At 58.5% G+C, this 57,671-nt stretch carries 49 protein-coding genes and 1 riboswitch (1 of these 50 running past the window's edge); of the genes, 24 read left to right on the forward strand and 25 right to left on the reverse strand.

Annotation, left to right across the window (positions count from 1 at the left end; genetic code table 11):
- Both PVA19_RS20700 and PVA19_RS20705 read left to right on the forward strand, forming a co-directional pair.
- On the forward strand, positions 1-332 hold a 332-nt coding region (locus PVA19_RS20700), incomplete at its 5' end, for a hypothetical protein (RefSeq protein WP_274104035.1).
- Between the two features lie 61 nt (positions 333-393).
- Positions 394-2,334 (forward strand): M23 family metallopeptidase, encoded by a 1,941-nt coding sequence (locus PVA19_RS20705; RefSeq protein WP_274104036.1) that lies wholly within the window; start codon positions 394-396, stop codon positions 2,332-2,334.
- An 81-nt stretch (positions 2,335-2,415) separates the two neighbouring features.
- Here the strand turns inward: PVA19_RS20705 and PVA19_RS20710 are convergent, their stop codons facing one another.
- The 4 genes from PVA19_RS20710 to cysP all read right to left on the reverse strand — a co-directional run bounded on the left by PVA19_RS20710 (position 2,416) and on the right by cysP (position 6,272).
- Positions 2,416-3,450 (reverse strand): sulfate/molybdate ABC transporter ATP-binding protein, encoded by a 1,035-nt coding sequence (locus tag PVA19_RS20710; RefSeq protein WP_274104037.1) that lies wholly within the window; start codon positions 3,448-3,450, stop codon positions 2,416-2,418.
- Entirely contained in the window at positions 3,447-4,340 is an 894-nt protein-coding gene (gene cysW, locus PVA19_RS20715; protein WP_274104038.1) for a sulfate ABC transporter permease subunit CysW, read from the reverse strand. Before cysW ends, PVA19_RS20710 begins: the two co-directional genes overlap by 4 nt.
- A 3-nt stretch (positions 4,341-4,343) precedes the next feature.
- Positions 4,344-5,165, reverse strand: a complete 822-nt coding sequence (gene cysT / locus PVA19_RS20720) for a sulfate ABC transporter permease subunit CysT (RefSeq protein WP_062439094.1) — start codon at positions 5,163-5,165, stop codon at positions 4,344-4,346.
- 120 nt (positions 5,166-5,285) lie between these two features.
- Complete coding sequence (gene cysP, locus PVA19_RS20725; protein WP_274104039.1) at positions 5,286-6,272, reverse strand: thiosulfate ABC transporter substrate-binding protein CysP; 987 nt, start codon at positions 6,270-6,272, stop codon at positions 5,286-5,288.
- A gap of 717 nt (positions 6,273-6,989) precedes the next feature.
- On the opposite strand from cysP, the gene PVA19_RS20730 reads away from it, so the two are divergent.
- Positions 6,990-7,229, forward strand: coding sequence for a DUF2934 domain-containing protein (locus tag PVA19_RS20730; protein WP_062597628.1), 240 nt, complete (start codon positions 6,990-6,992; stop codon positions 7,227-7,229).
- Positions 7,230-7,364: 135 nt separating this feature from the next.
- Here the strand turns inward: PVA19_RS20730 and PVA19_RS20735 are convergent, their stop codons facing one another.
- Together PVA19_RS20735 and nspC are read right to left on the reverse strand one after the other, a co-directional pair.
- A complete protein-coding gene (locus PVA19_RS20735; RefSeq protein WP_113272405.1) occupies positions 7,365-8,603 on the reverse strand; it encodes a saccharopine dehydrogenase family protein in 1,239 nt (412 codons plus the stop codon).
- 78 nt (positions 8,604-8,681) lie between these two features.
- The gene (gene nspC / locus PVA19_RS20740; protein ID WP_274104040.1) at positions 8,682-9,779 is read right to left on the reverse strand and encodes a carboxynorspermidine decarboxylase; all 1,098 of its coding nucleotides are present in this window, start codon (positions 9,777-9,779) and stop codon (positions 8,682-8,684) included.
- A gap of 198 nt (positions 9,780-9,977) precedes the next feature.
- On the opposite strand from nspC, the gene PVA19_RS20745 reads away from it, so the two are divergent.
- The 3 genes from PVA19_RS20745 to galE all read left to right on the forward strand — a co-directional run bounded on the left by PVA19_RS20745 (position 9,978) and on the right by galE (position 11,865).
- On the forward strand, positions 9,978-10,319 hold the full coding sequence (locus PVA19_RS20745; RefSeq protein WP_112360601.1) for a DUF883 family protein: 342 nt from the start codon (positions 9,978-9,980) through the stop codon (positions 10,317-10,319).
- 9 nt (positions 10,320-10,328) lie between these two features.
- Positions 10,329-10,748 (forward strand): hypothetical protein, encoded by a 420-nt coding sequence (locus PVA19_RS20750; RefSeq protein WP_274104041.1) that lies wholly within the window; start codon positions 10,329-10,331, stop codon positions 10,746-10,748.
- Positions 10,749-10,881: 133 nt separating this feature from the next.
- Positions 10,882-11,865 carry a UDP-glucose 4-epimerase GalE gene (galE, locus tag PVA19_RS20755; protein WP_116494535.1) on the forward strand — a complete coding sequence of 328 codons (984 nt, stop codon included), beginning with the start codon at positions 10,882-10,884 and terminating at the stop codon, positions 11,863-11,865.
- A gap of 95 nt (positions 11,866-11,960) precedes the next feature.
- On the opposite strand, the gene PVA19_RS20760 is transcribed toward galE, so the two are convergent.
- On the reverse strand, positions 11,961-12,539 hold the full coding sequence (locus tag PVA19_RS20760) for a PRC-barrel domain-containing protein (protein ID WP_111850854.1): 579 nt from the start codon (positions 12,537-12,539) through the stop codon (positions 11,961-11,963).
- A gap of 338 nt (positions 12,540-12,877) precedes the next feature.
- Between PVA19_RS20760 and PVA19_RS20765 the strand changes: the two genes are divergently transcribed.
- Entirely contained in the window at positions 12,878-14,494 is a 1,617-nt protein-coding gene (locus PVA19_RS20765; RefSeq protein ID WP_274104042.1) for a sensor histidine kinase, read from the forward strand.
- Positions 14,495-15,016: 522 nt separating this feature from the next.
- Here the strand turns inward: PVA19_RS20765 and PVA19_RS20770 are convergent.
- Together PVA19_RS20770 and PVA19_RS20775 are read right to left on the reverse strand one after the other, a co-directional pair.
- Positions 15,017-16,015, reverse strand: coding sequence for a sensor histidine kinase (locus PVA19_RS20770; protein ID WP_062427733.1), 999 nt, complete (start codon positions 16,013-16,015; stop codon positions 15,017-15,019).
- Between the two features lie 108 nt (positions 16,016-16,123).
- Positions 16,124-16,918, reverse strand: a complete 795-nt coding sequence (locus PVA19_RS20775) for a response regulator (RefSeq protein ID WP_062427732.1) — start codon at positions 16,916-16,918, stop codon at positions 16,124-16,126.
- A 137-nt stretch (positions 16,919-17,055) separates the two neighbouring features.
- Between PVA19_RS20775 and PVA19_RS20780 the strand changes: the two genes are divergently transcribed.
- Together PVA19_RS20780 and PVA19_RS20785 are read left to right on the forward strand one after the other, a co-directional pair.
- A complete protein-coding gene (locus PVA19_RS20780) occupies positions 17,056-17,256 on the forward strand; it encodes a NepR family anti-sigma factor (protein WP_062427731.1) in 201 nt (66 codons plus the stop codon).
- Positions 17,256-17,822 (forward strand): sigma-70 family RNA polymerase sigma factor, encoded by a 567-nt coding sequence (locus PVA19_RS20785; protein ID WP_062427769.1) that lies wholly within the window; start codon positions 17,256-17,258, stop codon positions 17,820-17,822. Before PVA19_RS20780 ends, PVA19_RS20785 begins: the two co-directional genes overlap by 1 nt.
- A gap of 42 nt (positions 17,823-17,864) precedes the next feature.
- On the opposite strand, the gene PVA19_RS20790 is transcribed toward PVA19_RS20785, so the two are convergent.
- Positions 17,865-18,335, reverse strand: coding sequence for an Lrp/AsnC family transcriptional regulator (locus PVA19_RS20790; protein WP_274104043.1), 471 nt, complete (start codon positions 18,333-18,335; stop codon positions 17,865-17,867).
- Positions 18,336-18,495: 160 nt separating this feature from the next.
- Here PVA19_RS20790 and putA point away from each other — a divergent pair, with 160 nt between their 5' ends.
- A complete protein-coding gene (gene putA, locus PVA19_RS20795) occupies positions 18,496-22,179 on the forward strand; it encodes a trifunctional transcriptional regulator/proline dehydrogenase/L-glutamate gamma-semialdehyde dehydrogenase (RefSeq protein ID WP_274104044.1) in 3,684 nt (1,227 codons plus the stop codon).
- A 64-nt stretch (positions 22,180-22,243) separates the two neighbouring features.
- Here the strand turns inward: putA and amaB are convergent, their stop codons facing one another.
- On the reverse strand, positions 22,244-23,770 hold the full coding sequence (amaB, locus tag PVA19_RS20800) for an L-piperidine-6-carboxylate dehydrogenase (RefSeq protein ID WP_274104045.1): 1,527 nt from the start codon (positions 23,768-23,770) through the stop codon (positions 22,244-22,246).
- A 166-nt stretch (positions 23,771-23,936) separates the two neighbouring features.
- Here amaB and PVA19_RS20805 point away from each other — a divergent pair, with 166 nt between their 5' ends.
- Complete coding sequence (locus PVA19_RS20805) at positions 23,937-24,839, forward strand: LysR family transcriptional regulator (RefSeq protein WP_274104046.1); 903 nt, start codon at positions 23,937-23,939, stop codon at positions 24,837-24,839.
- A gap of 28 nt (positions 24,840-24,867) precedes the next feature.
- Here the strand turns inward: PVA19_RS20805 and PVA19_RS20810 are convergent, their stop codons facing one another.
- Both PVA19_RS20810 and PVA19_RS20815 read right to left on the reverse strand, forming a co-directional pair.
- Complete coding sequence (locus tag PVA19_RS20810) at positions 24,868-25,755, reverse strand: DMT family transporter (protein WP_062439147.1); 888 nt, start codon at positions 25,753-25,755, stop codon at positions 24,868-24,870.
- A 194-nt stretch (positions 25,756-25,949) separates the two neighbouring features.
- A complete protein-coding gene (locus PVA19_RS20815) occupies positions 25,950-27,164 on the reverse strand; it encodes an adenylate/guanylate cyclase domain-containing protein (RefSeq protein WP_274104047.1) in 1,215 nt (404 codons plus the stop codon).
- Positions 27,165-27,376: 212 nt separating this feature from the next.
- On the opposite strand from PVA19_RS20815, the gene PVA19_RS20820 reads away from it, so the two are divergent.
- The gene (locus tag PVA19_RS20820) at positions 27,377-28,687 is read left to right on the forward strand and encodes a UDP-glucose dehydrogenase family protein (RefSeq protein WP_062427726.1); all 1,311 of its coding nucleotides are present in this window, start codon (positions 27,377-27,379) and stop codon (positions 28,685-28,687) included.
- Between the two features lie 18 nt (positions 28,688-28,705).
- Positions 28,706-29,722: an NAD-dependent epimerase gene (locus tag PVA19_RS20825; protein WP_112956917.1), complete on the forward strand. Its 1,017-nt coding sequence runs from the start codon at positions 28,706-28,708 to the stop codon at positions 29,720-29,722.
- Positions 29,723-29,741: 19 nt separating this feature from the next.
- Here the strand turns inward: PVA19_RS20825 and PVA19_RS20830 are convergent, their stop codons facing one another.
- From PVA19_RS20830 to PVA19_RS20865, 8 genes are all read right to left on the reverse strand, one after another.
- Positions 29,742-30,053 carry a hypothetical protein gene (locus PVA19_RS20830; RefSeq protein WP_062427724.1) on the reverse strand — a complete coding sequence of 104 codons (312 nt, stop codon included), beginning with the start codon at positions 30,051-30,053 and terminating at the stop codon, positions 29,742-29,744.
- A gap of 191 nt (positions 30,054-30,244) precedes the next feature.
- A complete protein-coding gene (locus PVA19_RS20835) occupies positions 30,245-30,703 on the reverse strand; it encodes a pseudoazurin (RefSeq protein WP_274104048.1) in 459 nt (152 codons plus the stop codon).
- Positions 30,700-31,488 (reverse strand): ABC transporter ATP-binding protein, encoded by a 789-nt coding sequence (locus tag PVA19_RS20840; protein ID WP_274104049.1) that lies wholly within the window; start codon positions 31,486-31,488, stop codon positions 30,700-30,702. The genes PVA19_RS20835 and PVA19_RS20840 overlap by 4 nt, the downstream gene beginning before the upstream one ends.
- Positions 31,485-32,504 carry a FecCD family ABC transporter permease gene (locus tag PVA19_RS20845; protein ID WP_274104050.1) on the reverse strand — a complete coding sequence of 340 codons (1,020 nt, stop codon included), beginning with the start codon at positions 32,502-32,504 and terminating at the stop codon, positions 31,485-31,487. The genes PVA19_RS20840 and PVA19_RS20845 overlap by 4 nt, the downstream gene beginning before the upstream one ends.
- 4 nt (positions 32,505-32,508) lie before the next feature.
- Complete coding sequence (locus PVA19_RS20850; RefSeq protein WP_274104051.1) at positions 32,509-33,534, reverse strand: ABC transporter substrate-binding protein; 1,026 nt, start codon at positions 33,532-33,534, stop codon at positions 32,509-32,511.
- 195 nt (positions 33,535-33,729) lie between these two features.
- Positions 33,730-33,950, reverse strand: a riboswitch (cobalamin riboswitch).
- 135 nt (positions 33,951-34,085) lie between these two features.
- On the reverse strand, positions 34,086-36,425 hold the full coding sequence (locus PVA19_RS20855; RefSeq protein WP_274104052.1) for a glucose/quinate/shikimate family membrane-bound PQQ-dependent dehydrogenase: 2,340 nt from the start codon (positions 36,423-36,425) through the stop codon (positions 34,086-34,088).
- A 101-nt stretch (positions 36,426-36,526) separates the two neighbouring features.
- Entirely contained in the window at positions 36,527-37,489 is a 963-nt protein-coding gene (locus PVA19_RS20860; protein WP_274104053.1) for an asparaginase domain-containing protein, read from the reverse strand.
- Positions 37,486-38,988, reverse strand: a complete 1,503-nt coding sequence (locus tag PVA19_RS20865; RefSeq protein ID WP_113180574.1) for an amino acid permease — start codon at positions 38,986-38,988, stop codon at positions 37,486-37,488. The genes PVA19_RS20860 and PVA19_RS20865 overlap by 4 nt, the downstream gene beginning before the upstream one ends.
- Positions 38,989-39,226: 238 nt before the next feature.
- Between PVA19_RS20865 and PVA19_RS20870 the strand changes: the two genes are divergently transcribed.
- Positions 39,227-40,645: an aspartate ammonia-lyase gene (locus PVA19_RS20870; RefSeq protein WP_443111654.1), complete on the forward strand. Its 1,419-nt coding sequence runs from the start codon at positions 39,227-39,229 to the stop codon at positions 40,643-40,645.
- Between the two features lie 63 nt (positions 40,646-40,708).
- Here PVA19_RS20870 and PVA19_RS20875 read toward each other — a convergent pair whose 3' ends face one another.
- Positions 40,709-41,416 (reverse strand): FadR/GntR family transcriptional regulator, encoded by a 708-nt coding sequence (locus PVA19_RS20875; protein WP_274104055.1) that lies wholly within the window; start codon positions 41,414-41,416, stop codon positions 40,709-40,711.
- A 156-nt stretch (positions 41,417-41,572) separates the two neighbouring features.
- Between PVA19_RS20875 and PVA19_RS20880 the strand changes: the two genes are divergently transcribed.
- The 8 genes from PVA19_RS20880 (at position 41,573) to PVA19_RS20915 (ending at position 52,466) form a co-directional block, all read left to right on the forward strand.
- The gene (locus PVA19_RS20880) at positions 41,573-42,160 is read left to right on the forward strand and encodes an ANTAR domain-containing response regulator (RefSeq protein ID WP_111850875.1); all 588 of its coding nucleotides are present in this window, start codon (positions 41,573-41,575) and stop codon (positions 42,158-42,160) included.
- A gap of 28 nt (positions 42,161-42,188) precedes the next feature.
- A complete protein-coding gene (locus PVA19_RS20885) occupies positions 42,189-43,460 on the forward strand; it encodes a CmpA/NrtA family ABC transporter substrate-binding protein (RefSeq protein WP_274104056.1) in 1,272 nt (423 codons plus the stop codon).
- Positions 43,461-43,824: 364 nt separating this feature from the next.
- Complete coding sequence (locus tag PVA19_RS20890; RefSeq protein ID WP_274104057.1) at positions 43,825-45,123, forward strand: CmpA/NrtA family ABC transporter substrate-binding protein; 1,299 nt, start codon at positions 43,825-43,827, stop codon at positions 45,121-45,123.
- Between the two features lie 77 nt (positions 45,124-45,200).
- On the forward strand, positions 45,201-46,097 hold the full coding sequence (gene ntrB, locus PVA19_RS20895; protein WP_274104058.1) for a nitrate ABC transporter permease: 897 nt from the start codon (positions 45,201-45,203) through the stop codon (positions 46,095-46,097).
- Between the two features lie 12 nt (positions 46,098-46,109).
- Positions 46,110-46,907 (forward strand): ABC transporter ATP-binding protein, encoded by a 798-nt coding sequence (locus PVA19_RS20900; RefSeq protein ID WP_274104059.1) that lies wholly within the window; start codon positions 46,110-46,112, stop codon positions 46,905-46,907.
- Between the two features lie 6 nt (positions 46,908-46,913).
- Positions 46,914-49,373: a nitrite reductase large subunit NirB gene (gene nirB / locus PVA19_RS20905; protein WP_274104060.1), complete on the forward strand. Its 2,460-nt coding sequence runs from the start codon at positions 46,914-46,916 to the stop codon at positions 49,371-49,373.
- 103 nt (positions 49,374-49,476) lie between these two features.
- Positions 49,477-49,806, forward strand: a complete 330-nt coding sequence (gene nirD, locus PVA19_RS20910; RefSeq protein WP_274104061.1) for a nitrite reductase small subunit NirD — start codon at positions 49,477-49,479, stop codon at positions 49,804-49,806.
- Between the two features lie 2 nt (positions 49,807-49,808).
- Complete coding sequence (locus tag PVA19_RS20915) at positions 49,809-52,466, forward strand: nitrate reductase (RefSeq protein ID WP_274104062.1); 2,658 nt, start codon at positions 49,809-49,811, stop codon at positions 52,464-52,466.
- Between the two features lie 368 nt (positions 52,467-52,834).
- On the opposite strand, the gene PVA19_RS20920 is transcribed toward PVA19_RS20915, so the two are convergent.
- Both PVA19_RS20920 and PVA19_RS20925 read right to left on the reverse strand, forming a co-directional pair.
- A complete protein-coding gene (locus tag PVA19_RS20920; protein ID WP_274104063.1) occupies positions 52,835-53,587 on the reverse strand; it encodes an SDR family oxidoreductase in 753 nt (250 codons plus the stop codon).
- A gap of 26 nt (positions 53,588-53,613) precedes the next feature.
- Positions 53,614-54,183, reverse strand: a complete 570-nt coding sequence (locus PVA19_RS20925; protein WP_274104064.1) for a nucleoside 2-deoxyribosyltransferase — start codon at positions 54,181-54,183, stop codon at positions 53,614-53,616.
- Positions 54,184-54,440: 257 nt separating this feature from the next.
- Here PVA19_RS20925 and PVA19_RS20930 point away from each other — a divergent pair, with 257 nt between their 5' ends.
- On the forward strand, positions 54,441-55,067 hold the full coding sequence (locus PVA19_RS20930) for a ribonuclease D (RefSeq protein WP_062597598.1): 627 nt from the start codon (positions 54,441-54,443) through the stop codon (positions 55,065-55,067).
- 224 nt (positions 55,068-55,291) lie between these two features.
- Entirely contained in the window at positions 55,292-56,899 is a 1,608-nt protein-coding gene (locus PVA19_RS20935; protein ID WP_274104065.1) for a hypothetical protein, read from the forward strand.
- Positions 56,900-57,014: 115 nt separating this feature from the next.
- On the opposite strand, the gene rpsA is transcribed toward PVA19_RS20935, so the two are convergent.
- Positions 57,015-57,671: the 3' end of a 30S ribosomal protein S1 gene (rpsA, locus tag PVA19_RS20940; protein ID WP_062427705.1), read on the reverse strand. The gene runs 1,044 nt beyond the window's last position; only the last 657 of its 1,701 coding nucleotides appear in the window; its start codon lies off the right edge, out of view; the stop codon is at positions 57,015-57,017.

Genomic DNA, 57,671 nt, shown 5'->3' on the forward strand with positions numbered 1-57,671 from the left:
CAGCAGCGCCGCCGCCCTCGTCAGTGAGCGGACTTATAAGAGACACACCCCAAACAAGTCAACAGAGGTTTTTCAACAAAATCCATATTTCTTGTAAGTTACTGTTTTATATGATGAATTTTGACAAACCTGTCAAACAGGTGTCAGAAACATATCAGTTCCATGACTTTCCCTGCCGGTTTTTGCGAGAACGCGGGGAGAAGTCCGCGCCGCACACATACGCGCCACGTTTTCGCCGCGACTTAATCCTATCTGCACTTCTTAACGAAGAGTTACAGCAAGCTGGGAACTGCGTCGGGATCGCCGCGCAGAAGTTTGACTCCTCGGTCTGAAAGTTGCACATCTTCGTCACATGACTTCTGGAGATCAAATGCAGAAACGGTCGCGACAGGCATGACGGCGGATCGGGATATGATCCGTACGCTCGGGACCGAGCCGCCTATTCTGGCGGAAGGCCGGCGAGCACCCGACCGGCGCGAGATCTCGATCCGCTGGCTGAGCGGGACATTTCTCACAGGCATCACCTCCTCCATATTGATGGGCGTCGCACTCTTTGCAGCGCTCGACGGCCGTCAGCAGCTTGCCATTCCCGCAGAAGCCTTCGCGCGCGGAGACATGGAACACTCTCCTTCCGAGACAGTTCGCCGTGGCACCCGGTTGGTGGCGCCCAATATCGCAGCGCGTCCTTCGGACCGCTCCGTCATGGAAGTCTCGACAGTCATTCATGATGGCGACAAGGAAGTGGTTCGCAAAGTCCCCTTCGCCCATGTGAAGATCTCGCTCGCGGCCAATTATAATGCGCAGGATGATTATCCGGCATTCGATCCGCTCAACATCTTTGCAACCGACGACGAGCCGGAAGCTGCCGGGGCGAGCAAAACCGGGACGATCTACGGGTCCGAGGTGGAATCGGAAGTCAGCCTCAAATCAGTTCCCTTCCCGACGAAGCACAGCCCCTTTGCCTATGCCGGCGCGATGAGCTTCGATGAGGTGGAAGAAGCGGTCCGCTCCAACGGCTCCATCCTGACGGACGGCAACGAACAGCTTGCCGCGCTCTACTATATCGATCCACGTCGTTTCGAGGCCGATGAGGATGTGGACATCACCGCGGGACTGGCGGCCCGCGTGGTCGAACAGAACATGTCGGTTTCGACGCCGCAGGCACCGACCGTCAAACTGCCGGAATTTGCCGACGACGTCATTCCCGTGCGGCAGAGTCAGACGATGGAGGCTGCCCTTTTCGGCGCCGGCTATTCCAAGGAACAAGCCAAGCAGACCGCGACAGCCCTAGCGTCGGTCAATGGGACGGGGGAACTGCAGGCGGGTGACGTTCTCCGCATCGGCATTTTGCAGGACGACGAGAAGAGCGATATCGTTCGCGCCAGCCTTTACCGCAAGAACCGCCACGTCGTGACGGTGGCGGCAAACGACCAGAAGACCTTCGTCGCAGCGAGCGAACCGCCAAAACTCGATGCGGTCGCGACTGCCTTTGACGGCGGCAACGCGCCAATGACGGCGAACCGCGATCTGCCGCGTGTTTATGACGGCGTTTATCGCGCCGCTCTTGCCTATGGCATGAACCAGAGCATGGTATCGCAGCTCATCAAGCTTCTGGCGAGCAGCGTCGATTTCCAGGCACAGCTGAAACCTTCGGATTCACTCGAGGCCTTTTTCTCGGTCGAAGGACCGGATGGCAAGGCGACCGAACAATCCGAATTGCTCTACGTCAATGCCAAATTCGGCGATAACCAGACGCGTTTCTACCGCTTCCAAAACCCGGACGATGGCAGCATCGATTACTTTGATGGCGAAGGTAAAAGTATCCGCCAGTTTCTGATCCGTAATCCGGTTCCGAACGGTCGAATGACATCCGGTTTCGGCATGCGGCGTCACCCGGTTCTACGCTTCAGCCGTATGCATACCGGCACCGATTGGGCAGCGCCTCGCGGCACGCCGATCATCGCCACGGGCAACGGTGTTGTGGAGAAGGCGGGATGGGCATCCGGTTACGGCAACCAGACTTTGATCCGCCATGCCAATGGGTATGTCTCCTCCTATAACCACCAGAGCGCCATTGCGAAGGGCGTGGTAGAAGGAGCGCGCGTCACGCAGGGCCAAGTGATCGGCTATGTCGGATCTACCGGTCTTTCGACGGGTGCGCACCTGCATTATGAGCTGATCGTCAATGGCACCAAAGTGGATGCGATGAAGGTTCGCCTTCCGGGCGGCAAGTCCCTTTCCGGCCAAGCACTCGCACGCTTCTCGGATGAGCGTCGTCGTATCGACACGCTGCTGAACATCGACGGCAAGGGCGAGCAGGTCGCCAGCCGCTAATCGAACTCTGTTAGACACCGTCGCGCCTAAAGCGTAACGAGCGAATCTGAAAGATCGCGATACGCTAAAGGCGGAGCGACCTTAAGCGCGCGCGGCTGCAGGGAAAATTTTGGCGCGGCGAATGACCACATGGCCATGGTCTCCGGCTTCCACCGACGATTCCGGCGGTACATCGAATTCGAGAAGATCCCCTTCTCTCGTCGTGGCGATCACTCGGCGCTCCCCTGCCCTGTCCAGAACGCGGGTGACTTGCGCGGGAATCCCATCATGCAAATCCTCCCATTCCAGATCGGCAGGGCGGGCATAGATCTCGACCGGTCCGTCCGCCTGACCGTAGGCAAACTGAACCTCGGTGTTTCCGACATACACCTTGCCGTTCTTCGCAATCCCGGAAACCTTGTTAGTGTCTCCGAGAAAAGTCATCACGAAGGCGCTGTTCGGCTGGCGGCAGACCTCTTTCGGCGTGCCCTGCTGGACGATCTCACCCTGGTTGAGAATGACGACGCGATCCGCAAGATCGAGCGCCTCTTCCTGGTCGTGGGTGACGAAGATCGTGGTGATGCCCAACTCGTCGTGGATTTCACGAAGCCAGCGACGCAGGTCGCGACGAACATTTGCGTCGAGCGCGCCGAAGGGCTCATCGAGCAACAGAACCTTCGGATCGACGGAAAGTGCGCGTGCCAGGGCGACGCGTTGCCTTTGCCCACCGGAAATCTGCGCGGGAAACCTGTCGCCCAACCCCTCAAGCCTTACCAGCCGCAGCAACTCCTGAACGCGGGCGTCGATTTCGGCGCGGTTCCGCTTCACGCGCGATACTTTCAGACCGAAAGCGATGTTCTCGTTCAGCGTCATATGCGGGAAGAGTGCATAGTGCTGGAAGACGAAGCCAACGCCTCGGTCGCGGACGGGGATGTTTGTTGCATCCGTCTCGCCGAAATAGATCTGGCCGCCATCCGTATATTCGAGCCCTGCAACCATACGCAGGATCGTCGTCTTGCCGGAGCCGGAAGGACCGAGAAGCGCCAGCAATTCGCCGCTTTCGATATCGAGCGAGACATCGCGCACGGCGCGAAACGTGTCGAAGGTTTTAACGACATTCTGCAGGCGGATTTTCATGAAATCGTCTCCGTGGCGACGGCGTTTGCGGCGCTCAGCTTTTTACGTCCGCGACCTGCACCGCGCCGCTCCAATGCGACTTTGGCGATGATGGTGATAACGGCAAGCGCCGCGAGAATTGAGGCGGAGGCGAAAGCGCCAGCAGCCTGATAGTCGTGATAAAGAAGCTCGATATGCAGCGGCAGCGTGTTGGTCTGCCCGCGAATATTGCCCGAAACGATAGACACCGCGCCAAATTCGCCCATGACACGGGCGTTGCACAGCACGACGCCATAGAGGAGCGCCCATTTGATGTTGGGCAGCGTAACGGAAAAGAAAGTGCGCCAGCCGGAGGCCCCAAGCGAAGTTGCCGCCTCCTCCAAATCGCGTCCCTGCGCCTGCATCAGCGGGATGAGCTCGCGCGCAACAAATGGAGCCGTGACGAACATCGAGGCGATGACGATGCCCGGTAGAGCGAAGAGAATCTTGATTTCATAGGCATCCAGCAACGGCCCGAACAGACCCTGCAGGCCATAGACGAAGAGATAGGCGACGCCGGCAACGATGGGAGATATGGAGAAGGGAATTTCCACGATGACCAGCAGGAAACGCTTGCCCCAGAAGTCGAACTTGGTGATCGCCCAGGCAGCAGCGACACCGAAGAGCGTGTTGATCGGCACCGCGATCAGTGCGGTGATCACCGTCAGCATGATGGCATGACGGGTATCGGGATGGTTGATGGTCGCGGCGTAGGCCTTCAGACCTTGAGAAAAGGCCTCGACGGCGATGACCAGCAGAGGCGCCACCACCAGGAAGGCCCCGATGATGAGAACGAAGCCGATCAGGCTTCGGCGCACCCATGGTGCATCGCCGACGCGCGGCGGCTTGCGGCGAGAGGAAATAGCGCTCATTCTCTAGCTCCTCACCGTGTAGCGCAAAGCGCGTGCCTGCAGATAATTCGTGAGCGCCAGCATCACGAAAGCCGTGATCAACAGAACGGATGCGATCGCTGCAGCCGCCTGATAATCATATTCCTCCAGCCGGATGAAGATCAGTAGTGAGGTAATCTCGGTCGAGAAGGGCTGATTGCCGGCAATGAAGATGATGGCGCCGAATTCGCCAAGGCTGCGGGCAAAGGAGAGCGACAGGCCGGCAAGAAGCGCTGGCGTCAGAAGTGGCAGGATGACCTTGCGAAAAATCTCGAGATCCGATCCACCGAGCGACTGGGCGGCCTCTTCCAATGCAGGGTCCAGATCTTCCAGCACGGGCTGAACGGTGCGAACGATGAAGGGCAGACTGGTAAAGGCCATCGCCACGATGATGCCGAGCGGCGTATAGGCGACCTTTATTCCGACCTCTGCCAGAACTGAGCCAAACCAGCCGTTTCCAGCAAAAAGCGCTGTCAGCGCAATACCGGCCACCGCCGTCGGTAGCGCGAAGGGCAAATCAACAATGGCATCGACCAGACGCCAGCCTGGAAAGCGATAGCGTGTCAGCACCCATGCAAGTGCGAGGCCGAAGATGACGTTGAAGACTGTTGCGGCCAGCGCGCAAAGAACGGTGACGCGGTAGCTCGCGAAGGCTCGCGGAGACGATATGATGCTCCAATATTCCGCCGGTCCGAGGCTTGCCGCCTTGAAGACGAGTGCCGCCAGGGGAAGAACGACGATGATGCCGACGTAAAGCAGCGTGACGCCGAGAGACAATTTGAGCCCCGGCAGGACATTGCGTTTCAAATCTTCCCCCTCTGCATCGGCGAAGGTCCTGTTTCTCGGCACGAGATGGAGAGACACAAGATCAAAAATCGACCCGGCGAGTATCCCGCCGGGTCGATGTGGATTTGTGCCATAGAACGATTAGCGATTGCCGTAAAGCGCATCCAGTTTTCCGCCAGAGGCGAAATGGTCTTTCTGGATCTTGTCCCAGCCGCCGAAAACATCATTGACGTTGACGAGGCGAATGCTGGGGAACTGGTCCTTGAACTCGGCCGCAACCTTTTCATTGTGAACGCGGTGACCGAACTCAGCGGCAATGCGCTGGCCTTCTTCGGTATAAAGGAAGTCGAGGTAAGACTTTGCCAATTCGCGCGAGTCGCGCTTGTCCACAACCTTGTCGACGACCGCGACCGGGAATTCGGAAAGCAGGCTGACGGACGGCACAACGCCTTCGAACTTGTCCGTGCCGTACTGCTTGGCAATGCCACGGGTTTCGGCCTCGAAGGTGATCAAAACGTCGCCGATCTCACGCTCGACGAAGGTGGTCGTCGCGGCGCGGCCTCCGGTATCGAAGACAGGAACGTTGGCGAAGATCTTCTTGATGAACTCGTCGACCTTGGCCTGGTCGCCATCGAACTTCTCATTGGCGAAAGCGACAGCGGCCAAATAGGTGTAGCGCGCATTGCCGGACGTCTTCGGGTTCGGGAAGACGATCTTCACGTCATCGCGAACAAGATCATCCCAGTCCTTGATATTCTTGGGATTGCCCTTGCGAACAAGAAAGGACGGGAAGGAGTAGAAGGGCGACGCGTCGTTAGGGAAATCCTTCTGCCAGTCGGCGGAAACAAAACCCTGCTTCACGAGGAAATCGATATCCGTGACCTGGTTGAAGGTAACGACATCTGCCGCCAGACCCTCAACGATCGCACGGGCCTGCTTCGAGGTGCCGGCATGCGATTGGTCGATCGTCACGCCCGGATGGGATTTGAAGAAGGCTGCATTTTCAGCCGCGAAGAGCTCACGCGCCACATCATAGGATGCGTTGAGAAGCGTCTTCGGCTCCTCAGCGGAGACGGTGGTGGAAATCAAAGCAGCAAGTGCGGCGCCAATCAGCGCAATCCGTTTCATGTCAGCCCCCATGGATCTCATTGGAGGCGGAGAATAGAGAAGGACGATAGCCTCGGCGAGGAACCGTGAACCTCAGGCTGACCCATCTTGAGAATGTTCAACTCCCGAGACTGGTCTTTTCGCAGTAATTTTCCGGAAGATCTCTAACCCGATGCATGGTCAAAATCTGAACTCTGGCGCTCGGGGAGCAGCCTGTAGCGTTGCGGATCTCACCTCGCGACGTGGATTCCCATAATGCTTCATAAAACCCGATATAGCGCCGATCCAGTTGCAAATCCGTGGTTCATGTCGGCCTTGGATACCCGCTTTATTGCATCGCCAAAATTATTTCGCATGTCGTGCTTCCAAACCCGTTTTTACGGAGTTTGGATGCGGTGGCTCCATCACGCAACATTTATCAAACGGAGGGAAGACAGGGCGCCTGAAAGCGTATTGAGTATATGAGAAAACAAAAAAACGCTGCCTATTGCGACGCAGCAAATTGACTTGACCGTCTGCAGAATCGTGGCATCTACTACAGCATCAACCCGAAAATCGGAATCGCTTTTCGGAAACGCAAGATGCGTAGATTTAAAGATATAGAGCGTCTTTAGTGCGTCTGAAAAGACGCACGGCGCTCTAGAGAAGTAGAAGACCGCGGCTCATTCCTGTCCAGCGTTGCCGCCGGACCATGCAGACAGCCCGTTACGGGTTAAGGCGTTACTCCAGGAGATAGACATGCAGGTTTCAGAACAAGAGTGGATCAGCAAGCGGGCTTACACACTTTGGGAGAGCGAAGGCCGCCCGCACGGCCGTGATGCCGAGCACTGGGAGCAGGCGAAGAAAGAATTCACTTTGCTGCAGAGCACGAAGGCGACCAAGCCTGCTCATCGCAAGAAGGGCGAAGTCAAAGCCGCTTCCATCGCTCCCGAAACAACCAAACCCAAGACACGCGCCAAGAAGTCTGCAGCCCAGTAAGCACTTCAGAACAGCTAAGCGCTTCAGAAATTCCAACCTGCATGAAAAAGCCCCGTTCACACAGAACGGGGCTTTTTTGTATCGACTGAGAAGATGCTGCGCAAAACTGCGCAGCGTTTGCTCGCGTGTGTCGCTTCAGAACGTCAAGGCGCGATCGCCGTTTTCGTCCTTGATGCGGGTCGGCAAGCCGATCTTGTTCAAGAGATTGAGGAACGGCTGCGGCGGAAGTTCTTCGACATTCGCCATCTGCTTCACATCCCACTCGCCAGTGGCAATCAGCATCGCTGCGGCAACCGGCGGAACGCCAGCCGTGTAGGAGATGCCCTGCGAGCCGACTTCTTCGTAGGCTTCCTTGTGGTCAGCCACGTTGTAGATAAAGACTTCGCGCTCCGTGCCGTCCTTCGTTCCCTTGACGATATCGCCAATGCAGGTCTTGCCGACATAGTCGGGCGCCAGTGAAGACGGATCGGGCAGCACGGCCTTGACCACCTTGAGCGGAACCACTTCCAGACCTTCAGCCGTCTTGACCGGCTTTTCGGACAGGAGGCCAAGGTTCTTCAAAACGGTGAAGACGTTGATGTAATGGTCGCCAAAGCCCATCCAGAAACGCACATCCGCGCCATCCATGTTCTTGGATAGCGAGTGCACTTCGTCGTGGCCCGTCATATAGGCCTTCTGCTTGCCAACGACCGGCAGGTCGAATTCCTGTCCGACTTCGAACATCTGGTTCGTCTGCCACTGGCCGTTCTGCCAGGAATAGACCACGCCGGTGAATTCGCGGAAATTGATTTCCGGATCGAAGTTGGTCGAGAACCAGCGACCATGACTACCGGCATTGATATCGACGATATCGACGGACGTGACCTTGTCGAAATACTCATCCTTGGCCAGACGCGCATAGGCATTGACCACACCCGGATCGAAGCCGACGCCCAGAATGGCGGTCACGCCCTTTTCCTTGCATTCGGCGGCACGCTTCCATTCGTAGTTTCCGTACCACGGCGGTGTTTCGCAGATCTTTGTTGGATCCTCGTGGATCGCGGTATCCATATAGGCAACACCTGCGTCCATGCAGGCCTGAAGAACGGACATGTTGACGAAGGCCGAACCGACGTTGATGACGATCTGGACGCCAGTCTTTTCTATCAAGGCCTTCGTGGCCTCGATATCCAAAGCGTCCAGCGCGTGGGCCTCAAGTTTCACCTCTGTCTTGAGGCTCTTCTTTTCACGTACGGATTCGACAATCTTGCGGCACTTATCGACAGTGCGTGACGCAATATGAATGTCTCCCAATACATCGCTATTCTGGGCGCACTTGTGCGCCACGACCTGTGCTACGCCACCGGCGCCGATGATGAGAACGTTCTTCTTCATTTCAGGTGATGCCTCCTTTTCCCCGCAGGGATGGCTTTTTGAGAAAGAGTGCTACATGCGTTTTTCAAAAACGCGTTGTTACGACAGACTCTGCTGATAATCGACAAAGTCGAATTCACGGACGGTTCGAATGCTGCCGTCCAGTTCCTTGATGGCAATCGCCGGCATTTTGACGCCGTTGAACCAGTTCTTCTTGACCATTGTATAGCCGGCCGCATCCTGGAAAGAGACGCGATCGCCGACCTTGAGTTCGTTTTCGAACTTGAATTCGCCGAAGACATCGCCCGCGAGGCAGGACTTGCCGCACACCATATATGAATGCTCGCCCTCGTTGGGCGCGACCTTCGCGTTCTCGCGATAGATCAAGAGATCCAGCATGTGGGCTTCAATCGAGCTATCGACAATGGCAAGATTCTTGCCATTGAACAGCGTGTCGAGAACCGAGACTTCCAGCGTCGTGCTCTTGGTGATCGATGCTTCGCCCGGCTCAAGATAGACCTGCACGCCGTACTTTTCAGAAAACTGCTTGAGGCGGTCGCAGAACTGGTCGAGAGGATAATTCTCGCCAGTGAAGTGAATGCCGCCGCCAAGGCTGACCCACTCCGCACGCGACAGAAGCGAACCGAATTTTTCCTCGATCTGACCAAGCATCTGGTCGAAGAGGCCGAAATCATTGTTCTCGCAATTGTTGTGGATCATGAAACCGGAGATGCGGTCCATGATCTTCTCCACCTTGGCCACATCCCATTCGCCAAGACGGCTGAACGGGCGCGCGGGGTCTGCCAGATCGAAGGTGGAAGAACTCACCTGCGGATTGAGGCGAAGGCCACGAACGATGCCGGACGCCTTGTCGGCGAAGCGTTCTAGCTGCCCGATGGAGTTGAAGATGATCTTGTCGGCGTGGGAGACGACTTCGTCGATCTCGTAATCGGCATAAGCGACGGAATAGGCATGCGTCTCGCCACCGAATTTCTCATGCCCGAGCCGCACCTCATAGAGCGAGGACGAGGTGGTGCCGTCCATGAACTCAGCCATAAAGTCGAAGACCGACCACGTCGCAAAGCACTTGAGCGCGAGAAGAGCCTTGGCGCCGGATTTTTCGCGCACATAGGCAATCTTCTCCATGTTGCGGAGAAGCTTGGTCTTGTCGATCAGGTAGTAAGGTGTTTGCAGCATCGGCCAGTCACATCGTCCAATTGATAGAGATCATGAGATCATTTTCCCGGCCTTATATGATGCTTGTGACAGGAAAACAAACCTGTCGAAAACAATTGCAACGATTCCCTGGCGGGTTTTCGCAAAAGGCGGGAACAAAAGCGCGGGCCCTACGTTTGGAGGTCAGGCGCATTTTGACACCCTAGAAAAGGATTGAACATGGCAAGCGTTCGCAACGTGGAAGACAAGGTACGCGAAACCCTCAACAGCGCTGAGGCCGAGGATGTCTCCGCACAGCTGTCGCAGCTGCGTGACGACCTTTCCAACCTCGCAAAGAGCGTCAAGGCGCTTGGAGTTGGCGTTTCCCATGAGGTCAAGGCACAGGCATCGCGCGTTGCCGATGATGCCATGGCGAAGTCTGAGCAGACCGTTCATGCGGTTCGCGACGAAATTCAGACGCTGAATGATAATCTGGTCTACCAGGTTCAGCGTAATCCACTTCAGTCTCTCGGCATCGCTGTCGCAACCGGCTTCCTTCTTGCCCTTGTCACGCGTCGATAAGGCGCAAACATGCTTCAAGCATTTTTGCTCTATCTGGGCGATACACAGCGGGAAGGCACCTTCGTCACGCGCCGTATAAAGACCGGCATCGTGCTTAGGGTGCTTGCCGGCTTTTTCTTCCTGGTTGCCGTCATCGCTGGCGGCATCGGCGGCTCGATCTATCTTGCTAAGGAAATCGGTGCTGGCCCTGCCGCGTTGGTGATTGCCGGCGGCGCTTTCCTGCTCGGCGTGATCATGCTGGTCTGGCTGGCAATCCTTCGTCGCCCGACGGCGTACCGCCGTGCACCAATTGCGTCTCCGCTTGCGACGGCACCATTGGCTGTCGAGGCAATGGCGGCTGGCGCTCTTGGAAAACGTCCGTTCACGACGCTGTTGATTGCGATGGCGCTTGGCTTCATCACAACACGCACGACAATTCGCAAGAAGTAAAACTCTCATGCGCGTCCCTCGGTTTCCAAGGGACGCGCATTTACCTTGCGGTCTTTTCCAAAAAAATTCCCCTACCCTTCTTCCGACAAAATGATACGCAGTCTCCAACAGTCTCTTTTTGAAAGGATGTTGGATGCGGAAGAAAGTTCTCGTTGTCGGCGGGGCCGGATATATTGGCTCGCACACCTGCCTGTTGCTTGCAGAACGCGGCTACGAACCTGTCGTTTTCGACAATCTCTCCAATGGCCATGAAGAATTTGTTCGCTGGGGACCGTTCGAGCAAGGGGATATTCGCGACAAGGCGCGACTGGACGAGGTCTTCGCCAAGCATCAGCCCGAGGCGGTTCTTCACTTCGCAGCCCTCATCGAGGTGGGTGAATCGGTCAAGAGCCCGGTCGCCTTTTACGATAACAACGTCATTGGCGCCCTGACCCTCTTGTCCGCGACGATGGACGCCGGCGTAAAAGCCTTCGTTTTCTCGTCCACATGCGCGACCTATGGTCTGCCCGAACGTGTACCGCTGGATGAAGGCCACCCCCAGGCTCCGATCAATCCCTACGGCAGAACCAAATGGATCGTTGAGCAGGCGCTCAAGGATTTCAGCACCTACAAGGATTTGAAGTCTGTGATGCTGCGCTATTTCAACGCGGCGGGTGCTGATTTCGAAGGCCGTATCGGAGAGTGGCATAAGCCCGAAACACATGCCATTCCGCTCGCGATCGAGGCGGCCCTTGGCCGCCGCCAGGGCTTCAAGGTGTTTGGCACCGACTATGACACCCGGGACGGCACCTGCGTGCGCGACTATATTCACATCCTCGATCTCGCTGATGCGCATGTCCGCGCGGTGGACTATCTCTTGTCTGGCGGGGAGACCGTAGAACTCAATCTCGGCACCGGGACTGGAACGACGGTGAAAGAGTTGCTCGACGCGATTTCAAAAGTCTCAGGCCGCCCGTTCCCCGTGGAATTCGCCGAACGGCGCGAAGGCGACTCCACTAAGCTTGTGGCCAATAACGACAAGGCCCGGGAGGTCCTGGGTTGGCAGCCGCGCTATACGCTGGAGGATATCATCTCCTCCGCATGGCGTTGGCATTCGACCCACAATGCGGAGCGTTGAGAGACCCGCTCAGCACAAAAAAACACCGGCCCCAATGAGGCCGGTGTTCTGAGAAAGAGCATCATGCTCCCTCTCGCTCCTCTCCCGTAACGGGATTAGGGCTTGGTAGCACCTGTCTGCGTGGTGTCGGTTGCCGCTGGTGCCGTGGTGCTTGCGTTCGCGTTCTTGTCCTTGAGGGTCATGAACTCGGGCGCTGCCTTCAGCGATTCAGCGGTTTCGGTCGTCGTCAGGCGGACCGTGCCATTGTTGGTGTCACGTGTCATCGTGAGCTTGTCCATCGGGACGGCAACATCCTTGGTGCCGATTCCGAGGAATCCGCCGACGCCGACCACAGCAGCGACAATGCCGCCGTTTTCTTCAAGGATGAGGTTCGTCACGTTACCAATGCTCTCGTCGGCGGAGGTGTAAACCGAGTTGCCGATGAAATCATTGGCGCTGATCTGGTTGGCTGCCTGCTCCGTCAGATAGGAGCCGGATGCGGCGCCAGCATTCGCGGAGGTGTCGGTCGCGCCAGGGGTTGTCGGCATGACTGGAGTTGCCGGCGCGGCGTTCGGGCTTGCTGGAGCCGTCGTGCCTGGCGCAGGCTGAGTTGCGTCTTGGGCGATGGCGAGCGGTGCGAACGCTGTTGAACCCATGAGGGCGGCCGTCGCGATAAGGGTCAATGTCTTTTTCATCTCGTACCTTCCTTTCATCGTCGTTAAACCAAACTGGCTGGTGACAGTTCATCTGTCCTTTTCGTCAACCTGTTCGCCGAGCAAACGAAACGACGGCAAAATTGGTTCCGGGTTTTTCACCCTCATCAACAAAGGGTGAAAGGAGAAAAAAGCCTATAGATATCGCTACCTGCCGCAAGGAACAGCATTGTGCCGGCAAATTAGACAGCTATTATCTGTGCGTCATTCAGCATAAAAGATGACACTTATGGACGTATAAGGGCACGACAATTTCCAGGTTTAGAGCATTCTTCGCCAGACTGTCTCCCACAGCATCGATTGGCACCTACATCGTCATCATGACGACGCTGGTGACCCTGCCGCTGATTATTTTTGCCGGTTATCTGATGTTGCGGCTTGAAGCGGATGAACGGGAAGATTTGCAACGTGAAGCCGTCGACGATGCACGAGCCATCAGCCGCAACATCGAGCGGCGTCTTCAGGAACTGAGCACCACGCTTAATCTCCTCGTGCAGTTTCCGGAACTGGAAGATGGCGATCTCGCCAGTTTTCATCAGCGCGTCAGCGAAAGCCTGCGCCAGCGAAACATCTACGTGGTGGTCGCCACGCGCGACGGCGTTCAGAAGGTCAATACGCGCGTTCCCTACGGGCAGCCTCTAGGCCAGGTTCCTGCGGATGCCCATATTCAGGAGGCGATCGATGCCAAGCGGATCATGCTTTCGAACATCTTCTATGCCACCAACCGGAAGGAATGGGTGTTCACCGTCACCCTTCCCCTGCCACGTCAGCTCGCAGCCGCTGGCGACGTATTGATCGTTACGCAAGCCGCGAAGGATCTCTCAAGCCTGATCTCGACGGACGCAATCCCCGCTGGATGGTCGGCCTCGGTGATCGACAGCGGCGGGCGCGTGGTGATTTCAAGCAATATGCAACAGGCAGCGCCCGGTATCGCCTATGAGCCGGCAAAACTCGCAGCCGGGATGTCGGCTTTCAGCGGCAGCTTCACCGATGCTCATAACAACATCTATGCCTATGCCCAACTTCCCGGCTGGCCCTGGAAAGCGGTCGTGGCGGGCGCGATAGACCGTAGCGACTCGGCCTTGCGCAGCACTTGGCGGCAGATGTTGATCGGCAGCCTTTTCATCGTCCTGGCTGCAGTCCTCGGCACCTACCTTGTCGGCCGGCAATTGCGGCAGTCCGTCAAACAACTCGTCGCCGTGGCTGAACGCATCGGCGAAGGCGAAATCGTCTCGCGCGTCGAAACCAACGTCAAGGAACTCAACCAGGTCGGTGTGGCACTCTCCAACGCGTCTTTCGATCGCAGTCAGGCAGAAGACCGTAACCAGCTGATTTTGCATGAACTGGTTCACCGGTCCAAGAACATGTTGACCCTGGTGCAGGCGATGATGCGCCAATTGGCTCGGGAAAACACCACCGTTCCCGAGCTGCAGAAGGAAGTCGATCGCAGACTACGAGGTCTCGCCATGTCGATCTCGGCACTGGCCGAGGTCCAGTGGGAAGGCCTGCCGATCCACCGCTTGGTGAAAGGCCATCTTGAGGTGTTCGGCTCGACAGCCAATCAGGTCGATATCTCAGGCGAGGATTTCCTTCTATCGCCCGAAGCTGCGCAAAATCTCGGCCTCATCCTTCACGAACTGAGCACAAACTCGATCAAGTACGGCGCGCTTTCAGTCAGGGAAGGACGCGTGCGGCTTCATTGGGCCTTTAATTCAACCGATCACGATAGCGTCACGATGGAGTGGACCGAGACAGACGGCCCGCCGGCCAGCCAGCCTTCACGTCGAGGATTTGGCTCTACGATTATAAAGCGCCATGCGGAAAGCGCATTTTCTGCTGTTGTTTCAACGGATTATGCGCAAACCGGGTTTACTTGGTCGATGACCGCGCCCATGGAGCGGCTGCTCAAAAGAAATTCTGGCCCAGAGACTGCGTAAAATATCGTTGGGCCTCTGGAACCAAGAATAGGTGCGTACGTTTCTTCAGCACGCCAGGCCAATTCCCCGTCCCCGCCTAGAGGCCCGGCGCAGCAGGTTTTGCCCCTGAAAACCTGCCCCTGAATAGCACGGCTCTCCCCCGAGCCGTGCTTTTCTGTTTTTGGGTCATCGATCGACAGTCCTCACTCGCCAACTCACGCGGAGACGCGGGGAATGTCCTCCGTCGATAATGTACGCTTCAGCTCATCACCTGAGATAGCCCGCTGGTCAAAGATGCGCTGAGATGACCGCGTGTCCTGTAAAGCATGGTGCGATGTTCAGATTCGCTCCACGCCCTAGGTCGCGTAGCGCATGTCGCTGTCACAAACCGCCGGACACTTTTACGTGGATCATGCTTTAGGACATGCTGAGCGGCGCACGAGTTCTTTCTACACGCATATGGGCTGAAAAAATCGATCCCGATCTCGAGCCCGTCCCATCGCGCTTTGCGTAAAGGTTTCCACGCAAAGGACGTCTTTCGCGTCAGGACGCGACCGGAGCAGGGAAGCGCAGCGTATATCCGATGTCACTGGCCGAGATGTCGTACCGCGCCTCCCCTGCAAGGGCTGCTGGCACCACCTTTTCGAGGACAACGCTACCAAAGTTGCTTCGTCGGTCGCTCTCTTGCGATGCGGGCAGATCATCCGGAGAAAGCGGTTCGCTCCAGCTCACTTCGAAGAAATCCCCGTCGCGCCGGCATTCCAGCGTGATGGGCAAGTGAAGCGCCAGGTTGGGGCTGTGGCTGACGGTATTCACCACCAGTTCGTGGAAGGCCAGCCCCACATAGAGAGCGCCATTCGGATTGAGCAGGAGGTTTTCACCCTTCATCTGAACCAGGTGAGGATATTCTGGAAGGTAGAGATCCGATTGCTGTTTCAACAGTTCGAAAATTTCCGCTCCGCGCCAATCTGAATCCGTGATCAGATCTTGAGATTGTGCCAGCGCATGGAGCCGCCCACGGAATTTCCGCAGGAAATCTTCCTTGGTGAAACTGAACCGTGCCGTCTGTGCCGAAAGGCTCTGGATGATTGCCAGAAGATTTTTCGAACGATGACTGACCTCGCGCAGCAGCGAGCGAAGCAACTGTTCGCGGCGACGCTCAACGGTGACCTCGCGGATTGTCGTCTTCAACACTCCCTGGCCAGACATGTTGACCGTGGAATAGACATGGAACTGAAATATCCTGTCCTTGCCCGCCATCACCTCAAGCGTACCGCGGCTGCCCGCAGCGCTCAGATCCTTCTTCAACTCCGACAGACGCTGAGCAAGGTCCTTGCCGAAGATGTTGATGTCCGTAGGCTCGTCTTCCCGCTCCGTCGGGAGGTTCCAAACGTCCGGCAGATTGGCAATGAATATGTAATCCCGGTCACGATCCTGCAGCATGACAGTTTCGCCGGAGTCGAGCAAAGCCAACACCAGCGAATCATGCAATTCACCTTCGTTTCGGTCTCTGTTGTGCCACGCGAGCCGATGCAATTTCATCTCCTAGCGGAAAACGACGTCGAGCCGCGAAGCGCCCGCGCCGACTATCCTTGCGTCAAACGTCCAGCAGCCGCAAGAGTTGCGGGACATAACGACACTCAGCATGAATTACGCGGCAACACGTGAACTTTCATTAAAGAACAGAGCCTGACTGATCAGCGCCTTAACCATATCTGGGTTGAATGGCTTGGTCACAAGGAAGGTCGGCTCAGGCCGCTCACCGGTGAGCAGACGCTCAGGGAAGGCGGTGATGAAGATGACCGGAAGGGTCGTCATCTGAAGGATGTCCTTCATCGCGTCAAGGCCGGAACTGCCGTCTGCAAGCTGGATATCCGCAAGGATCATCTTTGGCTGGGTGCGGTGGAAGAGTTCCAGCGCTTCCTTATGGGTGCGGGCGATGCCGGTGACGTTGTGGCCGAGATCGGTCACCATCTGCTCGATGTCCATCGCGATCAGCGGTTCGTCTTCGATGATCATGATGTCGGTCGCAACCTGGCGGGCGATTTCGGACGCCGCCTCATCGATCAACTTGCCGATATCACTTTCGGGAACCTGAAGAACTTCAGCGGCTTCCGAGGGAGAAAACTCTTCGACAGTGGTCAGCAGAAACGCCTGGCGCGGCACAGCCGGAACGGCCGAAAGATTGGCAGAAGCGCGCTTTTCCCAGCCCGTCAGGTTCTCATCCGTCTTGATGTTGATCGTGACGGAACTAAAAATAGAGACAAACAATTGATAAAGCGAAACACGATCGCTGCTCGTCTGCGGAAAGATGCTGACATCGGCGATCAGAGCTTCGAGGCTAGCAGCGACGTAGGCATCGCCGGTGGATTGAGACCCGCAAACGGCACGCGCGAACCTACGGAGATAAGGTAGGTGCGGTGCAATGCGTGTAGAAACGGACATGTAATTCTCCCCTGTTCATGCGGTCTGCAGCGCAAACCTGCGGGATTAATGCCTGAAGGAAAAAAAAGTTCCGCAGGCCTGGAACGTTTTTTTTGTGAGCGCATTTATAAAGCGTCACAAAAGGAATACCCGCACTCATGAGCATGTTTCAATCGGATCAGGATTCGTCTGATAACGGAGCGGGGCCAAGTGTGCCCGATTCCGGACGAGCGGTCATCACCCGGAAATTGAGAGAACTATACGACGCTGTCCAGGATGAAGGTATCCCGGACAAGTTCCTCGACCTTCTCGAAAAGCTTGACGAGGCTGAGCGCAGATCGAAAGCTTCGGGTGAATGATGACACAAGACGTGGAAAAAGACGGCCACAACTTTAAACGCGAAATGCTGGCGGCCCTGCCGAACCTGCGCGCATTCGCTATATCCCTCATTCGCTCTCGCGATCGCGCTGACGATCTTGTCCAGGACACGATCATGAAAGCCTGGGCTAAGCAGGAAAGCTATCAACCTGGCACGAATATGCGTGCATGGCTGGTGACCATCCTGCGAAACGAGTTCTACAGCCAGATCCGCAAATCCGGCCGTGAGGTTCAGGACACAGACGGCGCATATACCTCGCGCCTGTCCGTCCCGCCCGAACAGCATGGCTCGGTCGACCTCCACGATTTCCGCCAGGCGCTTGAAAAATTGCCAGACGATCAGCGTGAAGCCATTTTGCTGATCGGTGCTTCCGGCTTTGCCTATGAAGAAGCTGCAGAGATCTGCGGTTGCCCTGTCGGCACGATCAAGAGCCGTGTCAGCCGTGCGCGAATGCGTCTGCAAGAACTTCTCGGCATCGAAAACGAAAACGAGTTCGGTCCCGACGCCCAGACCACGGCAGTCACTGCTGCAATGGGTCTTCGCTGATCGCGTTTAATAATGTGACGGGTGGCCCACTGACGCTGCCCGTCACATCCCTGTATCCTTGACAGACTCCATGACGACAAAGGTCGATGTGTTTGCGACCGAAGGCAGGCTCGAGATTTTCTCGCCAAGCACCCGTCGATATTTGCGGATGTCTGTCGTTCTTACTTTCAGCAGGTAGTCGAACGCGCCGGCGATCATGTGGCACTCCTCCACCTCCTTGATCTTGCGCACCGCTGCATTGAACTCATCCAACGCCTTCTCTCTCGTATCGGAAAGCTTGACCTCGGTGAAAGCGATGTGCTCGAGCCCAAGCTTCGCTGCATTGAGCGACGCCCGGAAACCCAGAATATAGCCCTCATCGACAAGCCGCTTCAGGCGGGTCTGGCAGGGCGTCTTCGAAAGCCCCACGCGCCGCGACAATTCCAGCACGGACATTCGCCCGTCCCCGCTGAGCGCTTCCATGATCCTCATATCGAAGTGATCCAGATCGCCTGTTTCTTGCGCCTTCATCATCCAATTTTCCTGCAAAACTCGAAAATAAAAGTTCGTTTTCCCTTTTCTACCCTTAAAATAAGGCCATAGCAATTTCGCCGGTGGTGTTATTCTGTGAACCAATATGGGGAAGGCAAAACGCTACCTCATCTTTTCACGAATCCAATCGAGGGCCGATCCGATGGCGGGAACTGCATCCACCGTTGCACTGACTGAAGCGACAACGCCAGTTGGCATTTTTGACCGTTTCGCACCGCAGGTCCGAGAACAGAGCGCGCTCCGCCAGGCGATCACCGCGGCCTATCGCCGCTCTGAACCGGAATGCCTTGCACCCCTTCTCGACGCGGCGAGCGTCAGCGACAGCGAAGCCCAGACGATCAAAGCAACGGCTCGCCGACTGATCGAGGCGCTGCGCGCGAAAGCCAAGGGTACAGGCGTCGAGGGATTGGTGCAGGAATATTCCCTCTCCAGCCAGGAAGGCGTGGCGCTGATGTGCCTTGCCGAAGCGCTGTTGCGCATTCCCGACACGGCGACACGCGATGCGCTGATCCGCGACAAGATCGCCACCGGCGATTGGAAATCGCATCTCGGCGGCGGTCGGTCGCTTTTCGTCAATGCCGCGACCTGGGGCCTCGTCATCACCGGCAAGCTGACCTCGACTGTCAACGACAGGGGCCTGTCTGCCGCGCTGACAAAGCTGATCTCCCGTGCCGGAGAGCCGGTCATTCGTCGCGGCGTCGATATGGCAATGCGCATGATGGGCGAGCAGTTCGTCACCGGCCAGACCATTGAGGAAGCCATCAGCCGCTCGCGGCCACTCGAAGCCAAGGGCTTCCAGTATTCCTATGATATGCTGGGCGAAGCGGCGACGACTGCCAAGGACGCCGAGCGCTACTACCGCGATTACGAACAGGCAATCCACGCCATCGGCAAGGCGTCCGCCGGGCGTGGCGTTTATGGTGGGCCTGGCATTTCCATCAAGCTCTCTGCGCTCCATCCCCGCTATTCCCGTTCGCAAGCCGAGCGGGTGATGGCGGAACTTCTGCCGCGCGTAAGGGCGCTGATGGTTTTGGCGAAGAGCTATGACATCGGCCTCAACATCGACGCGGAAGAAGCCGATCGGCTGGAGATTTCGCTCGATCTGCTGGAATCACTGGCGCTCGACGCAGATCTTGGCAACTGGTCCGGCCTTGGCTTCGTCGTTCAGGCCTATGGCCGCCGCTGCCCCTTCGTCCTCGACTACATTATCGATCTCGCGCGCCGCTCCAACCGCCGCATTATGGTGCGGCTGGTGAAGGGTGCTTACTGGGACGCCGAGGTCAAGCGCGCGCAACTCGACGGTTTGGAAGACTTCCCAGTCTTCACCCGCAAGGTTCATACCGATGTGTCCTATATCGCCTGCGCCCGAAAGCTGTTGGCTGCGCGGGACGTCATCTTCCCGCAGTTTGCCACCCATAATGCGCAGTCGATGGCGACGATCTATCATCTCGCTGGCCCAAACTTCAAAATCGGCGACTATGAGTTTCAGTGCCTGCATGGCATGGGCGAACCACTTTACAGCGAAGTCGTCGGCAAGCAGAACCTTGACCGCCCATGCCGTTTCTATGCGCCTGTCGGGACGCACGAAACGCTCCTGGCCTACCTCGTTCGTCGTTTGCTGGAAAATGGCGCCAACTCTTCCTTCGTCAACCGCATTGCCGATCCGAATGTGCCAGTCGAATCTCTGCTGGAAGACCCGGTCGCCGTGGTAAGGGCAATGCCGGTCCCCGGCGCGCAGCATGACAAGATCGCCAAGCCTGAAACGCTTTATGGCGCAAGGGTGAACTCCAGCGGCCTGGACCTTGCCAATGAGGATGCGCTCGCCGCACTGAGCACGGCGCTTTCGGCAAGCGTTACCATGGAGTGGAAGGCTGCTGCCCCCAACGCCTCCGGAGAGACGCGCCCGGTGAGAAACCCCGGCGACAACGACGACATCGTTGGCTATGTGACAGAACCGACGCAGGAGGATGTCGCCAGGGCGCTGGCCGCCGCAGCATCCTCATCATGGCCGCAGTCCAGCACCGAGACGCGCGCCTACTGCCTAGAAAAGGCAGCGGACCTCATGCAAGCACGAATGCCAACCCTTCTTGGCCTCATCATGCGCGAAGCCGGGAAATCGGCTCCCAACGCTATCGCGGAGGTGCGCGAAGCCATCGACTTCCTGCGCTACTACGCGGCGGAAGCACGCAGCACATTCGGCCTGCTGCAACAGCCACTCGGACCGATCGTCTGCATCAGCCCATGGAACTTCCCGCTTGCGATCTTCATCGGCCAGGTTGCAGCGGCCCTCGTTGCCGGTAACCCCGTATTGGCGAAACCGGCGGAAGAAACGCCGCTGATCGCAGCCGAAGGCGTGAGACTTCTGCACGAAGCCGGGGTTCCTGCCGACGCGGTTCAGCTTCTGCCAGGTGCAGGCCAGACCGGCGCCCAACTCGTCGCGGCTCCGCAGACAGCCGGCGTGATGTTCACCGGCTCCACCGAAGTGGCGCGCCTGATCCAGAAGCAGCTTGCCGAGCGCGTTTCGAGCGACGGACGTACCATTCCGCTGATTGCCGAGACCGGTGGCCAGAATGCCATGATCGTCGACTCCTCGGCGCTTGCCGAACAGGTGGTGGCGGACGTGATCGCTTCGGCTTTCGACAGCGCCGGCCAGCGCTGCTCGGCGCTTCGCGTTCTCTGCCTGCAGGACGATGTGGCTGACCGGACGCTGACGATGCTGAAGGGCGCGCTCCATGAGTTGCGCATCGGCCGCACGGATCAGCTCTCGGTCGATGTCGGCCCGGTGATCAGCGCGGAAGCCAAGGACAATATCGAAAAGCACATAGAAGCCATGCGCGGCCTCGGCAACACGATCGAGCAGATTTCGCTCGCCGGTGACAGTCAGAATGGCACCTTCGTGCCGCCAACCATCATAGAGCTGAAGTCGCTTGCCGACCTGAAGCGCGAGGTCTTCGGCCCTGTCCTGCATGTCATCCGCTTCAAGCGCGAAAAGCTCGATCGGCTGATCGACGATATCAACGCAACGGGTTACGGCTTGACCTTTGGTCTACACACGCGCCTTGATGCGACGATCGCGCATGTTCTGTCACGGGTGAAGGCGGGCAATCTCTATGTCAACCGCAACATCATCGGCGCAGTCGTTGGGGTTCAGCCCTTCGGCGGCCGCGGCCTTTCCGGCACAGGCCCCAAGGCAGGCGGGCCGCTCTATCTCGGCAGGCTGACACGTGTTGCTCCGCTGGTGGAGCGCGCTGCGCAGCATAAGGACCAGGCGGTTATCGATCTGGCCCAATGGCTGGATGGCAAGAACGAAACGCAGGCGGCGGAAGTGGCAAGAACCTCCGCGCAGTCGTCCGCGCTCGGCTTCGAGACGGAGCTTGCCGGTCCGGTTGGCGAGCGCAATATTTACGCGCTTCATCCGCGCGGCAAAGTCTTGCTGGCGCCGGTCTCCACGCACGGTCTTTATCGCCAGCTAGCGGCGGCACTTGCCACCGGCAACACCGTCGTCATCGACAAGGACAGCGGTCTGGAAGACGCTCTGGCAACCGCGCCGGCTTCGGTCAAAACACGCCTGTCCTGGAGCGCCGACTGGCAGGCCGCTGGACCCTTCGCTGGCGCGCTGGTGGAAGGGGACGCGGATCGCGTTCGCGCCGTCAACAGCCGGATCGCCACGCTGGAAGGCCCGCTCGTGCTGGTTCAGGCCGCATCGATGGAAGAGGTTCAGGGCGTAACCCAGCCCTACAATCTCAACTGGCTGCTTGAGGAAGTGTCGGTCAGCGTCAACACGACGGCTGCCGGCGGCAATGCCAGCCTGATGTCGATTGGCTGAACGAAAAAGGCTGGCAGGAAAATTCTCTGCCAGCCTTTCGACTCTTCGTGTTAGTCGCGCGACTTTACTCGATGTCGAACGACACACCCTGCGCCAGAGGCAGCGCCTTGGAGTAGTTCACCGTATTGGTGGCCCGGCGCATATAGGCCTTCCACGAGTCCGAACCGGATTCACGGCCGCCGCCAGTTTCCTTTTCACCGCCGAATGCACCGCCGATTTCGGCACCGGAGGTGCCGATATTGACGTTGGCGATGCCGCAATCCGAGCCATCGGCAGCGAGGAAACGTTCGGCTTCCTGCAGGTCTTTCGTGAAGATGGACGAGGAGAGACCGGCCGCGACGGCGTTATGCTCTTCGATCGCAGAATCGAGATCGGAATACTTCATCAAATAGAGGATCGGCGCGAAGGTTTCTTCCAGAACCGGGCCGACCTGCTTTGGCATTTCGACGAGTGCGGGCTTTACGTAATAGCCATTGGCAGACCCTGTATCGACGCGCTCGCCGCCGGCGACCACACCGCCATGCGCCTTAGCCTCTTCGAGTGCCTTCTGCATGCCATCGAATGCCGCCTTATCGACCAGCGGGCCAACGAGGGCAGACGTTTCAAGCGGATTGCCTACGGAGACGGAAGCATAGGCTTTCTTCAGACGCGGCACCAGTTGATCATAGACGCTGTCATGGACGAAGAGGCGGCGCAGCGTCGTGCAGCGCTGGCCCGCCGTTCCCATGGCACCGAAGGCAATGGCGCGCAGCGCCATGTCGAGGTCAGCCGATGGGCAGACGATACCAGCATTGTTGCCGCCAAGCTCGAGGATCGCACGTGCAAAGCGCTTGGCAAGACGCGGACCGACATCGCGACCCATGCGTGTGGAGCCTGTGGCCGAGACCAGCGGGACCTTCGGATGATCGACCAAAGCTTCCCCCACGGCGCGATCGCCGATCAAAAGCTGGCTGAGACCTTCCGGCGCATCACCAAAGCGGGCGACCGCGCGTTCGAAAATACCTTGCACGGCAAGCGCCGTCAGCGGCGTCTTTTCCGACGGCTTCCAGACGACAGAGTTGCCGCAAACGATGGCAAGCGCTGCATTCCAGGACCAGACGGCAACGGGGAAGTTAAAGGCGGAAATGACGCCGACGACGCCGAGCGGATGCCAGGTTTCCATCATGCGGTGGCCGGGGCGTTCCGTCGCAATCGTCAGGCCGTAAAGTTGGCGGGACAGGCCGACAGCGAAATCGCAGATGTCGATCATCTCCTGAACTTCGCCGAGGCCTTCGGACGGGATCTTGCCGGCTTCGAGCGAGACGAGGCGACCGAGATCGGTCTTGAAGGCGCGCAGTTCTTCACCGAGAAGCCGGATCAACTCGCCACGCCGCGGCGCGGGAACCAGGCGCCAGGCGCGGAACGCGGTATCCGCCTTCTCGACGATACCTGTGACCTCTGCAGGGGAAACCGTCTTGAGGCTCGCGACCTGCTCGCCCGTCACGGGGCTGAAGGAGGCCATGTCGCCACCCTGATAGAGATCGGACGAGACGCCCATCTTGGACAGAAGCGCGGCTGCTTCCTTCACGACATCGACTTTGGCTGCGGACATATTCTGGCTCCTGACGATTTTCGCCACCTGTTGTTCCGGCACGCGGGAGATGGCTCGAGGCAGTGGGTCGGGTGCGAACCACCCATTTCATTCTCTTTCCAGATCATATACGTCTGGAACCACCCATTTCAAATGAGGAAAGCGGGTGGGTTGATGCGAGGCAGGAATGGATACGCGCAGACGACTGGTTCCCGATATCGTCACGCTGCAGGCGTTTGAATGTGCTGCACGGCATGGAAACTTTACCCGGGCGGCGGAAGAATTGAACCTGACGCAAAGTGCGGTCAGCCGGCAGATCAGCGACCTCGAGGCACAGACCGGCATGCTTCTCTTCGAGCGCATCAGACGGCGGGTCGTGCTCTCCGATGCGGGCCGCAAGTTCCTGCCCGACGTGCAGAAGCTCTTGCACCAGTCCGAGCAGTTGATGGTTCGCGCTGTCACGGCGGGCACTTCCAGCGCCTCGCTCTCCATAGCCACATTGCCCACCTTCGGCAGTCGCTGGCTGACCCCTCGCCTGCATAAATTCATGGCGCTCCACCCGGAAACGGTTCTGACCGTCGGATCGCGATCCCAGCCTTTCGATTTCGACGAAGAAAGTTTCGATATCGCAATCCATTACGGACAGCCGGTCTGGGCGCGCGGCACCTGCACCTTCCTCTGCAACGAGGTCATCGTCCCGGTCGCAAGCCCGTCGCTACTCGCGAAACACACGCCCGAGACCCATGCAGACCTCTTGTCCAAGCCTCTGTTGCACGTCACCACCCGCCCAAAACTCTGGACCGATTGGTTCGAGATGAACGGCATCGGGTCGGAGGGCGCATATCGCGGTAGCCGCTTTGACCAATTCTCGATGTTGATCGAAGCGACCATTAGCGGGCTTGGCTTCGCGCTTCTGCCGAGATATCTGATCGAGGCCGAGCTGGTTTCAGGCCAGTTGGCCGTCCTGTTCGATGTGCCGCTCGCGACAGACAAGAGTTACCACATCGCTCTTCCGGAGGGGCGGCAGGACAATGTACTGGCGCAAGCGTTTCAAACCTGGCTTCTGGAGCAGGTTGGCAAGCCGCTGTAGTGCCTAGATATCTTCCAAGCCGACATCGTTACAGGCGATTGCGGAAAAACGGATTCCAGCGCACGGTCCCAAGCCGGATCTTTTCACGCATCATCGTGAGCAGCCCGGCACTGGCGATCACGATCAGGCCAAACACCGCAAGCGTGTCCGGATACTCGGCGAAGAAGAAAGCGCCGATCCCCACGGCCCAGAGGATCTGCGAATAATGCGACGGCGCAATCTGGCTGGCAGGCGCGATCTTCGTCGCCGTCAGCAACGTGATCTGGCCGACCGCCGTGCAAATGCCGATGATGATAAAGGCGCCGACCTGATGCAATGTCGGAACGTGAAAATGCGGAATCGCCAAAATCCCGTTGAAGGTGAGGCCGTAAACGAGCAGCACACCCATGATCGAGGTGCGCTTTTCACGACCGGCAAGCGAACGCAAAATGACGATCGTCATCGCCGCCAGAAGAGCGACACCGACTGCCGCCAGGTGACCGAGTTCCAGAGCCTTGAACCCCGGTCGCACGACAAGGAACACGCCGACGATACCGGCAAAAACCGCAGACCAGCGCCAGAGCCCGATGTCTTCCTTCAGCACCACTGCGGAGAGGATGGTGACAAACAGCGGGGACAGAAAGATCAGCGCATAGGCCTCTGCCAAGGGCAGCGTCGTGAAGGCGTAGATGCCGAGAATACCGGCGAGCAGGCCTGAGATTGCGCGCCCATGCACCGCGAAAGGCCGGCTCATGCGCCAGAATTCGCGCCACCGTTCTTCCCGTGGCTTGGTGAAGAAGATGATGGCGGCAGACGACAGGATGCTGAAGAAGCCGATCTCGAACACCGAAACCTGGTGACCAAGCGACTTGATCGTGGCGTCTCCCCAGGAAAAGCTGGCGTAAGCGAGCAGTCCGAGAAGAAAACCTTTTTGCATGACGAACAATCCAGACGGTAACGTGCAAAGATACGGCAGAGCCGGTCTGCGATCGCGGCTGAAGCGCGTCAGATCATGATGATTGGTGGCTCCTCGATACAAGGGCTACGCCTCATGCTCTACACTCACAAGGCGAAAATACACAAAAGCGGTACCACTGACATTTCAGCAACGGTTGGGGTTTTGGTGGGAGATCAAGCCAGTTCGGGGTCGATGGTGAAGAGTTCATGTGCTCTCGCAAAGCCGCGCAGGGCGTATCGCCCGAGCGACACCATCAGCGCCTGCATCTCTTCAGGGCAAGTGGCGACGAAATCCCGCGACATCACCGTATCGCGATCAACCGAACCGCACAGACCTCCAATGCGGCTGACCATGTTGACTGCCGGGCCGACCACGGTGAAATCGAGGCGGCCTCGGCTGCCGATATTGCCATAAAAAACCTCACCGACATGGAGACCGAGATAGACATCTGTCGTCGGAAGGTCTTTCGCGTGACGCTCATGGTTCAAAACGGAAAGACGCGTCCGCATCGTCATTTCCGCGGCAAGTGCCGCAGCACAATCATCCTGGCGGTTGCCACTTCGGAAGATCGCCAGAACGCCATCGCCGATCAGCTTCAGCACGCTGCCGCCATGCGCATGGATCGCATCGATGACGAGACCGGCGTAATCATTAAGAAACGGGATGATCTGGTCCGGCTTGGCGCGATCGGAAATGCCGGTGAAATCCCGAAGATCGGAAAACCAGAGGACCGCTTCGATCCGCTCGACTTCGCCTCTTGTGATCGTGCCACTCATCACCTTGCGTCCGGCATCACGGCCAAGATAGACATCCGTGATCGTTTCGATGATGCGCATGCAGCAGGCCGTTTTAACGGCCAGTGCCAGTGTTGGCAGCAGCATGCGCAATGCAGCCAACTCATCGTCATGAAAGCCCTCCGGCTGCCGGGTGAGCCAGCGGGAATAAAAGGCACTCATTTCCCCGATGCTACCACGCTCCGTAAAACGATGGATGGACGCGATGTAGTCGGTATGGCCCGCATTGCGCAGTTCATCCAGCTTGTAAAAGCTCGCCTGCTCATTGAGGAACAATCGCTGCCGGATCTCCTCCGCATTCTCTTTCAGAAGGTGAAAGAAGACGGAGCTCTCCCAGGCCTCACGCGCCGTACCCTCGTCGGTGAAATCATAGACACTGGATGAATTGACCGTATCGCGGCTGTCCCACTGGAAGGCATGCCCCTCGAAATCCGGGTGGAGCGTGTCCATCAGGACCAAAGCCGAGGAAATGGAGATGCCAGCCGCGTTGCAGCGTTCGCAAAAGCCCGCCAGCAGCTCCTCTTCCGGCGTGCCCTCGTAGCCCTGTCGAGACAGCCAGAACGCAATGTCCTGGAGAGTGTTGGGTTGGGTCATGAAGTTCCTGCGGCAAGAAGGCGTTACTGATAGTAAAGGGAGAATAGCTTGAAGAGCCGTTTGGTTTTATTCGGTACAAAAAAATTTTACTATTCTCGTTGAAATCCGTTTGTGTGCTTGTGAATGCAGAGGAAGGCAGATAAATAGCAATTTTAGAGACAATATTAAGTCGCTGAGTGGCTTTACCGCCCAGCCTGGAAAAAGGTTGTTTAATGCGTATTGTGATGATTGGATCAGGTTACGTCGGCTTGGTTTCTGGCGCCTGCTTTGCTGATTTCGGCCATGACGTGATCTGCGTCGACAAGATGCCGGAAAAGATCGACGCGTTGAAGAACGGGCAAATCCCGATTTTTGAGCCTGGTCTCGATGTCATTGTTTCCACCAATGCCAAGGCCGGCCGGCTGAGCTTCACCACTGATCTGAAAACGGCTGTTGCAGATGCGGATGTTGTTTTCATCGCCGTCGGCACGCCATCGCGCCGCGGTGACGGCCATGCCGATCTCGGCTATGTCTACGCGGCAGCAAAGGAAATCGCAGCAGCCATCACCGGCTTTACCGTCATCGTCACCAAGTCCACCGTGCCTGTCGGCACAGGTGACGAGGTGGAGCGCATCATCCGTGAGGAAAACCCGACTGCGGATTTTGCCGTCGTTTCCAACCCGGAGTTTCTGCGCGAAGGTGCGGCAATCGACGACTTCAAGCGTCCCGACCGTATCGTTGTTGGCCTCTCCGACGAGCGCGCACGTCCGGTGATGACGGAAGTGTACCGTCCACTCTATCTCAACCAGTCGCCACTTCTCTTCACAACCCGGCGCACCTCCGAACTGATCAAGTATGCCGCCAATGCCTTCCTGGCGATGAAGATTACCTTCATCAACGAGATCGCCGACCTCTGCGAAAAGGTAGGGGGCGATGTGCAGGACGTGTCGCGCGGCATTGGCCTCGATGGCCGCATCGGCTCGAAATTCCTTCACGCGGGGCCGGGTTACGGCGGCTCCTGTTTTCCCAAGGATACGCTGGCACTTGCCAAGACCGCGCAGGACTATGACAGCCCGGTTCGTCTGATCGAGGCAACGATTTCTGTGAACGACAACCGCAAGCGCGCCATGGGCCGCAAAGTCATCGCCGCCGCTGGCGGGGATATCCGCGGCAAGAAGGTGGCCGTTCTCGGATTGACCTTCAAGCCGAACACCGACGACATGCGCGACAGCCCGGCGATTACCGTCATCCAGACATTGCAGGATGCCGGCGCGAAAGTTACAGCCTATGACCCGGAAGGCATGGCGAATGCCAAGCCTTTGATCGAGGGTATCGATTATGCGCAGGGGCCTTATGAGGCGGCGCAGGATGCCGAAGCGCTGGTGATCGTGACCGAATGGAACCAGTTCCGCGCGCTCGATCTCGCCCGTCTCAAAAGCACCATGAAGAGCCCTGTCCTCGTTGACCTGCGCAACATCTACCGCGCCGACGAAGTCACAGCCCATGGCTTCTCCTATTCGAGCATCGGCCGCTCGGAACAGTAACGGAAGGTCTGCACACCCATGCGTTATCTGATTACCGGCACGGCAGGTTTCATCGGCTTTCATCTCGCCAAGCGATTGCTGGACGATGGTCACTTCGTCGTCGGCTTCGACGGGATGACGCAATATTACGATGTGGCGCTGAAGGAAAAACGGCACGCGATCCTCTCCCGCTCAAACGGCTTCAAAGCGCAGATCGGCATGCTGGAAGATGCCGATGCGCTGAACCGCGCTGCCGATCTCGCCGAGCCGGAGGTGATCATCCATCTCGCGGCGCAGGCGGGCGTTCGCTACAGCATCGAGTGCCCCAAAGACTACGTGAATTCGAACCTCATCGGCTCCTGGAATATTCTGGAGCTGGCAAAAAATCTCCAGCCAAAGCATCTTCTGCTCGCCTCGACGTCCTCGATCTACGGCTCGAATGAGAAAGTGCCCTTTGCCGAGAGCGACCGCGCCGACGAGCCGATGACGATCTATGCGGCCACCAAGAAATCAATGGAGCTGATGGCGCATAGCTACGCGCATCTCCACAAAGTACCGACGACCGCTTTCCGCTTCTTCACGGTCTATGGTCCCTTTGGTCGTCCCGACATGGCGCTGTTCAAGTTCGTCGATGCCATCCTCAAGGGTCAGCCGATCGATATCTACGGCGAAGGCATGATGAGCCGTGACTTCACCTATATCGACGATCTGGTGGAAGGCATCATCCGCCTCAGCCACATTGCGCCTTCCGAAGACAATCGCGTCACCGAAGAGGGTGTGACCGATACGCTGTCGAAGCACGCACCGTTCCGTGTGGTCAATATTGGCGGTGGCCAACCGGTCGAATTGATGCGCTTCGTCGAAACGGTGGAGACGGTCCTTGGCCAGAAGGCCATCCGCAACATGCTACCAATGCAACAGGGCGACGTCCCGCGCACCTATGCCTCACCTGATCTGTTGCGTGCACTCACGAACTACGCGCCGGAAACGCCCGTCGAAACAGGCGTCCAGCGTTTCGTCGAATGGTACCGGGGCTGGCGCAACGGAACTGTCTAAGACCCTGAGGTCTTAGATATTACACTTCGGTCCCTTCACCGTCACGGCCTTGCAACAAGCCAATCACGGCTGCGCAGTTCGGATCGCCCTTATCCAGCAGTTGCGCCGGTGACGTCCAACCGAAGGTAAAACCGACAACGGTGGCGACCGCCCATGCCGGGTCTTCGCCGGCGCGGTTCAGAAGCTGCGGCGCCTGGCTGGCAACGCAACGCTGCGATTGCTGGATGATCTCAGTAGACGCATTTGCACGATCGAGCTGTTCGCGCATTTCCGCCTGAAGCGGATCGACGACAAACAGCGTGATGAACCATGCGGCGATATCGGAAAGCATGAGGGGCCTCTGCAGCCTCGGCGTGATGTCGGAAAAGGTCCGACATCGTGAAAGCGCCGAGACTTTCACCAGAGGGGCCCGGACCAGCGGGTTGAGGCAGATGTAGGAAGAGCGCCTACCGCTTCAAGACCATCGGTCACACTTTCCGACAGAGATGCTGCGGAAAGAGCGGCTGACCTACTATCAAATGCTCAAGGTTTGCCTTGATCTGCCTCCGCCTCGGCAAATAGAGCGTCGAGACGTGGCTTGGCGCGGGCGGGCAGTGCCACGCTTCTGTAGTGTTCCGGCAGGCTACCCTTACCCACCTTGATCAACATGACCATGCCCATACCAAAATGCGGTGAGCATTTGATGCCGTAGAAGCCCTGCTGATCGAAAGTGACTTCAATCTCCTCGTTGATCTTGCCCTTGAAACCCTTCGCCCCCTCTGGAACCATGCCGTCGATGGTCGCGGCATTGTGGCTCTTATGCGTGGCGATGAACTTCACCGTGTCGCCAGGCTGGAGGTGAAGATAATCGGGTTCGAAAACCATCGAACCCTTTTTACCCTGATTGAGCATCCTGACCTCGAAGTCCTCCGCAAAGGCGAGACCTGCACTCAGCGACAAAGCGACGGCGGCCGTAGCAATGGATAGCAACAATTTCATCACGTCGTCCTTACTGGGTAGATCATGGTCGGGGCGCGATAGCGGATATGACAGGCATCCTCGCCTTCTCGTTCCACGTCGACATGAACGCCGAACACATCGAGGATGAGATCCGGGGTCAGCACGTTGCAAGGCTTACCCATCGCGACGAGCGCTCCCGCCTTCAACACGGCAACCCTGTCACAAAACATCGCCGCATGGTTGAGATCATGCAAGGCGGCGGCCACTGTCAGTTTCTGCTGCTGAACCAGATGCAGAAGTGCGATCTGGTGTCCGATATCGAGATGGTTGGTCGGCTCGTCCAGGAGCAGGATCTTCGGCTGCTGCGCCAAAGCGCGCGCAATATGTAGACGCTGCCGCTCTCCACCGGAAAGCGTGTGCCACATCCGTCTCCCGAAGCCCTCCATATCGACGTCATGCAACGCCTGATCGACAATCTCATCATCTTGAGGAGTCCATGGAGACAGGGCGCCCTTATGCGGAATACGGCCAAGCTCCACCGCCTGGCGAGCATTGATGCGCTCCTGCGTCTCCGCCTGCTGCTCGACAAGCGCGATCTGACGCGCCACATCACGGCGCTGAAGCTGGTTCAACGACTTGCCATCCAGCAAGACTTCACCGGAGCGCGGTTTTCTCAGGCCAGAGAGCATGGCCATGAGGCTCGTCTTGCCCGACCCGTTGGGTCCGACAATGCCGAGAAACTCGCCGGCAGAAAGATCGAGGCTGATGTTCTTGACGATATCGACGCCGCCCGTCGCCCAGCTTAGGTTGTGCGCTGACAGCATCATGCCGCCCTCCTTCGCTGCGAAAGGATGAGCGCAAAAGCCGGCGCACCAAAGAGCGCGGTAATCACACCAATCGGTAGAACCTGGCCAGCGATGATGGTGCGGGAGAGAATATCGGCAGCGATCATAAAGATGGCACCGATCAGCGCGGCGGCCGGCAACAGGCGTCCGTGACGAACACCGACAACAAGACGGGCTGCATGGGGAATGACGAGACCGATAAAGCCGATAGATCCGACAATGCTGACCATCACCGCCGTCATCAAGGCAGACGTGCCCGTAAGCACGACATAGACGCGGCGCACGGGGATGCCAAGAGAGGCGGCCGACTCCGCTCCGAAGGTAAAGGCGTCCAGGGCGCGGGCATGCCAGAGGCAGACGATAAGACCGAACATGGCTATGGGAAGGGCAAGCGAGACATCCGTCCAGCGAACGCCGGAGAGGTTGCCGAGCAGCCAGAACATGATGCCGCGTGCCTGTTCCGCATTGGCGGCCTTGGTGACAATGAATGAGGTAAGTGCGTTGAACAATTGCGAACCGGCAACGCCGGCGAGGATGATTGCGCTGTTACCCCGCCCTGCCCTGAGCGCCAGCAGGCTGACAAGCGCAAAAGCCACGAGCGCACCAAGAAATGCACCGAGCGGCAGTGTCAGCATGCCCGCGCCGAAGCCAAGAAGGGCGACGCTGACCGCGCCGGTCGATGCTCCAGCGGAGATGCCGAGAATATAGGGGTCGGCCAGAGGATTGCGCAGCAGCGATTGCAGCACGACACCGGAGACGGCAAGCGATGCCCCACAACAGGCGGCAACCACGGCTCGGCTCAAACGATAGTTCCAGATGATCCCCTCATCGATGGCATCCAGTGAATATCCGGCATGCCAGAGGCGATTGGCGACGGTCTTGGCGACAACCTCCATCGGAATGGAGGTTTCGCCAATCGAGGCGCCCAGCCAAAGCGCCACCAGAAGACACCCGGCTGCAATGACGGCAGCGCGGGTGTAAAGCAAGGGAGCGGGCATCCTCTTACTTCACTAGGCCAAGTTGGACGATCTGGTCGGCCAGCACCTCGATGCCGTCGATGGTGCGGATCGTCGGGTTCATCGCCTGCGCATCCATGACGACGATATGGTTGTCCTTCACCGCTGGCATCAGGCTTGTAACGGGATCATCTTTCAGGAATTTCAGCTTCACTGCGATATCGTCGGCTGGAAACCGGCGGCGGTCCATCTTGCCCGCGACGATGATCGTGGGGTTGGACTTGGCGATGGTTTCCCAACCAACCGTCGGCCATTCTTCATCGCTATCGATGACATTCTTGATGCCGAGCGCCGACATGATGTAGCCGGGCGCACCATTCTTGCCCGCCACGTAAGGATCGATATCCAGTTCGGCGCTGGAGAACCAGAAGACAGCCGAGAGCTTGCCATCCACGGATGCGATCTTCTGACGCGCAGCGTTCTCGCGGGCCTTCAGGTCCGCGATGAGCTTCTCACCTCGATCCTGCACGTTGAAGATTTGTGCGAGTTCGGCAATTTCCTGGTAGATTTGGTCCATGGTGAAGACCGAATGTCTTACACCATCGCCGCCGCCCGAATTGTCCTTACCCGTGCAATCGGCGGGCGACGTGTAAACCGGGATACCAAGCTCTTCGAATTGCTCAGGCTTCGCCACAATGCCTTCCGGACCGACATGCCATTGAAACTGAGCGGTTACGAGATCCGGCTTTTTGGCAACCACACTCTCGAAACTCGGATCATTGTCCGCGAGGCGCTCAACCTTGGCGTTGGCCTTTTCGTATCCCGTGATGACCGGGCCGATCCAGACGGCTGTACCGACCACCTTGTCGGCCAGTCCGAGCAGATAAAGAATTTCCGTGGTGCTCTGACCGAGAGAAACCGTGCGCTGTGGAGCATGCGGAAAGGTGACGTCCCTGCCGCAATTTTTCAGCGTCAAGGGGTAGGTCGTTTCCGCAGCCTCTGCCGTTTTCGGCACGATCGAGAGCGCAGTGAGTGCAGCGGCCAGAAACGCGCCGGTGAAATGAAATGTCATGGTCCGATAATCCCCGAAATCGTCGACGTTGCCGACAAGCAAGACGCCGTCATGTGAGCGCGAATGAAACACTCATTCGACAGCCACGGGAGTGAGACGATCGAGAACGAGGGAAAAGACAGATGGATGTGAGCGCTGAAGGGCGCAAATAACAATCATGACGTCTCCTGTTCAGGGCATCCCCGCCCGTGACATTGGAATGAACTTATGACGGCAGGTCTCCTGGCTCACGGATGATCGTCTTGCCCGCCTTCCCACGATAATTCGCAGTGGCCTGACGCAGGTGAATGCGCCACGAGTGCTCGACAATCCGCTTACAGTTGCGGGGGCAGCCACGGCATTGGAGATATCCCCTCACCGTGTTCCCTATTATTCCGCACGATCTCTCGCTTGGAACCGTCGCCAGCCAGATAGACCTATTTGATCTCGTCCGTCAAGCAAGCCATTGTAATGTTATTACATATCAAAAACAAGTGGATCATTGTGCTGAGAATAAACAAAATGGCCGGAACGAAGTCCCGGCCATCAAGGGTTTTAGCGAAATGATCTGGTTATGGGAGCGTGTAGGCGATGACATAATCACCCGGCTTCGTCCCCACTGAACCGTGGCCGCCTGCAACCATCACGACATATTGCTTGCCGTCATCGAGAGCGTAGGTCATGGGCGTGGCCTGCCCACCCGCGGGCAGGCGTGCTTCCCAAAGCTGCTTGCCGCTCGTCAGATCGTAAGCGCGCAGATAGTCGTCCACGGCTGCGCCCAAGAAAGCGACGCCACCTTTGGTGATCATCGGACCGCCGATACCCGGCACACCGACCTTGAAGGGAAGCGGCAGCGGCGTCATGTCGTAAACGGTGCCGTTCTTGTGCTTATAGGCAACCTTGCCGGTTCTAAGATCGGCACCGGCGACATAGCCCCATGGTGGCGCCTGGCAGGGGATGCCGATCGGGCTCAGGAACGGGCCCATCAGCACGCCATAGGGTGCACCATCATTGCGGTTCAGACCCTGCTCGCTGCCCTTTTCATCCTGACCCCTCGGCGGGATCTGGTCGCGCGGAACGAGCTGTGAGGTAAAGGCGAGATAGGTCGGCATGCCGAACATGACCTGGCGTTCGGGATCGACTGCGACGCTGCCCCAGTTGAAAGTACCAAAATTGCCAGGATAGATGATCGATCCATTCAGCGACGGCGGGGTGTAGCGACCTTCGTAGTTCAGCTGATGGAACTTGATGCGGCAGGCGAGCTGATCGAGCAGCGAGACACCCCACATGTTCTTTTCCTGCAGCGGTTCCGGCTTGAAGGTCAAGGCAGATGTAGGCTGCGTCGGCGCGGAGAAGTCCTCGGGAATTGCGCCACCAGGTGCCGGCTCTTCGGTCACCGGCAGGATTGGCTCACCCGTCCGACGGTCCAGCACATAGATATCGCCCTGCTTGGTCGGACCGACGAGAGCGGGAACAGATTGACCATCCGGCTTGGTGATATCGAGCAGCACCGGCTGGGCCGGCACATCCATATCCCAGAGATCGTGATGCACCGTCTGCCGGACCCAGCGGTCCTGCCCGGTGTTCACGTCGAGTGCCACGATCGACGAGGAGTACTTCTCTACATTCTCGCTCCGACCCATTCCGAGCTGGTCAGGAACTTGATTTCCCAAAGGGATGTAGACGAGCCCAAGCGCTTCATCGACGCTGAATACGGACCAGCTGTTGGGAGAGTTGGTCGTATAGGTCTGACCCGGCGGAAGCGGTTGGGTTTGGGTAGGGTTTCCGGAATCCCAGTTCCACAGCAGCTCTCCGCTGTTCACATCGAAGGCGCGAATGACGCCCGACTGTTCCTGGGTGGAGTAGTTGTCGTTGACTGCGCCGCCGACGATGATCTTGTTGCCGGCAATGGCGGGCGGCGATGTGGAATAGTAGTAGCCAGCCGGATTGTACTTCATACCGACTTCGAGATGGAGAACGCCCTGGTCTGCGAATGACGTGCAGACCTTGCCGCTTTCGGCGTCGAGCGCGATCAGACGAGCATCCGATGTTGGCAAATAGACGCGCGCGGCGCATTGCGAGCCTGCCTGAGCGGCTGGATCGGCATAGTAAGTCACGCCGCGGCATGTCTGGTGCTGGCGATTGGGATTCAGGCCGACATTCGGATCATATTTCCACTTTTCCTTGCCGGTCGCCGCATCGATGGCGATCGCCCAATTGTGCGGGGTGCAGAGGAAGAGTGTCTTGCCAACCTTCAGCGGCGTGACCTGATACGTCGTTTCGCCAACATCGTCGGGAAGCTTGACGTCGCCGGTTTGATAACGCCAGACCTCCTTCAGATCGCCAACATTGGCAGTGGTGATCTGTGTCAGCGGCGAATAGCGCTGGCCATAGGACGTCCGTCCATATTGATGCCACTCGCCATCCGGAACAGCGTTTCCATAAGAGGGCGCGTTGTTGACGACCTCCGTCGGAAGATTGCCCTCCTGGTCATGCGGGTCCTGCGTCATCGATACGGCGGCCACACCCATGGAAATGACGACAGCGACCAGAAGCGGGACGGCATTTGCTCTGTAGCGAATGCCGGTCGGGCTGACAAAACCGAGTGGCTTACGGATCCATGGCATCAAAAGCCAGATGCCGATCACGATGATCAGGCCGCCACGCGGTCCAAGCTGCCACCAGTCGAGACCAACTTCCCACAAGGCCCAGCCGAGGGTCGCGATCACGAAGAGCGCGTAGAAATGCAGCGCCGCCTTGTTTCGCTTGAAAAGAAGAATTGCCGTGATAACGAAGGCAAGCCCGGCGAGAGCGTAATAAAAGCTTCCCCCGAGCATGATAAGTTGAGAACCGAAGCCGAAAAGCGCAAGGCCGACAAGCGCTAGAGCGACAGCAGTAATGGTGACCGCCATGAAGAGCCCCTGTTAATTTCCCTTGGGGCTTAACAGGGTCGAAGACGATAAGTTCCGCAGAAATCACATTTCTGCCACTTCCGTGTTATCCGCGGATCGTTTCAGTCGCGAAAGTCGTTGAAAGCCCGCGCCATGTCGCGGTGTCCAGCAGACGCGGCTATAAGCGATGCCAGCAGAATTCTTGCCTGACCAGGCCGCAATGTTCGGGAATGGATGGCACCGACAGCACCCATATCGTGACCGCCACCGCCTCCGCCATAGCCCGCCACCAGGTGCCCCTCGGGAACGCGGCTGGAAACGACGACCGGAACATGTCTCTCGCGACAACGCCGCAGAGCATCAACTACGTCCGCGTTGGCATTACCTGAGCCGAGAGCGCAAAGAACGATGCCTTTGGCCCCCGCATCAAGACTGGCATCGATATGGGTCGCTTCACAGCCCGGATAGATTGCGACGATGTCGATGCGGATAGCATCGACCGGCGCCGAAAATTCAGGGCTTTGAGGACAGTCGGAAGGTCCCGCAAGATCGAACGCATCCGGATCGTCGGCTGAGCGCTTGTAGAGACCCCAGACCGGCAGCAACTTGCCACCGAAAGACAGAAGAACTCCCTTGTCGCTATTGGATGGCGTCGCGGCAGCGGCAATCGCCGCCTGAAGATTGGCCGGGCCATCCGAGAGCGGGTTATCGGCCGTAAACTGCGCGCCGGTGAATACCACCGGTTTGCCGAGCCTATGCTGTAGATGAACGAGCAGTGAGGTTTCTTCCATCGCATCAGTGCCGTGAAGCACGACGACGCCACATACCGCAGGGTCGGCAAGCTCGACACCAACCGCATCGCTGATCGCCTGCATGTCGGAGATCGTCAGGCTGGAGGAATCCTTCGCCATCAGCTCGACGGGTTTGACGGAGGCGCTATCGCCGCCAAGGCCGGAGAGGAGGTTTTCACCGGAGAGCGAGGGTTTCGCAGCCCCGGTTTCGTCACGCTGGCTCGCAATCGTGCCGCCGGTGGCAATGACCGCCACCAGCCCTTTGTCATGATCGGTCGGAATTGCGATGGTCACTGCTGACCCCGCGCGCCAGCGTCACGCAATTGCTGTACTTTCGACAATTCCTGAATACGGCCACGCATCAAATACCATCCCCCCACCAAAGTCGGTGCGATGACGATAAGAGAGCCGACGGTATATGTGCCCGCAGGGTAATCGAATGCCATCAGCACCAGAACGCCAAACAGGAAGACAAGCGTCAGGATGCCCGTATAAGGCGCGCCAATCATGCTGAAATCCGGACGCTGCATCTTCCCCTGCCGGGACAGATGCCACAGCTTGAGTTGGCATAACACGATGACGCCCCAGGCGCAAATAATGCCGAGCGCGGCAAGATTGAGCGCAATTTCAAATGCTTCCGAAGGAACGATGGCATTGAGAATGACGCCGAGCACAGTGACGACAGCCGTGACCGCGATGCCGCCATAGGGCACGCCAGCCTTGTTCATCTTCGCCAGCGCCGCCGGTGCAGAGCCGGACACCGCCATCGAATGCAGGATGCGGCCGGTCGAATAGAGGCCGGCATTCAGTGACGACAGAACCGCGGTCAGAACGACCAGGTTCATGACGATATCGGCGCCTTCGACCCCGATGGAGCCGAAGAAGGTCACGAACGGGCTCTCGCCTGCCTTGTAGGCTGTGTAGGGCAAAAGAAGTGTAAGCAGCAGGACCGAGCCGACATAGAAGACGAGAAGGCGGAAGACGACGGTGCGGATCGCCTTTGGCATCACCTTGCGCGGGTCCTCCGTTTCACCTGCGGTGGTCCCGATCAGCTCGATCGAGGCATAGGCGAAGAGCACACCTTGAATGATGATGAAGGCCGGCAGAATGCCATTGGGGAAGAAGCCGCCATTATCGGCAATCAGGCTGAAGCCGGTGACGTGACCTTCGATTGGCGTTCCAAAAATGACGAAGTAAACGCCGACGATCAGGAAGGTGAAGAGCGCCAGGACCTTGATCAGGCTGAACCAGAATTCCAGTTCGCCGAACACCTTGACCGACAGCATGTTCATGCCGAGCACGATGATGAGCGCGCCGAGCGCGAACACCCACTGGTCGATGCCCTGCATCCAGGGCACATATTGCTTGAAGAAATTCATGTAGAGGGCAACCGCCGTCACATCGGCAACCGAGGTCATCGCCCAGTTCATCCAGTACATCCAGCCGACAGCGAAGGCCATCTTCTCGCCGTAGAACTCGCGGGCATAGGAAACGAACGAACCCGATGTCGGGCGATGCATGATCAATTCGCCAAGCGCTCTGAGCACCAGGAAGGCGAAGAAGCCGCAAATTGCATAAGCGAAGACAAGAGCGGGGCCAGCAATGGCAAGGCGCCCGCCCGCCCCGAGGAAAAGCCCAGTTCCGATCGCGCCGCCAATGGCGATCATCTGAATCTGGCGCGGTTTGAGTGCTTTGTGATAGCCGAAATCCTCCTGGATTTCGACCTGACGTTCATGGTTTGCTTGAGTTACCTTATCCACTGGTGTCGCTCCTCCCTCAGAGCTATCGTCCATAGACTTGATGAATGACCCGTTCTGTCCTTGCGCGAGCAATGCTCTGTCAAAACTCCAGGCGCCGAAAGGTCAAGGTAGCCATTCTGTAAGGCTGCATGACAGATTTTCGATCCCTTAATTCTCGACTGCGCGCCCGTCAACCCTCTCCCCGGCCATTGACCTACATCATGGACAGGATTAAACCAAGTTAAATCTGTCTAGCAGCTTTACAGATTATCGGATCAACATGGAGGATGATATGATCACGATGCGTCAGGAACGCGATCTTCTTGGGCCCAAGGATGTCCCTGCAGATGCCTATTGGGGCGTGCACACGCAGCGCGCGGCGGAGAATTTCCAGATCAGCGGCGCAACGATCGGCCGCTATCCCTACCTCATTCGCGGACTGACCTTCGTCAAGGAGGCCGCTGCATTGGCAAACCATGAGTTGGGACTGCTAGATCAGGAGCGTCTGGACGCCATAGTCACGGCCTGCCGCGAGATCCGTGACGGCGCCCTCCACGACCAATTCATCGTCGATGTGATTCAGGGCGGGGCCGGAACGTCCACCAACATGAATGCCAATGAGGTGATCGCCAATCGCGCATTGGAAATTCTCGGGCACGCCAAGGGCGATTACAAGCACCTGCACCCGAACGATCACGTCAATCTCAGCCAATCCACCAATGACGCCTATCCGACGGCGATCAACATCGCCTTGATCGAATCCATCGATGAACTGGCCGCCTCCATGCTTGTGCTCCAGGACGCTTTCGAGGCGAAGGCCCGCGAATTTGACGGCGTTCTGAAAGTCGGGCGCACGCAGTTGCAGGATGCAGTGCCGATGACACTCGGCCAGGAATTCCGCACCTTCGCCGTGATGCTTGGGGAAGACCGTGCGCGCCTAATCGAATCGGCAGCATTGCTGCATGAGATCAACCTCGGTGCGACGGCGATCGGCACAGGCCTTAACGCTCCTGCCGGTTATGCCGCGATTGCCTGCAAGCATTTGGTCCAACTGACAGGACGACCGCTGGTAACGGCAAGCGACCTCATCGAGGCAACGCAGGATCCTGGCGCTTTCGTTCATCTCTCGGGCGTATTGAAGCGCGTCGCCGTCAAACTCTCGAAGACCTGCAATGACCTGCGCCTGCTGTCCTCCGGTCCCCGTGCCGGCATCGGTGAGATCAATCTCCCCGCCGTACAGGCCGGCTCAAGCATCATGCCCGGCAAGGTCAATCCTGTGATCCCGGAAGTCGTCAACCAAGTCGCCTTCGTGGTCATCGGCAACGACATCACCGTCACCATGGCCGCAGAGGGCGGTCAACTTCAGCTAAACGCCTTCGAGCCTGTCATCGTGCGGGCCTTGTCGAAAAGCATCGCTCAGCTTGGCACCGCCTGCCGGACGCTCGCGGAACGCTGCGTCGTCGGGATTACCGCCAATGTCGATATCATGGCGCGTCGATTGGAAGAATCGATCGGCATTGCGACGGCGCTCAATCCGCTGATCGGCTATTACGCCGCAACCGAGGTTGCACGCGAGGCACTGGCAAGCGGTCGAACCGTGCCACAGGTCGTGCTGGAAAAAGGCTATATGAGCGCTGAACAGTTGATCGAGGCGCTGAGGCCGGAATTGTTGGCAAATATCTCAGCACCTGCTGTGCAGCCTGCCGCATAAGACATTCAGACAAGGCAAGCCGGGAGACGATGACAGTCTTCCGGCATTCCCAGACGCTACGCTTTACCTGGCGTCATCACCCATGATAGAGGTCACCGCCTGCTTGACCTTGCCAAGATGGGCTTCCATCGCCTGGCGCGCGCCATCTTCAGAGCCTGCCTCGATCGCTTCTGCAATCTTGCGATGCTCGATATTTGAGGCGACGCGGCGGTGGGCCATGAGGTTCAGCAGTTCCGATTGCTGGCTGACGCTGTCACGGGCATCCGCAATCACCTTGGCAAACAGCGAGTTGCCGGAAGCCTCTGCAATGGCGCTATGGAACTCGCAGTCCAGTAGCACCCATTTGTGCAAATCTTCCTGTTGATCCATCTCGCCGCAGAGCTTCATCATCCGCGCCACCTGCTGGTCCGTTCGGCGAAGCGCCGCCCAGCCGGCGGCGGGCACCTCGACGAAAGGTCTCGCCTCCATCAGATCGCGTGCCGAATAGCCGCCGTAGCGCAACTCTTGTCGGGGAGAATCCGTCAGGACGAAAGTGCCACTGCCCGTGCGCGTCTGCGTCATGCCAGGCGTCTGCAACGAGCGAAGCGCTTCGCGCACGATGGGGCGGCTGACACCATATCGACCGGCCAGATGCGTTTCCGATGGCAGGCGTGTGCCAACCGTCAACCGGCCCGACACGATGGCCGACCGCAAATCCTCGAATACCGATTCTGCCGCACTTTTGCGATTAACCGGGTTCGCCTCGTAAATCCAATCAGCCCCTGCACTCATGTCAGTAACCTTTCCAAACATCATATCATTGTCAAGAAGCGGCCTGCTGACAGAATGATCAGAACCAAAGAAAGCTGTGACCCTACTCATTTGCTTAATTTTTAGACATGATGAAAAACGTTGCTATTTCGATAGGTCTGCGGCATTGATGCGCGCATGACGCTTCGGGATTTGACCATTCTTGTGATCGATGAAAACGCCATCCGCGCCTCGATTATCGAGGAAGGACTGCGTGAGGCCGGTCATATGAAGGTCACGGTCATTCACGAGGTCAACGGGGTGGCCCGCACCATCGAGACGCTGCAGCCCGATGTGATCGTTATCGATCTGGAAAATCCTAATCGCGACATGATGGAGCATCTGTTTCAACTCACGCGCACGATCAGCCGGCCGATCGCCATGTTTGTCGACCGATCGGACACGGCCTCGATCGAGGCCGCCGTGGAAGCCGGTGTTTCGGCCTATATCGTCGACGGGCTGAAGAAAGAGCGCGTCAAGCCGATCCTCGATATGGCGGTCAGCCGGTTCAACGCGTTTAGCCGCCTGCAGCGAGAATTGGCCGAGGCGAAATCCGCGCTCGAAGAGCGCAAAGTGATTGAGCGCGCCAAAGGCATATTGATGAAGATGCGCGGACTTTCCGAAGAGGAAGCCTTCGCACTGCTGCGCCAGACGGCGATGAACGAGAAAAAGAAATTGTCCGAGATCGCGCAGAGCGTGGTCACGGCTGCCGGGCTACTGATGTAACGGCCGCCACCGGACGAGGAGCGATAGCATGACGGTCATAGACGATCTTGCAGACAGGAAATCCGGCATTGCAGCGCCTGCGCCGATCGGCAATGACCGGCAGCGCACCCTCCGGGCCGGTTTCATTCCGCTTGTGGACGCCTCGGTTCTGATTGCCGCGGCCGAATTCGGTTTTGCCGAGAAGGAAGGGCTGAAGCTCGACCTGGTGAAAGATGTCTCCTGGGCGAATGTTCGCGACCGCCTCGCCTTTCGCCAGTTCGACATTGCCCACATGCTTTCCCCCATGCCGGTGGCATCCATGCTCGGTCTCGGCTCAAACCCCTCGCCGACCATCACGCCCTTTTCACTCGGGCGGGGCGGCAACGCCATTACGCTTTCCACTGCGCTTTTCTCAAGGATGCAGGAGACGACCGGCTTGTCCGCGACAGCGGGGGCGCTGGAAAATGCCCGCGCGCTGAAAAGCGTGCTTGATGAGATGCGGGCCAAGGGAGAGCCGACGCCCACGCTCGGCATGACCTATCCATTCTCGTCGCATAATTACGAATTTCGCTACTGGCTGGCAGCGGGTGGCATCCACCCGGACACGGATGTCAAACTGGTGGTCGTGCCGCCACCGCTAACCTCCGATGCGCTTGCGGCCGGTGCAATCGACGGCTTTTGCGTCGGCGCTCCCTGGAACATGATTGCCTGCGAGCGCGGCGTCGGGCGCATCGTGGCCGTCAAGCAGGATATCTGGCCGTCCGCACCGGAAAAAGTCATCGGCATGCGCCCCGATTGGGCGGAGAGCCAGCAGGAAAGCGTGGCGAGACTTCTCGTGGCATTGGACGCCGCCGCCCGCTGGTGCGACGGCCTGGGAAATCGGCAGGCTTTGAGCGAAGCGCTTGCCGATCCGCGCTATATCGGCGCGCCTGAACATATTCTCCGACGCGTGCTCGGAGGAGAATTCCATATCGACAGCCAGGGCAACCAGCGCGTCATCGATAAATATTTCCAGTTCCACGCCGATCACGCCAACGATCCGCAACCCAAACAGGCGCTCTGGATTTACAGCCAGATGATCCGCTGGGGGCAGACCACGTTTTCGGCCGAGGGTGCCAAGGCTGCCGCATCCGCCTATCGTCCTGACCTGTATCGCGCGGCGCTAGGCACGGGCGGCGCTGCTCTTCAGGATGAAAACGATGGCGCAGGAGCACTCTTCATGGATGGAATGACCTTCGATCCCTCAGACATTCCAGCCTATGTCGAGCGCTTCCCGGTTAAGAATTCGGCCACGGCCCAACCCGCGACAGGCGACTTCTGAAGCATCGAATGCTGCATTTTTGGAGCCAAGGGTCGGAGCGCAGATTAAATAATAGCCTGAAATTTTTTGGCTTAAATACCAACTACAGACCCCGCATCTAAAAAAACTTATATTTTTCAATTTAGTAGAGACACGCACAAAAACTGGCACGGTGCTTGCTTTGTGTAAAACGCTCGGGTCAACGGCGATCGGAGCAGCAGGAACGCGTTATCAGCGTTCTTCATACGACACAGACGTCGCAAGGTATGCAGCCCGGAACCTCCTCCCGTTCCGAAGGCGCATCACCGAGCGGCGTTTTTTTGTTTTTGGGCTTCGCAAAAGTCATAGGGCGCCCATGAGGCTGCCAAAAAGGGGAACATGCGACATGAAGAAAATGCTTTCCAGTTCGATCAGCCGCCGCTCGATCCTGAAGACGTCGGCCACTGCAGCCCTGATCACCGCCGTCCGAACGGCTTTCCCTTCTGGCGCCTTCGCCGCCACGTCCGAACCTGAAGTCAAGGGCGCGAAACTTGGCTTCATCGCGCTGACCGATGCGGCACCACTGATCGTCGCATCGGAAAAGGGACTTTTCGCCAAGCATGGCATGCCCGATGTCGAGGTGCTGAAGCAGGCCTCATGGGGGGCGACACGTGACAACCTCGTTCTCGGCGGCGCGTCCAACGGGATCGACGGTGCCCATATCCTGACCCCGATGCCCTATCTCATGCACACCGGCAAGGTGACGCAGAACAACGTGCCGGTGCCGATGGCGATCCTCGCCCGCCTCAATCTCGATAGCCAGGGCATCTCCGTTGCCAAGGACTATGCCGACACCGGCGTCCAGCTCGATGCTTCGAAACTGAAAGCCGCCTTCGAAAAGAAGAAGGCGGACGGCAAGGAAATCAAGGCGGCCATGACCTTCCCCGGCGGCACGCATGATCTGTGGCTTCGCTACTGGCTGGCGGCTGGCGGCATCGATCCGGACAAGGACGTTTCCACCATCGTCGTTCCGCCACCGCAGATGGTTGCCAACATGAAGGTCGGCAACATGGATGTCTTCTGTGTCGGCGAACCCTGGAACGAGCAACTGGTCAACCAGGGCATCGGCTTTACTGCCTGTACGACTGGAGAGCTGTGGAAGGGGCATCCAGAAAAGGCGCTCGGCATGCGCGCCGACTGGGTTGAGAAGAACCCGAATGCCGCTAAGGCCATGCTGATGGCCGTGATGGAAGCCCAGCAATGGTGCGACAGCATGGACAACAAGGAGGAGATGTCGACCATTCTCGGCAAGCGCCAGTGGTTCAACGTTCCGCCAAAGGATGTGCTCGGCCGCTTGAAGGGTGACATCAATTACGGCAATGGCCGCGTTGCCCATGGCACCGATCTCTACATGAAGTTCTGGAAGGACGCGGCATCCTATCCGTTCCAGAGCCATGACAGCTGGTTCCTTGCCGAAAACATCCGCTGGGGCAAGTTCGCGCCGGACACCGACATCAAAGCCCTGGTGTCTCAGGTCAACCGCGAAGATCTTTGGCGCGCTGCTGCGAAGGACTTGGGCGTTGCCGCTGCCGATATTCCGACCTCCACCTCCCGTGGCAAGGAAATTTTCTTCGATGGCAAGGTCTTCGATCCCGAAAACCCATCCGCCTATCTCGACAGCCTGTCGATCAAGGCGGCCTCCTGAGGACGCCATAGCCCCTCCGCAGCCGGCGGAGGGGCGCGCAACCCGTGCAACACACCATCCGGAAACAGGACAAGACCATGACCGCAACCGCACGCAAGACAGAAAGCACGGCGATCACCGTTGCGACGCCAAAGGGTGGCACCGTGATTGCCATGAACCGCCGCCCCGTGTCGGTACTCTCCTCTCGCAGGATCGCCGCATCGATTGCGCGAAACGTCGTTCCGCCACTCGTCGTCCTGATCATCCTGCTCGGCCTCTGGCAGGCGCTCTGTTCGGCGCCCGGCGCGTCACTGCCGCCTCCAAGCCAGGTCTTTGAGGAAAGCTACGACCTGATCGTCCACCCCTTCTTCCATTATGGCTCTCAGGATATCGGCCTTGGCTGGCGCGTTCTCGTTTCGCTCGAACGTGTTGCCTATGGGTTTGGTCTTGCGGCGATCGTCGGCGTCGTTGTCGGCGCCATCATCGGCCAGTCCGTCTGGGCAATGCGTGGCCTCGATCCGATCTTCCAGGTACTGCGCACGGTCCCGCCGCTTGCATGGTTGCCGCTGTCTTTGGCCGCGTTTCAGGACAGCAATCCATCCGCCATTTTCGTGATCTTCATCACCTCCATCTGGCCGGTCATCATCAATACCGCAGTTGGCGTGCGCAACATCCCGCAGGATTACCGCAACGTCGCGCAGGTGCTGCGTCTCAACCAGATCGAATTTTTCTACAAGATCATGCTGCCATCCGCCGCGCCCTACATTTTCACCGGTCTTCGCATCGGCGTCGGCCTCTCCTGGCTTGCCATCGTCGCGGCTGAAATGCTGACGGGTGGCGTGGGCATCGGCTTCTTCATCTGGGACGCGTGGAATTCATCCCGCCTGCCCGACATCATCGTGGCACTCGCCTATATCGGCGTCGTCGGCTTCGTCCTCGACAAGCTGGTGGCGGCCGCCGGAAAGCTCATCACCCGCGGCGCGGCAGCGAACTAGGAGGATTTCTTCATGAACGCCTATTTGAAGCTCGATCATATCGACAAATATTTCGACAAGGGTGGCAGTCGCGCAGAGGTGCTGAAGGGCATCAACCTCATCATCGACAAGGGCGAGTTCGTCTCCGTCATCGGCCATTCCGGCTGCGGCAAGTCCACCATGCTCAACCTGATTGCCGGTCTGACCAAGGTTTCCTCCGGCGTGGTGCTGTTGGAAAACCGCGAGGTGAACGAACCGGGTCCGGAGCGTGCGGTCGTTTTCCAGAACCACAGCCTGCTGCCATGGCTCACCGTCTACGAAAACGTCAATCTCGGCGTCGAGAAGGTCTTCCGCTACACCAAGTCCAAGGCCGAGCGCCATGATTGGGTCATGCGCAATCTTGATCTCGTGCAGATGGCCCATGCGAAGGACAAGAAGCCATCCGAGATTTCCGGCGGCATGAAGCAGCGCGTCGGTATTGCTCGGGCCTTGGCGATGGAACCAAAAATCCTGCTGTTGGACGAGCCTTTCGGCGCGCTCGATGCGCTGACCCGCGCCCATCTGCAGGACGCGGTGATGGAAATCCATGCGCGGCTTGGCAACACCATGATCATGATCACCCACGACGTGGATGAGGCCGTTCTGCTTTCCGACCGCATCGTGATGATGACCAACGGCCCGGCCGCTCATATCGGCGAAATCCTCGATGTGCCGCTGGAGCGACCGCGCAATCGCATCGAGCTTGCATCCGACCGAACCTATCTCAAATGCCGCGAAGCTGTGCTGAAGTTCCTCTACGAACGTCACCGCTTCGTCGAAGCAGCGGAGTAAGACCCCATGTCCGAAACAAAGCCCCAGAAACTCGTCATCATCGGCAACGGCATGGCGCCGGGCCGGATGCTGGAAAACCTCTTCGAGACCGCCCCCGGTGTCTTCGACGTCACGATCTTCAACGCCGAGCCGCGCGTCAATTACGACCGCATCATGCTCTCGCCGGTTCTCTCCGGTGAAAAGGCCTATGAAGACATCGTCATTCACAATGACGACTGGTATGCAGCCCATGGCGTGACCCTGCACAAGGGCGCGAAGGTCAGCCATATCGACCGCGAGCGCAAAACCGTCACCAGCGAGAACGGCATCACCGCCTCTTACGACAAGCTGGTGATCGCCACCGGCTCCTCGCCCTTCGTCATTCCTGTTCCCGGGCACCAGTTGCCAGGCGTTCTTGCCTATCGTGATCTCGATGACGTAACGAAGATGCTGGAGATCGCCGGCGGCAAGGGCCGCGCCATCGTCATCGGCGCCGGTCTTCTTGGTCTCGAAGCAGCCTATGGCCTGAAGCGTCAGGGCATGGATGTCACCGTCATCCACCTGATGCCGACCATCATGGAGCGCCAGCTCGATCCGGCAGCGGCTTACCTTCTGGAAAAGGCGCTGACCGAACGTGGCATCGACATCATCACCAAGGCCAATACCAAGCGCATTCTCGGCGAAGCCAAAGTCGAGGGCATCGAGCTGGAAGACGGCCGCATCATCGAAGGGACCATGGTGGTGATGGCGGTCGGCATTCGCCCGGCCTCCGGCCTTGCCAAGGAAGCAGGTCTTGCCGTCAATCGCGGTATCGTCGTCGATGATGGCATGATGACGTCGGACTCCTCAATCTACGCGCTCGGCGAATGCGCCGAGCATCGCGGCATCTGCTATGGTCTCGTCGCGCCACTTTACGAAAGTGCCAGAGTGCTGGCCGACCGCCTGATCGGCGGCCAGTCCGAATATCACGGCTCCGTCACCAATACGAAGCTCAAAGTCACCGGTATCAACCTCTTCTCCGCAGGCGATTTTGCCGAGGGCGATGACCGTGAAGAGATCGTGCTGCGCGATGCGACGGCGGGCGTCTATAAGCGCCTGATCCTCAAAGACAATCGTATCATCGGCGCGGTCCTCTATGGTGAGACCTCGGACGGTTCGTGGTTCTTCGACCTGATGAAAAAGGGCGCGGACATCACAGAGATGCGCGAAACACTGATTTTCGGCCAAGCCTATCAGGGGGGCTCCCCTCTGGACCCTATGGCGGCCGTTGCAGCCTTGCCGGATGATGCGGAAATCTGCGGCTGCAACGGCGTTTGCAAGGGAAAAATCACCTCCACCATCACCGGCAAGGGCCTGACCTCGCTTGACGATGTGCGCGCTCACACCAAGGCCTCGGCCTCCTGCGGCAACTGCACAGGGCTCGTTGAGCAATTGATGACGCTGACGCTTGGAGACAGCTATAATCCCACGGCGGTGCAGCCCATGTGCAAATGCACCGATCTTGGCCATGACGATGTGCGCCGTCTGATCAAAGCCAAAGGGCTGAAGACCATTCCTGCCGTCATGCAGGAACTGGAGTGGAAGACCTCCTGCGGCTGCGCCAAATGCCGTCCGGCGCTGAACTACTACCTCGTCTGCGACTGGCCGGATGAATATGCGGATGACTATCAGTCCCGCTTCATCAATGAGCGCGTTCACGCCAATATCCAGAAGGATGGCACCTATTCCGTCGTTCCACGCATGTGGGGCGGCGTGACCAATGCGGGTGAATTGCGCGCCATCGCCGATGTCGTGGACAAGTTCGAGATCCCGCTGGTGAAGGTGACAGGGGGTCAGCGTATCGATCTTCTCGGCATCGAAAAGGAAGACCTGCCCGCCGTCTGGGCCGATCTCGGCAAGGCTGGCTTCATCTCCGGCCAGGCCTATGCCAAGGGTCTACGCACCGTCAAAACCTGTGTGGGCGAGCAATGGTGCCGGTTCGGTACGCAGGATTCCACGGGGCTTGGCATTCGCATCGAAAAGTTCATGTGGGGCTCCTGGACACCGGCCAAGCTGAAGCTTGCCGTTTCGGGCTGTCCGCGCAACTGCGCCGAAGCCACCTGCAAGGATATTGGTGTGATCTGCGTGGATTCCGGCTTCGAAATCCACTTTGCCGGCGCTGCGGGCCTCGACATCAAAGGTACTGAAATTCTCGGTCTGGTGAAGACCGCGGATGAGGCGCTGGAGCATATCGTGGCGCTGACGCAAATGTACCGCGAACAGGCCCGCTATCTTGAGCGCATCTACAAGTGGGCAAAGCGCATCGGCTACGACGAAATCCGCCGCCAGATCATGGATGACGCCGACAAACGCAAGGGCTTCTACGAGCGCTTTGTCTTCAGCCAGAAGTTCGCCCAGGTCGATCCCTGGTCGGAGCGTGTGTCCGGCGAACACAAGCACGAGTTCAAGCCGATGGCGACCATCGGCTTCAATCAAGCCGCAGAGTGACCGGGGCTTTCGAAGCCATCGGTGCATAGCGCTGGGTGGTGGGGCGACATGGAGGAGATGTCGCCCCATCCCAAAACTTCCAACCGGACACAGGATGACGACGATGAACTGGGTCGAAATCGGCAATATCTCTGACATTCCACTGCGCGGCGCGCGCTGCGTGAAGACGCCGATGGGCAAGATTGCGGTGTTCCGCACAGCCGATAACGACGTCTATGCCATCGAAGACCACTGCCCTCACAAGGGCGGGCCGCTCTCCCAAGGCATCGTTCATGGCGCGTCGGTGACCTGCCCTTTGCACAACTGGGTCATTTCGCTGGAAACCGGCAAGGCCGAAGGCGCCGACGAGGGTGCGGTGCGCACCATCGCCGTGCGCAACATCGATGGCAACCTGTCTGTTGCTCTTGAAAGCATGATGATCGCTGCGGAGTAAGCATGGCACAAGAGGTCAAGACCACCTGTCCCTATTGCGGCGTCGGCTGCGGCGTCATCGCGAAGGTCGATGACGACAGTGGCGTTTCGGTGAAGGGCGATCCGGATCATCCCGCCAATTACGGCCGGCTCTGCTCCAAAGGATCGGCACTTGGCGAAACGCTCGATCTCGACGACCGGCTGCTTTACCCGCACGTCGGTGGTGACCGAGTGAATTGGGATGAGGCGCTTGATCTCGTGGCCTCGAAATTCTCCGAAGCGATCGCGACCTATGGACCGGATTCGGTCGCCTTCTATGTCTCAGGACAATTGCTGACCGAGGACTACTATCTCGCCAACAAGCTGATGAAGGGCTTCGTCGGCTCGGCCAATATCGACACCAATTCGCGACTTTGCATGTCGTCCTCCGTCGCAGGCCATCGCCGCGCCTTCGGCTCGGACACGGTTCCAGGTCTCTATGAGGATTTGTTTCTCGCCGATCTCGTCATCCTGACCGGCTCCAATCTCGCTTGGTGTCACCCGGTCATCTATCAGCGCCTTGCAGCGGCCAAGGCAGAACGGCCGGACATGAAGGTGGTGGTGATAGACCCACGCCGGACCATGACCTGCGACATTGCCGATATGCATCTTGCCATCAAGCCGGATGGGGATGTGGCTCTTTTCACCGGCCTGCTGGCGCATCTGGCCAAGGGAGCGACGCTCGACAAGACCTATATCGAAAGCCACACGCAGGGTTTCGAAGAGGCCGTCCGAACGGCCTCTGACATTGGCATGGCCAGCCTGGTCGAGGCGACGGGTCTCAGCCTCGCCGAGCTTATCCGCTTCTATGACCTTTTCGAGCGCACCGAAAACGTCGTCACCTGCTACAGCCAGGGCGTCAACCAGTCGTCCAGCGGCACCGACAAGGTCAACGCCATCATCAACTGCCATCTGGCGACAGGCCGCATCGGCAAGCCGGGCGCGGGACCTTTTTCGTTAACCGGGCAACCGAATGCCATGGGCGGGCGCGAGGTGGGTGGTCTCGCCAATATGCTCGCCGCCCATATGGCCATCGAAAGCGCCGAGGACCGCGACCGGGTGCAGCGCTTCTGGAAAGCGCCGGCGATTGCGACTAAGCCCGGCCTCAAAGCCGTCGATCTTTTCCAGGCGGTGGCCGATGGTCGCATCAAGGCGCTCTGGATCATGGCGACCAATCCGGCAGTCTCCATGCCCGATGCCGGGGCCGTGGAAGCGGCGCTGAAGCAATGCCCCTTCGTCGTCGTCTCCGACATCATGGCGACGACCGATACGGCACGCCATGCGCATGTACTGCTGCCATCACTCGGCTGGGGCGAGAAGGACGGCACCGTCACCAATTCGGAACGGCGCATATCCCGCCAGCGCGGCTACCTTCCAGCGCCAGGCGAAGCAAAAGCCGACTGGTGGCAATTTGCCGAAGTCGGCAAGCGCATGGGCTACGCCGATGCGTTCACCTATGCCAATCCCGCGGAGATTTTCGCCGAACATGCCAGCCTCTCGGCCTTCGAGAACAATGGCAGCCGTGATTTCGATATTGGCGCCTTTGCCGAGATCGGGCAACCGACCTATGACGACTTGGCACCGTTCAACTGGCCAAAGCCCCCGGGAGAGACCCGCCAGACGACGCGCTTCTTCGCCGATGGGAAATTCTTCCATGCGGATGGAAAGGCGCGTTTCGTCTCCACAGCGCTGCCGCACACGAGCCGCACCAACGCCGACTATCCTCTGACGCTCAACACAGGCCGCATCCGCGATCAGTGGCACACCATGACCCGCACGGGCAAAAGTGCCCGGCTATCCTCACATCTGGCCGAACCTTTCGTCGAGTTTCACCCCCGCGATGCGATGGAAGCGGGGATTGAGAGTGCCGATCTGGTGGAGGTGGAAAGCCCTCTCGGCACGGTGATCCTGCGCGCGCTCATCACCGACAGGCAGGCACGCGGCAGCCTCTTCGTGCCGATGCACTGGAACGATCAGTTCGCCGCCAATGCCCGGATCGACAGGCTGGTGCCGCCCACCACCGATCCCTTCTCCGGGCAGCCGGCATCGAAAAATGTCGCCGTTACGGCGCGCCGCTTTCAAGCAAAGGCCTATGCCTTTGCGGTGACTGCTACGGCTCCGCGAAAGCTCGACTGCGCCTATTGGGCTCTCGCCAAGGCCGAGGGCGGCTATCGTGTGGAGCTTGCTTTCGAAACTCTGCCGGAGGACTGGATGTGCTGGAGCCGAAAAATCTTCGGGATCGATGCCCACGTCGAACCGCTCGGCTATGCCGACAATCGAACCGGCGACATTCGGCTCGCCTTTTTTGACGAAGATAAGTTACTGGCGGCGCTGTTTATCGCGGCCGCGCCCGTCGCCGTTGCGCGAAACTGGGCGGTCGCCCAGCTGAAAGAGCGGCATGAGGATCTACGCAACCGCTTCGCGCTCGTCGCGGGCAGGCCGGGCGCCGGCAGACCCGATCCCGGTGCCACCGTCTGCTCCTGCTTCAATGTCGGCATCAACCAGATCACCAGCGCGATCCGCGAGGGCTGCCACACAGTCGAGGCGGTGGGCGCCTGCGTCAGCGCCGGCACCAATTGCGGCTCCTGCCGGGCGGAAATCCGCACCATCATCGATGGGTGCCTGAAGACCGCAGCCGAGTGACATATCGACAGGAAACGAGGTGGGGAAGCCTTACAGCATCGGCCCGAAAGTCGGACTCGGTTTTCTTAAAGCAGGATGCGGCAACCACCTCTCGTGAGCCGGCGATCGCGCCTGGAAGGCAAAACTAGATATCGAAGAGGTATCCAGAAAAGAAAAAGCCTGCCGCGGGAGGAGGTGCGGCAGGCTTTGAACTTGATTGGCAATTGGGAGGAGGAGTATCGCCAATCCACATCGAACGACGCTGGGAGGAGGAGTGCGTCGTTTCGATGATCAATATATACTCCCGTTACCCGGCGCTGAAAAGCGCGGCACTCGCAGGGCAGCAATGCATAAATTGCATAACTGCTTTTACTATGACGTTTTTTTGATCACTGCGTGTCGCGATGGACCTGGAAGCCTGCAAAGGATTGGTTCACCGGCATCAACTCGATGGCGTTGATGTTGATGTGCTTCGGCTGAGACACCACCCAGTGAATGGTGTTCGCAATATCCTCCGGCAGGATCGGGTTGACGCCTTTGTAAAGCGTGTCGGATGCCTGCTGGTTGCCGCCGGTGCGCACCAGCGTGAACTCGGTTTCGCACATGCCGGGCTCGATGGATGTGACGCGCACGCCTTTGCCATGAAGATCCGATCGTAGCCCAAGCGAAAACTGGCGCAGGAACGCCTTGGTACCGGCATAGACATTGCCGCCGGCATAGGGCCAGCTCGCCGCGACCGAGGAAAGATTGACGACGATGCCGCGGCGTTCGATCAGCGTCGGCAGCAAGTGGTGGGTGATGTTCAACAGTCCCGAAATATTGGTGTTAACCATGGTGTGCCAGTCCTGAAGCGGCACTTGCGGCGCAGGTGCCGTTCCAAGCGCCAGACCGGCATTGTTGACCAGGACGTCGATTGCAGAAAACTCCTGCGGCAATTCAGCGAAAGCCGAACGCATCGCCTCCTGATCGGTAATGTCGAAGGCCAGACCGTGGAAGGACGATCCGAGTTCATCTTTAAGGTCTTGGAGCCGCTCGGCGCGACGGCCGGTCCCGATCACCTTCCAGCCATGGCTTGCAAAGAGACGCGCGGTGGAAAGGCCGAAGCCAGAGGTCGCTCCGGTGATGAGAATCGTGGCTGTCATATCTGCTCTCCGCTTGATGGTGCTGTTTAAAGAAGCTTTGCCGCAGCAAGCTTCAGGCACTCTCCGAATGCCGTCAGATCGGTATAGAGTTCCTCAGGTGCCGCATCTCCAACGATGATGGCCCCGCCCCGGCGCAGGATGCTGCCATGAAGCATGAGGTTGTCGACCATGTCGAAGTTCTCGACTGAAAGCCCGTCGGGTCCTCTGTAACGCCCATCATCGCTGAGTGAGACATCGCCGGCATAGTGATCGTGGATGCGGGTGAAATGGTTCTTCGCCATATTGGTATAGGCGAACACCGGCTTGCCGAGAGCGCACATGAAGCCGAGCTCGAAGCTCGTACCGACGTCGGCGGCAATTCCCCGGAAGGGCGTCAGGTTGGCAATGACAGCGTCCGCCTCAAGCATCATATGCTCGTCGATAGCGTTGATATTGCAGCCGTGGCCGGTCTTTGTGTCGGCAGGCGGAATTTCAAGATCGCCGGGAGACAGTGGGGTGAAGCCGGCGTCTCGGGCAAGCTGTGCCTTCGCATCCAGCATGTCGCGCGCGTTGGAGAGAAAGACCTCAGGTCCCGCGAGATAGATTTTCTTGGTCATGGATATGGGAATTTTCGTCATTGGCAGGAATTTGACGTCAACCTAGACCGCGACCGCCTGACGAGGCAAGAGCGCCTGGAGCATCGGCCCGAAAATCGAGATCGATTTTCGCGATGACAGGATGCGACTCGTCAAAAAAGATGAGCGTCCTTGGCGCGTCCAGTCACACCCCACCGCGCTCCAGGGTCAAAAGCGGTATCGCCAGCAGCCACTTTGCGCTATAGCCGGAACCGGAAGACGCGTAACCGGAGTACCAAATGGCTGCCAAGATCCGCTATCATGAAGGCGATATTTCTGCGAGCGATGCCGCCCGCTATACAGGCGCAATCGCCGTCGATACGGAAACGCTTGGTTTGGTACCGCGTCGCGACAGGCTGTGTGTAGTACAGCTTTCACCCGGCGACGGCACGGCCGACGTCGTACGCATTGCCGCCGGGCAGAAGGAGGCGCCAAACCTCGTCGCGATGCTGGAGGATCCGAGCCGCGAGAAGATCTTCCATTACGGTCGCTTCGATATCGCCGTGCTGTTCCACACCTTTGGCGTGACGACGACGCCGGTCTTCTGCACCAAGATCGCCTCCAGGCTTTGCCGGACCTATACGGACAGGCACGGTCTGAAGGACAATCTGAAAGAGATGCTGGAGATTGACATCTCCAAGGCGCAGCAATCTTCCGACTGGGCGGCCGAGACGCTTTCCCCGGCGCAGCTCGAATACGCCGCATCCGATGTTCTTCACCTGCATGCGCTTCGCGACAAGCTCACCCACCGGCTGATCCGTGACGGTCGCTACGACCACGCCACTGCCTGCTTCGCCTTCCTGCCCACACGGGCAAAGCTCGATCTTCTGGGCTGGGACGATACCGACATCTTCGCCCATAGCTGAGACGGTCCGTGGCAACGCCACACGCTTATGGTTAGCAGTCGATTAACGATTCCCCGTCATGATTGCTCTTAATGATTCGTTCGCCTGCTTTCGAAGGGTAGGCTTTGGACATCATTCCCCGGTGGTGCGGATGACGAGCAACGGCTCGAGCGCATCCCTGAGCATCAAAGCTGCGACGCGATGACAGCGGATCAACGCGCTTCGGACCAAAGGAAGAGCGCGCCATGTTGCCGCCCGTCAGTGCCGTCACAGCAGGAGAATTTTCCTCGCAGACTGCGGGGCAGAAGCAGGATGCGGTCAGTTCGCCGGTCAATCAGCCAAATGTCCCTCAGGCCATCTCCGATACCTCACCCAATCCCCCGGTCGTCGCAGCACGCGCCGTCTCCGGCGAAGCGGAGCTTCACCGCACCGGAACCGTGCTGACAGAGGTTCTGGGCTCGCTTCTGGGAATGGAGCGCCTGGAGGGGGAAGATGCCGAAGCCTATGTGAACCGTCTCACCTCGGCCCTCCAATCTCTCCCATTGGCGCAGAAAGCTGCACTTGAACAGCAACTGGGAAAGCTGCTGAAGGGCATGACGATTGCGCTCATGCTGGACATTCTGAAAAACAACGCCGGACCCAATGCCGCAAGACTGGCGGTGATGCTGGAACTGGCCCGTGTCGGCCAGTCGAAGGATGGCGTGAAGGTGGCGCTGCCGCCCTATCTTCAGGATCTTATGCCCGACAGCCCATCCCTTACTCCTCTGCCGATCAAAGTGCCCGCGCCAGCCTTGCAGGGTCCTCGACCGCCGCTCTCCCCGGACCAAAGTGTCTCTTCGCCAGGTAAACCTGTGACCCCCGCTCTGGCACCAACAGGGGGCGTGACAGACGACGTACCTGCTCCGACATCCCATGCTGCTCAGACCTCAACAGAGGTATCTGCAAGACCGACGGCGCAGACGCCTCTCCTTCCGCAAAACGCCACGTCAGCGACGGCTTCCACTCCCGCAGCCCTCGGTGCGCCTCAAGCTTCCCCGCCCGTACCCCAAGCGCAGGCGTCTGCCCCACCCGCTCTGTCCACCAACGCCGGATCATCCATCGCCCTTCCCCCGAATGCGGAGCTACCGATGGTGATGCCAGATGGTACGATGGATGATGCTGCTCTCGCCTCGTTCTTGAAAGCGGACGCGGCGACGATTGCGGCGCAGATTCGTGCCGCGAGCCCGCAGGACATGGAGAAACTGCTACTGGCTGTGCTGCTGGGTAGACTGCCTGAGCGCGCCGATCCGCTTGCAGACACATCTGCGCTGCCAGTCCTACCGCACGAAGAAGGCTCCAATGCCGAGGCCACCAAAAAGCAGCAGGTCATGACAACCGGACAGCCGCAAGCGCACGCCACCGACGCACCGAGTGAAGAGACAGCCACCGAGATCCTGCGCCCAGAAGCACAAATAGCTGCCCGCAGTTCGGTCGCCGCCGACGGCAAGACCCTCGTCTTCGAGCAGGCTGCACTTCAATCCGCCGTCGCCTCGCTGGTGACAAAGCCAGGCACACCGCTCCCCTTCGTCAACTACCCGATCGAGGAGCAGAAGCGCGATGAGGAGGCACCGCCCCGCGGTCGCTGGCCCTCCTCTGAAGGAGAAGGCGAAGGCGAAGCTGGCGAAGAGGCCGGACACGGCCAAGCGGACCAGAACGAGGCGAAGCAAGATCATCCAGACGATCTATCCGGGAAGGAAGAACGCGTGGCGGCCAATGATGAGCCGGTCGATCACTCGGTCTCCGATGGCGCGCGCGAAGATGGCCGCGTGGGCGATGCCGAATCCTACTATCTGCGAATGGGCAACTTCGCCTGATCTACTGGCGAGGACCCCATGAATTGCACCTCGCCCCCTGACAGCTGGAAATCACTGCAACAAAAAACCCGCCGGATCGCTCCGGCGGGTTCTTATAAGCTTTAGAGGCTGACGATTACTCGCCGCGGTTCTTCAGAGCCGCGCCAAGGATATCGCCGAGCGAAGCGCCGGAGTCGGACGAACCGAACTGAGCGACAGCTTCCTTCTCTTCTGCGATTTCCAGAGCCTTGATCGAAAGCATGACCTTGCGATCCTTCTTGGAGAAGTTGACGACGCGTGCGTCGAGAACCTGACCAACCGAGAAACGCTCAGGACGCTGATCGTCACGATCGCGTGCTAGGTCGTTGCGGCGGATGAAGGAGGTGATGTCTTCGTGGTTGACGAGCTTCACTTCGATGCCGCCTTCGTTGACGCCGATGACTTCAGCGGAAACGACAGCGTTCTTGCGAAGTTCGCCAGACGTTGCAGCTTCGCCGACGGAATCCTTGCCGAGCTGCTTGATACCGAGAGAGATACGCTCCTTCTCGACGTCAACGTCCAGAACGACAGCCTTGACGACGTCGCCCTTGTTGAACTCTTCGATGACCTGCTCGCCCGGACGGTTCCAGTCGAGATCCGACAGGTGAACCATGCCGTCGACATCGCCTTCGAGGCCAATGAACAGGCCGAATTCGGTCTTGTTCTTGACTTCGCCTTCAACTTCAGTGCCGGCCGGATGGCTGTAGGCAAATGCCTGCCACGGGTTTTCCAGCGTCTGCTTGAGGCCGAGCGA

The organism is Agrobacterium sp. CNPSo 3708, assembly GCF_028674915.1.
GTDB lineage: Bacteria > Pseudomonadota > Alphaproteobacteria > Rhizobiales > Rhizobiaceae > Agrobacterium > Agrobacterium cavarae.

What these genes read in the sequence shown, in the direction of transcription:
- PVA19_RS20705 (WP_274104036.1), top strand. Translation starts at nt 394, where the DNA reads ATGACGGCGGATCGGGATATGATCCGTACGCTCGGGACCGAGCCGCCT.
- PVA19_RS20710 (WP_274104037.1), bottom strand. Translation starts at nt 3,450, where the DNA reads ATGAAAATCCGCCTGCAGAATGTCGTTAAAACCTTCGACACGTTTCGC.
- cysW (WP_274104038.1), bottom strand. Translation starts at nt 4,340, where the DNA reads ATGAGCGCTATTTCCTCTCGCCGCAAGCCGCCGCGCGTCGGCGATGCA.
- cysP (WP_274104039.1), bottom strand. Translation starts at nt 6,272, where the DNA reads ATGAAACGGATTGCGCTGATTGGCGCCGCACTTGCTGCTTTGATTTCC.
- PVA19_RS20730 (WP_062597628.1), top strand. Translation starts at nt 6,990, where the DNA reads ATGCAGGTTTCAGAACAAGAGTGGATCAGCAAGCGGGCTTACACACTT.
- PVA19_RS20735 (WP_113272405.1), bottom strand. Translation starts at nt 8,603, where the DNA reads ATGAAGAAGAACGTTCTCATCATCGGCGCCGGTGGCGTAGCACAGGTC.
- nspC (WP_274104040.1), bottom strand. Translation starts at nt 9,779, where the DNA reads ATGCTGCAAACACCTTACTACCTGATCGACAAGACCAAGCTTCTCCGC.
- PVA19_RS20745 (WP_112360601.1), top strand. Translation starts at nt 9,978, where the DNA reads ATGGCAAGCGTTCGCAACGTGGAAGACAAGGTACGCGAAACCCTCAAC.
- PVA19_RS20750 (WP_274104041.1), top strand. Translation starts at nt 10,329, where the DNA reads ATGCTTCAAGCATTTTTGCTCTATCTGGGCGATACACAGCGGGAAGGC.
- galE (WP_116494535.1), top strand. Translation starts at nt 10,882, where the DNA reads ATGCGGAAGAAAGTTCTCGTTGTCGGCGGGGCCGGATATATTGGCTCG.
- PVA19_RS20760 (WP_111850854.1), bottom strand. Translation starts at nt 12,539, where the DNA reads ATGAAAAAGACATTGACCCTTATCGCGACGGCCGCCCTCATGGGTTCA.
- PVA19_RS20765 (WP_274104042.1), top strand. Translation starts at nt 12,878, where the DNA reads ATGACGACGCTGGTGACCCTGCCGCTGATTATTTTTGCCGGTTATCTG.
- PVA19_RS20770 (WP_062427733.1), bottom strand. Translation starts at nt 16,015, where the DNA reads ATGAAATTGCATCGGCTCGCGTGGCACAACAGAGACCGAAACGAAGGT.
- PVA19_RS20775 (WP_062427732.1), bottom strand. Translation starts at nt 16,918, where the DNA reads ATGTCCGTTTCTACACGCATTGCACCGCACCTACCTTATCTCCGTAGG.
- PVA19_RS20780 (WP_062427731.1), top strand. Translation starts at nt 17,056, where the DNA reads ATGAGCATGTTTCAATCGGATCAGGATTCGTCTGATAACGGAGCGGGG.
- PVA19_RS20785 (WP_062427769.1), top strand. Translation starts at nt 17,256, where the DNA reads ATGACACAAGACGTGGAAAAAGACGGCCACAACTTTAAACGCGAAATG.
- PVA19_RS20790 (WP_274104043.1), bottom strand. Translation starts at nt 18,335, where the DNA reads ATGATGAAGGCGCAAGAAACAGGCGATCTGGATCACTTCGATATGAGG.
- putA (WP_274104044.1), top strand. Translation starts at nt 18,496, where the DNA reads ATGGCGGGAACTGCATCCACCGTTGCACTGACTGAAGCGACAACGCCA.
- amaB (WP_274104045.1), bottom strand. Translation starts at nt 23,770, where the DNA reads ATGTCCGCAGCCAAAGTCGATGTCGTGAAGGAAGCAGCCGCGCTTCTG.
- PVA19_RS20805 (WP_274104046.1), top strand. Translation starts at nt 23,937, where the DNA reads ATGGATACGCGCAGACGACTGGTTCCCGATATCGTCACGCTGCAGGCG.
- PVA19_RS20810 (WP_062439147.1), bottom strand. Translation starts at nt 25,755, where the DNA reads ATGCAAAAAGGTTTTCTTCTCGGACTGCTCGCTTACGCCAGCTTTTCC.
- PVA19_RS20815 (WP_274104047.1), bottom strand. Translation starts at nt 27,164, where the DNA reads ATGACCCAACCCAACACTCTCCAGGACATTGCGTTCTGGCTGTCTCGA.
- PVA19_RS20820 (WP_062427726.1), top strand. Translation starts at nt 27,377, where the DNA reads ATGCGTATTGTGATGATTGGATCAGGTTACGTCGGCTTGGTTTCTGGC.
- PVA19_RS20825 (WP_112956917.1), top strand. Translation starts at nt 28,706, where the DNA reads ATGCGTTATCTGATTACCGGCACGGCAGGTTTCATCGGCTTTCATCTC.
- PVA19_RS20830 (WP_062427724.1), bottom strand. Translation starts at nt 30,053, where the DNA reads ATGCTTTCCGATATCGCCGCATGGTTCATCACGCTGTTTGTCGTCGAT.
- PVA19_RS20840 (WP_274104049.1), bottom strand. Translation starts at nt 31,488, where the DNA reads ATGATGCTGTCAGCGCACAACCTAAGCTGGGCGACGGGCGGCGTCGAT.
- PVA19_RS20845 (WP_274104050.1), bottom strand. Translation starts at nt 32,504, where the DNA reads ATGCCCGCTCCCTTGCTTTACACCCGCGCTGCCGTCATTGCAGCCGGG.
- PVA19_RS20850 (WP_274104051.1), bottom strand. Translation starts at nt 33,534, where the DNA reads ATGACATTTCATTTCACCGGCGCGTTTCTGGCCGCTGCACTCACTGCG.
- PVA19_RS20855 (WP_274104052.1), bottom strand. Translation starts at nt 36,425, where the DNA reads ATGGCGGTCACCATTACTGCTGTCGCTCTAGCGCTTGTCGGCCTTGCG.
- PVA19_RS20865 (WP_113180574.1), bottom strand. Translation starts at nt 38,988, where the DNA reads ATGGACGATAGCTCTGAGGGAGGAGCGACACCAGTGGATAAGGTAACT.
- PVA19_RS20870 (WP_443111654.1), top strand. Translation starts at nt 39,227, where the DNA reads ATGATCACGATGCGTCAGGAACGCGATCTTCTTGGGCCCAAGGATGTC.
- PVA19_RS20875 (WP_274104055.1), bottom strand. Translation starts at nt 41,416, where the DNA reads ATGAGTGCAGGGGCTGATTGGATTTACGAGGCGAACCCGGTTAATCGC.
- PVA19_RS20880 (WP_111850875.1), top strand. Translation starts at nt 41,573, where the DNA reads ATGACGCTTCGGGATTTGACCATTCTTGTGATCGATGAAAACGCCATC.
- PVA19_RS20885 (WP_274104056.1), top strand. Translation starts at nt 42,189, where the DNA reads ATGACGGTCATAGACGATCTTGCAGACAGGAAATCCGGCATTGCAGCG.
- PVA19_RS20890 (WP_274104057.1), top strand. Translation starts at nt 43,825, where the DNA reads ATGAAGAAAATGCTTTCCAGTTCGATCAGCCGCCGCTCGATCCTGAAG.
- ntrB (WP_274104058.1), top strand. Translation starts at nt 45,201, where the DNA reads ATGACCGCAACCGCACGCAAGACAGAAAGCACGGCGATCACCGTTGCG.
- PVA19_RS20900 (WP_274104059.1), top strand. Translation starts at nt 46,110, where the DNA reads ATGAACGCCTATTTGAAGCTCGATCATATCGACAAATATTTCGACAAG.
- nirB (WP_274104060.1), top strand. Translation starts at nt 46,914, where the DNA reads ATGTCCGAAACAAAGCCCCAGAAACTCGTCATCATCGGCAACGGCATG.
- nirD (WP_274104061.1), top strand. Translation starts at nt 49,477, where the DNA reads ATGAACTGGGTCGAAATCGGCAATATCTCTGACATTCCACTGCGCGGC.
- PVA19_RS20915 (WP_274104062.1), top strand. Translation starts at nt 49,809, where the DNA reads ATGGCACAAGAGGTCAAGACCACCTGTCCCTATTGCGGCGTCGGCTGC.
- PVA19_RS20920 (WP_274104063.1), bottom strand. Translation starts at nt 53,587, where the DNA reads ATGACAGCCACGATTCTCATCACCGGAGCGACCTCTGGCTTCGGCCTT.
- PVA19_RS20925 (WP_274104064.1), bottom strand. Translation starts at nt 54,183, where the DNA reads ATGACCAAGAAAATCTATCTCGCGGGACCTGAGGTCTTTCTCTCCAAC.
- PVA19_RS20930 (WP_062597598.1), top strand. Translation starts at nt 54,441, where the DNA reads ATGGCTGCCAAGATCCGCTATCATGAAGGCGATATTTCTGCGAGCGAT.
- PVA19_RS20935 (WP_274104065.1), top strand. Translation starts at nt 55,292, where the DNA reads ATGTTGCCGCCCGTCAGTGCCGTCACAGCAGGAGAATTTTCCTCGCAG.